The organism is Hymenobacter profundi, from assembly GCF_019334315.1.
Lineage (GTDB): Bacteria > Bacteroidota > Bacteroidia > Cytophagales > Hymenobacteraceae > Hymenobacter > Hymenobacter profundi.
Genome location: NZ_JAHWGL010000031.1, coordinates 1 through 44,890 on the forward strand (window position 1 = coordinate 1; position 44,890 = coordinate 44,890).

Consider the following 44,890-nt stretch of genomic DNA (forward strand, 5'->3'; position numbering starts at 1 on the left):
GGCACTGGCTTGATGCGCCACATGCTCAGGATGACAGATGCTTTGACAGCGCATACCTGTTTCTTACGGCAACAGGCGCAAAACAGCCAACCGGGGCAGGTGCTACCGCTGCGTTACTTGGTAGAGCCGGCCTTTCTCGCTGCTGATGATAAAATCATGATTATTGAGAAACGACAGGGCTTCCACCTGGTTGTCAATGGGTAGGCGCAGCATTTGCTTGGCACCGTCGAACAATCGTTTGCCGTGCTCTCGCTGAAACAGAAACACCCGACCTTGCCCCAGCAGGGCCACCGTGCGGCCATTGGGGCTGAGGTCGGCGGCCGTAATCCAGGTATCGAGCAATAGGCTATCGGCCAGCCGGGCCACGTAGGTGCCGGGGCTAGCAGGCAGCACGTACTGCTTCACCCACAGGTCCTCAGGGCTGCGGTTCTTGGTGAATAGGTAGAGGCTATCCTGCGAGTAATAAAAGGCTTCGCAATCGAAGTTGCGCTGGCTTTTCTTGGGCGGAAACGCCCGCTGATCGGAGTAGGCAAACCGGATGGTATCGACTTGCCGAAAAGTAGGGCCGCTGAGCCGGTAGATAGCCAGGTTGCGGCGCTTGTTCTGGTTGTTGCCGAAGTCGCCCAGGTAGAGGCGCTGCTCGTCGTCGTGGGCTAGGTCTTCCCAGTCGATGTTGGTGAGCGGGGCCAGGTCCAGGGTTTTCAGCAAGTCGCCCTGGCGGGTAATTTGGTAGAGGCGGGAGCTGTTGCCGCCGTCGCTGTGGGTCCACAGGTCGCCTACCTTGTTGGCCGGCGCCAGGCCCGAATTTTCCATCACCTTGCTTTTCGGCAGTCGCCCTACCTGCTCTACGGTATAGCGCTGGCTCACATCCACAAACTCGCCGCGAGTTGATGTTTCACCGCACCCGCTTAGTAGTATACAGGATAGCCCTAGGGAAAATAAAGCGTTGCGAGGAAGGTCGCGCATGGCGTGGTGAGGTACAGAAAGGCAGAATAGTTGCCCCGCATACGTAGACCGTGCCAGCGCAGATGCTCCCATTGCACCTAGAGACGCAGGTAAGGCAAGAGCTTCTCATACGTGGCCTCGTCCAAAATGCGAATCTGGCGCAGGTCGGCGGCCTGGCGGAAGGGGCCGTGCTGCTGGCGGTAGGCCACTACTACCCGCGCCAGGCGCTTGCCCACGTAGGGGTGCGCCTGTAGCAGCTCAAAAGGGGCATTGTTGATGTCGATGGGGGTAGGGGCGAAGCTGCCCGTCACGAAAGTGTATTTGCGCAGGCTATCTACCAGGTCGGGCGCGTCGCGCAGGCTGTAGATTTCGGCCAACTGCCCGGCCCGCACAAAGCCACCCAGCCGCGCCCGGTACTCCACCACTCGCGCCGACAATCCCCGCCCGATGCCGCGAATCTGCATGAGCTGGGTGGTATCGGCCGTGTTCAGATCGAAGGCCGCCAGGTGGGTAGGCTTGCGCGGAAACTTGCTGGCAGGGTAGGGCGCCCGCTCCGGAAATTTCCGGTCGAAGGCTTTTCCCCGGTTGGCGTAGGCACCGCGGGCGGGCAGCGTTTCGGGTAGCTGCATGTAGGGCGCCAACCGCTGGTACACCGAATCGGGCAGGCCGTAGGTGCGCTGGATTTGCTCCTTGGCTTTAAAGCCGCCTATTACGTCGCGAAAATGCACCAGGCGCTCGGCTAGAAAGTGGCGCAGGCCGCGGGCTTCCCAGTCGCGGGCCGTCAGGGCATTAGGATCGAAGGGGGCCAGCGCCACCTGGGGCACTACGGGGTAGCGGCTGGGGTAGGCGCGGCGGGCGTAGCGGGCGGCTTCGGGCTGGCGCCGGGCGGCCAGCTCAGTGGTCAGTTGATCGAGTTGGCGTTGGTCGGCCGCTGGGTTGTAGTGGGGTAGGGCGGGCCGTAGCAGCATCGGCACAAACAACCATGCCAGCAGCAGCAATAGCAGGACCAGAAAGCCAGAGGTTTCGCGGCGCGAAAAGCCAAAGTAGCGCCGCACGAGTGTAGGCAGCCAGGCAGCACGTTTGCGTGGGGTAGAAGCGGGCTTAAGGCCGGGCATAGAGTTATAGCTTAGCGATAGAGCATGAAGGCAATAGCCAGAGAATGATTATCTAAAATCGGGCCGTGGCAACTATGCAGGCGCGGAAACCCGCCCGCATAGTTGCCTCTACGCCCCCGCTGCCGTATCATTACTGTTTCTTCCGATGTTCCTTCCCGAAGCCAGCCTCCGGCCACCGCCCGCTATGAGCCAGCCCGCTACCCGCACCACCGACTTCCTCGACCAGCTCACGGCCGATCTGCGCGCCTTACAGGACACCGTAGCGCAGGATTTTCGGCCCCTCACCGACGACCAGCTGAACCGTCGGCCCGGCCCTGGCAAGTGGAGCGTAGGGCAGTGTCTGGAGCATCTCAACATCATTGGAGGCCTCTACCTGCCTGTTATAGCGCACAAGCTGCAACAGGCCCAAACCCGCACCTCCCGCCCCGCCGACACCGTGAAGCGCGGCCTGGTAGGACGCCGCCTCACCGAGGCCATGCGCGTGCCGGCCAGCGAAAAAGCCACCAAAACGCCCCAGCAGTACGCGCCCAGCGGCTCCCGCCTGCCGCGCACGGTAATAGAAGTGTTCAACCGGCAGGCCGATGAGCTGCTGACGCTGCTGCAACAGGCGCGCGAAGTCAACATCAACTCCATCCGCATCCCCAACGTGGTAATCCCGTTGCTGCGCCTGCGTCTCACCGATCAGCTGGAGCTGCTGGTGGTGCATGCCCAACGCCACATTGCCCAGGCCGAGCGCGTGCTAGAAGGCGGCAAATAGGATACAGTAGAACGGCAAGCTGAGCTTGCCGTTCTACTGTATCAAAAACAAAATGAGTAGCGTCGTATGGAATCCGACCAGGTTCTGCATCTGAAATGCATAAACTTGTTCCGCTTTCCGTTTCTGCCTTATGCGCTACTTTCTGCTGCTCACGCTTGGCCTGTTGCTGATGTTTACTGCCGGCTCCTCCGCCCTCACGTCGCCTCCCGATGGCCCCAACCCAAAGAAATGGCAGCAGATTGATGCGCTGCTGAAGAAAGACCAAACCACCTCGGCTGGTAAGCTGGTAGAGGAAATTTATCAGCAAGCCCGCCGCCAACAAGACACGCCCGAGTACCTGCGCTCCCTGCTCTACAAGCTGCGCATCCTGGAAGAAAAAGAGGAAAACGCCGACGAAAAGGCCATTGCCTTAGTCGAAAAAGACCTGCAAACGGCTAAGTTTCCAGCCCGGCCTATTTTGCACTCCTTGCTGGCTCAGCTCTACGCCAGCTACTACCAGGAGCACCGCTACCAGCTCTACGACCGCACGCCCGGCGCCGCCCAAACCGACAGCCTCGCCACCTGGGACGCTGCCCGCCTCGGCAGCGCCATCATCACGCATTATCGGGTTTCTGTTGAAGATGAGCCGCAGCGTCAGCAGCAATTACAGCTTGCCAAGCTCGGCTACGCCATTCGCGGCGGCGACACCGAAGGCCGTGCCCTACGCCCTACCCTCTACGACTTACTGGCCCACCGCGCCGTAGATGGTCTCAAAAACGACGAGTTCTACGTAACGCGTCCCGCCGAGCAGTTCGAGTTGAAGAACCCGGCCCTGCTCAGCCCTGCCGCCGATTTTGCCCGCCTACCCCTGCAAGCGCCCAAAGCCGACTCGCTCAACGGCCAGTTTCACGCGCTACGGGTGTTGCAGCAGCTCACGCAGTTCCGCCTCACCGATACCAAAAACCAAGCGGCCTTGGCCGATGTGGATTTGCAGCGCATGCGCTTCGTGTGGCAGCACGCCGCGTTTGCTGCCAAAGATTCGCTTTACCGGACAGCCTTGCTACGCGACGCTGAAGCGCACCGGGCGCTGCCCATTAGCACGGAATTCCTGGTAACTGCGGCCGATAACTTGGAAGAAACCCAGCCGGCGCAAGCCCGCGAGCTAGCATTGCAGGCCGAAAAGCAATTTCCGAAGTCACGCGGGGGGCAGTTGGCGCGGGCGTTGCGGCAGCGCATTGAGCAGGTAACGGTAGGCTTCACCACCGAAGAGGTAGTGCTTCCTAACCAGCCTTGGCTGCTGAAACTAGATGTGCGCAACACGCAGCGCCTCTACGCCACTGCCTACCGCGTAAGCAGCGCCTACCACCTACGCCTGTCGGAGCCGGATAATTCAGACAAAGTATTCAACTTCCAGAAAACTTTTGCCCGCGCCTTGGCCAGCAAGCCCGCTGCTACTTGGACGCTCAATCTATCTACCCCAGCCGACTACCGCGCCCACACGGTGCAGCACGCTGGGCCAGCCCTACCGCTGGGTTATTATATCATCCTGCTCAGCACTAGTCCTGATAACCCCGCCCAGGAGCGTCCGAACGTCGTAACGGCCCGGGCTTTTTTGAGTGTGAGTGAGTTGAGCCAGGTGCACCGCAGCGCGGCCTCAGGAACAGAGCTGCTGGTGCTGCACCGCCAGAGCGGCAATGCGCTGTCTGGCGTGCGAGTGCTACCCCTATTTCAGTACTACGATCAGAAAGCCCGTCAGCAAAAGCAGCGGCAAGGCCTTGCCCTCACCACTACCGCCGACGGCTCGGTGCAAATTGCACTGGCCGCGCAAGCCACCGATAATACCCGCCTGCAACACGTGTTCCTCACGCGTGGTGCCGATTCGTTGCTGGTAGAAAACCTAAACGGCTACTACTATCCACGTCGGGCTAGCACACCTGAGGTAGAGAAACCCCAACGCCGCACCTTCCTCTACACCGACCGCGCCATTTACCGGCCCGGCCAGACAGTCTATTTTAAAGGAATCCTAACAGAAAGCCGCGCCGGCAAAAATCAGTTGCTGACGAGCCAGCCCGTAACCGTACGCCTGCGCGACGTGAACGGCCAGACCGTGCAAACGTTCAACTTCACCACGTCCGATTTCGGCTCCTTCCACGGCTCGGTGGTGCTACCCACCGGGCTGCTCAATGGCGAAATGGCCCTGGATACTGACCACGGTAGCGTGGCGTTTTCGGTGGAAGATTACAAGCGTCCTACCTTCCAGGTGACGTTTGCGCCGGTGCAGGGTACGCCCGTACTAGGGCAACAAGTAACGGTGCGCGGCACGGCCACGGCCTACGCCGGCCAAGCAATTGACGGGGCTGCGGTGCAGTATCGCGTGGTGAGGCGCACGGTGTGGCCACTGTTTGGGCGTGGCTACGGCCGACCCATATACCCCAATGGCGGCGCCGAAGTGGAAATCAGCAATGGCACCGCGCAAACCGATTCAGCGGGTGGTTTCGTGGTGACCTTCACGGCGAAAGGCGAGGTGGCAGGAAGCAACCACCGCGGCCCCTGGCAGCCCGGCTACGTGTTCACCGTGACGGCCGACGTGACGGATGTGGCCGGCGAGACCCGCACCGGCACGCAAACCGTGAGCCTAGGCACCAATGCCCTCACGCTACGCCTAGAGATTCCCGAGCTGCTGAATCGCGAAGACCTGCCTACCCTCCAACTGCTCAGTACCAATGCCACCGGCGAGGCATTGGCTGCCCGCGGTACATGGCGCCTCTACCGCCTCACGCCGCCTACCCGCGCCCTACGCACCCGTGCCTGGGAGCGGCCTGAGCAGGAAGCGTCGAGCCGGGAGGAGTTCAAGCAGAAATTCCCGCTCGACGCCTACGCTCAGGAAGACAACGATAGTACGTGGGTGCGCACGTTGGTAACCACCCAGGAGTTCACCACCGAGCAAAGCCCGTTGCTACCTGCGCTTGCCGCCGAGTTGGCCCGGCAGCAACCCGGTCGCTACCTGCTGCAAGCCACGGCTACCCCCACCACTCAACCTAAGGCTATGGCTGCTACTACCGAGCAGTTCTTCACGTTGTTTTCGGCTAAGAGCTCGGTGCTGCCTGTGCCCACGCCTAATTGGTTTGTGTCGTTACAAGACAGCGTAGCGCCCGGCCAGCCAGCCCGATTCTTAGTAGGCAGCTCCGAGGTCGATGCACGCATCCTACTCGAAGCCGAAGCCAAAGGCGAAACCCTGCGCCGCGAGTGGCTGACGCTATCGGCAGGTGAGCAGCGCGTGGTGGAAATCCCGACCACCGCCGCGCTGGAAGGCACGCAGCTCTACCTGCACCTCACGCAGGTGCGCGACAACCGCCTATACCAGCACAACGCTATCGTGCAGGTAGTTACGCCGCTCGCTCCGCTGAATATCAGCATCGCCACGTTCCGCGACAAGCTCCAACCCGGTGAGAAAGAAACCTGGCGCGTCACGATTCACAACGCCGACGGCAAACCGGCGAAGGCGGAATTGCTGGCTTCGCTCTATGACAAGTCGTTGGATGTATTTCGGATGCACTCGTTCATGGAGCTGGATTTCCCGAAACCTTATTACCAGGCTGTGTTGGCCTGGAACGGGCGGTTTGGGACGACGAACGGGAGTGAATTGTTCAAAGATAGTGAGGAGATAAGCGATACACTTACCTTGTTTTACCCACATTTGAACTGGTGGGGCTACTCTCTAGGCGATGAGGAAAGCGCTAATGACTATTTGTTGGCGCAGCGGAATGGGACAGTGAAGTTCACGTCTCCCGTTGTGAAGCGGGATGAAAAAGTGTTGAGCGGAAGGGTAGCTGGCGTACAAGTGCGCGTCCGCGGCATGTCGTCAGTAGCCGCCGCGGCTCCTATGATGCAAGCTGATGGTAGCGCCCTTAACGAAGTAGTGGTAGTAGGCGGCACGCAGCAACGCACCAGTATAACCGGCGCTGTTACCACAAAAAGTCAGCCTACCCCCGACCTCTCCACCATCCCTACCCGCACTGACTTCCGCGAAACCGCCCTCTGGCTGCCCGACCTGCGCACCAACGATAAAGGCGAAACCGTGCTGGAGTTCCAGATGCCTGAAGCCGTGACGCGCTGGCAGCTCCTGACCCTGGCCCACGACCAGCAGCTACACACCGGCACGCTGGCACGCACCCTCGTCACGCAGAAGCAGTTGCAAGTAACCACCAACGCTCCGCGCTTCTTCCGCCAGGGCGACCAGCTCACGCTCTCGGCCAAAATTAGCAACCTGACGGAGCAGGCGACGAGCGGTAACGCACAGTTGTTCCTACTTGATGCTCGCACCCAACAGCCGCTGAAAGAACTGATTGTGAGCCCGTCGCAGCAGCCGTTCAGCCTGAACGGCAACGCCAGCACGGCCCTTAGTTGGAACATCATTATCCCTGAAACCGCCGAGGGGCAGGTGCCGCTAGAGGCCATTACCTACCGGGTGGTAGCGCAGGGAGAATTAAAAAGTAAGAATGAAGAATTAAAAGGCAGACGAAAAGCTCGCCGAGAAGCCAAAAACCATCAAACCGTATCCGACGGCGAGGAAAACACGCTGCCGGTGCTGCCCAACCGCTTGCTCATCACTGAAAGCCTACCCCTCCCGATAGCCGGCGCGGGCACCAAAACGTTCGACTTGCAGAAGCTGACGAATACCACCTCGCCTACGCGGCGTAACTACTCGCTCACGCTGGAAATGACGCAGAATCCGGCTTGGTATGCCGTGCAGGCACTACCCTACCTCATGGAGTACCCCTACGAGTGCTCGGAGCAGGTGTTCAGCCGCCTCTACTCCAACCTGCTGGCGGCCAGTATTCTGAAGCAGAACCCGCGCATCAAACCAGTGCTGGCCGAGTGGCAGCGCGCCGCCCAAAGCGGCGACAAGCAGGCTCTCACCAGCAAGCTCGAACAAAACCAGGAGCTGAAAGCCCTGCTGTTGCAAGAAACGCCTTGGGTGCGCGACGCCCAGACCGACACCGAGCGCATGCGTCGCCTCGCCGAGCTGTTCGACGAGTCCCGCCTGCAAGCCGAAACCACCCGCGCCCTGGCCAAGCTGGCCCAAATGCAGCTACCCGATGGCGCGTTTCCATGGTTCGAGAAGATGCCCGCCGACCGCTACATCACACAGCTCATTGTGGCCGGGTTTGGCAAGCTACGCAAGCTGAATGCCTTTGACGCCACGCAGAATCCGCAGGGGCAGCAAGTACTCAGTAGGGCGCTGGCCTACCTCGATGGGCAGTTGCAGGAGGATTACGCCGATTTGCGCAAGCAGAAAAACGTTAACCTGAAAGAAAACCATCTGGCCCCTACCCAGGTGCAGGCGCTGTACGCCCGCAGCTTCTGGCCGAAACCAGCCGTAGCCAAAGCCGCGCAGTCGGCCGCGGCCTACTACCAGGAGCAGGTAGCGGCCTTCTGGCCCCAGCAGAACCGCTACCTGCAAGGCTTGGCGGCCCTCACGCTGCACCGCGCCGGCAATCAGAAAACAGCGCAGCAGATCATGACGGCCCTCACCGAAAACGCCCTGCACTCGCCCGAATTGGGCATGTACTGGAAAGACGTGCGCGCCGGCTACTACTGGCAGCAGGCCCCCACCGAAACCCAGGCGGCCCTCATAGAAGCCTACGATGAGGTAGCCAAAAATCAACAAGCCGTAAACGAAATAAAGCTGTGGCTGCTCAAGCAGAAGCAAACCCGCAACTGGGAAAGTACCCGCGCCACCGCCGATGCCTGCTACGCCCTGCTGCTGCGCGGCTCCGATTGGCTCACGCCTACCCAGCCCATCCAGGTAACGGTAGGCGGCGAGGCAGTGACACCGAACAAGATGGAAGCCGGCACCGGTTACTTCAAAAACACGTGGCCGGCGGCAGAGGTGAAGCCAGCGCAGGGCCGCGTCACCGTCACAAAACCCGATGCCGGTGTGGCATGGGGCGCGCTTTACTGGCAGTATTTCGAGCAGATCGACAAGATTACGCCGGCTGCTACGGGCTTGCAACTCACGCGCCAGCTGTTTCGGGAGCAGCGCACAGCCGGCGGGCCGGTAGTGGAACCCATCACCGCTACCACGCCCCTGCGGGTAGGCGACGTGCTGGTGGTGCGCCTGGTACTACGCTCCGACCGCGACCTGGAATACGTACACCTAAAGGACCAGCGCGCTGCCGGGCTGGAATTGATGAACCAGCTTTCGGGCTACCAGTACCAGTCGGGGCTGGGTTACTACGAGAACCCGCGCGATGCGGCCACCAACTTCTTCATCAGCTATTTCCCTAAGGGCACGCACACGTTCGAATACCGCCTGCGGGCCGCGCAGGCGGGTAATTTCTCGGGTGGTTTGTCGCAGTTGCAATGCTTGTATGCACCGGAATTTTCGGCTCATTCGGCCGGGCAGCGGGTGCAGATTACACCGCAACGCTAGGTGATCAAACGAGCAAAAAGCAGGGTAATAAATTGAGTATGAAAGTGGTGCTTCAGTTAGAGAAGAGGGGCTTGGCAGGGTTTTGGGTTGTGCGGGGAGCCATTCCATCGTAATTTTGTAGCTTCTTAGGATTTCAAAAGTGATGCTGATGAATAAGAGTCTGATGCTTGCCGGCCTGCTGTTATGCAGCGCGCCGGTACTGGCACAAAGCCCTGTAAAAACAACGTCGGCCCCCGTGCTGGAAGGAAAAGTTGCTGTTCCCGTGTCGCCGGTACTGCCGGGCGAGGAGAACCTGACGGCGCGTGAGCGGGTGGAGCGCGATATGCTGATGCCTACCCGTCGCAGCCGCGCCGCCGCACTACAAACAGCCGAAGAAGTTGAGGAAACCACCACTACGCCCGAAGTGCACGGTCCGGCCGTGCCAGAAGAAGCCCCGGCCGCTCCTGAGCCGGAAGCAAAACCCGCCGCTCCCGCACACCACACCACGTACCATCGTCGGCGTACCAGCTCGGCGCACCGCAGTAGCACTGCTCGTAAGAAAACCACCACGCGCAAAACAACGGTCCATCATACCACCGCACGCAAGCGCCGCCGATAACAGCGTATCAAGTAGATAAACGTATGATAAAACGACGAAGGACGAGCCATTGCGGCTCGTCCTTCGTCGTTTTTAAGCAAGTAGGGTAGGGCGCCTACGCGTCTTGCGGCATGAGGCGTACCACCAGCCCATCAAGGCGGGGCGTGATGCGGATTTGGCACGACAGGCGGCTGGCATCGGTGAGGATGGGTAAAGATTCCAGCATGTACATCTCGTCGTCGCTGGGCTCCAGGAGGGCGGGGCCAGCCAGCACCTCCACGTGGCAGGTGCCGCACAGGGCCATGCCACCACACGTGGCCTGAATGTCGTAGCCGGAAGCCTTCATCACTTCCATCAGGCTCAGGCCCATATCGGTGGGAGCAACAATCTCGGTGCGCTGGCCGGGGGCATCTTCCACATATACCCGGACTTCGGTGGCGTCTAAACTCATAAGGGCGTCGGTTGTAAAACAGAGGGTAGGGGGCGGCTATCCCAGGGGGTAGCTACCCCACAAAGGTAACAGCGGGCGGCGGGTAGCGCCTACGTTGCTGTGTGCACTACCTGCCGCCCGCTGCGAGTTTAACAGTTTAGCCGAAATTATTTGCTGACAGCCACCACTTACAGCGTAGGCACCCCGTTCACAGTGGTGTACTTCAACACATATTTTTTATCGGGGTAGATGTGTTTGTAGGCACCCTGGGCCATGAGAGCCGCTTCATGGAAGCCGCACAAAATTAGCTTTAGCTTGCCAGGGTAGGTGTTGATGTCGCCGATGGCGAAGATGCCGGGCACGTTGGTAGAATAGTCTAGAGTATCTACTTTCACGGCGTTGTCTTCAATCTCCAATCCCCACTCGCCAATAGGGCCAAGCTTAGGCGTGAGGCCGAACAAAGGCACAAAGGCATCAACCGACACCTGCTCCGGCTCGCCGTTGTTGCCGGTGATGGTCACGTGCGAGAGGCTACCGTTGCCGTGTACGTGGGTCACGTTGCTGCTCAGCACCAGCCGCACTTTGCCGGCTTCGTGCAGATTTTTCACCTTCTCGGCCGAGTCGGCAGCGCCGCGGAAGGTGGTGCCGCGGTGTACCAGCGTTACTTCCTTGGCCACATCGGCCAGGAAAATGGTCCAGTCGAGGGCCGAGTCGCCGCCGCCGGCAATCACCAGGCGCTTGTCGCGGAAGTGCTCGGGGTCGCGCACCATGTAGTACACGCCTTTGCCGCCTTCAAAGCTTTCCAGTGACTCCACGGCCGGTTTGCGCGGCTCAAACGAACCCAGACCGCCCGCAATGGCAATGGCCTTGCAGTGAATATCGTTGCCATCGGTGGTCGTGAGCTGGAAAGAGCCATCGTCGAGCTTCTCGAACTTCTCTACCCGCTCGCCCAGCGTGAAGGTGGGATGGAAGGGGGCAATCTGCTCCATCAGGTTCTGCACCAAATCGCCGGCCAGCACCGACGGGAAGCCGGGGATGTCGTAGATGGGCTTCTTGGGATAAATCTCGGAGAGCTGCCCGCCTACCTGGGGTAGGGCGTCTACTACGTGGCAGCGCAGCTTCAGCAAGCCAGCTTCAAATACAGCAAACAGCCCAACCGGGCCAGCGCCGATAATGCAGATATCGGTGGAAATAGAACTCATCGGGAACAGCGAAAAAAGAGAAAAAACAGCATCCGTTCAGGACGTTATCTTAACAAACAGAAGGCGAAAATCGTTGGCTGAAAACAGCAGATTGCACGTGAAAAACGACAACCGATGCCATCTTGCTACCCTCACTACGAGGTGCCGGCCACAAAGATAGCACCGCCCGCCTTACGCTTCGGCTGGAGCGCGCACTGCCGCCGAGGCCGCATAGGCAGGGCGTACAGGGCGTGCCATGCGGCGGCGCTCCACTACAGTGCCTGCGGCAGCGGGGCGGTGTGTAGCTTTTTGCTTGTGGCGCTTGCCCCACCAGATGTAGAAGCCCGTGACGGGTAGGGTAGCAATCAGCAAGCTAGCCAGAAAGGCGATGATCTTGCCGGGCATCCCAAGGGCCGAGCCCACATGGATGTCGTAATTCATCATCACCAGCAACTCGCCCTTCGGCTTCTCGTGGTAGGTTTCCACTTTCTCGAAGTGTCCCGCCGCCGTGTAGGTCAGTTGGCCGGATTGGTAGCGGTTGTTGCCCAGCGCGGCGCGCAGTACAACCGGCTGTTCGGGAGTAGGCTTGCCCGTCGAAATAGCTTTGGCCTGGGGTAGGCGCTGCCAAGCGTCGCGCAGGGCCGCATCGACGGCCGTGGGGGGTGGGGCCAGTTGGGCCGCTAGCGAGAGGTCGGGCTTGGCGCCTTCTTTGCCGCCTTTCTTGCCCTTGCCACCATGTCCACCAGGAAGTTCGGTCTGGCCGGTGGCTAGGTAGGTGACGCCCTGCTTCATCCAGTTGAACGACCATGTGAGGCCGGTGAGAGCAATAATGAGGGCCACCAGCGTAAGATAGAAGCCCATGGTATTGTGCAAATCGTAGTTTAGGCGCTTGCGGGTGGCATTCCACTTCACCGTAAAGCGCTGCTTGCGGGCGGCTTTGTTTTTGGGCCACCACAGCACCAACCCCGAAAGGAGCAGGAATACAAAAATCAGGGTGCTCCACCCCACAATGTATTCGCCGGTAGTGCCCAGCCACAGGCCCCAATGCAGCCATTTCACTACCTGGAAGAACTCGTACTTATTATCGAGCACGCCGTTCACCTGGCCGGTGTAGGGGTTCACGTACACCGTGCGGTGGTACTCAATCATGCTCCCGAAGTAGGGCTGCCCGGCGTTGCCCTTGTAGGTCATAAACGTCCAGGCGCGGGTAGGGTCGCTGTAGGTGGTGCCGTTTTGCAGCGGCTTATCGGGTCCAAGAGCCGCTTGCGCTTTCTCCCACACCACGCTCAGCGGCAACGGCTGGGCCTGGGCGGGCGCCTCTACGCGCACCAAATCCTGGTGCAGGACGTCAAAAAGCTCCTTCTGAAACACATAGATGCAGCCAGTGAGAGCCACAATAAACACCACGAGCCCGGACGAGAGCCCGAGCCAGAGGTGCAGCTTACCGACGAGTTTCTTGAACGTCATGCGCTGGGAGGTTAGCGGTTAGAAGTTGTAGCCAATGTTCAGGCGGAAATTGGTGGGTGCCTCGGCCTGCCAGGAGTAGAAGGCTCCCGTGCGGGCGGTACCCGCGTAGTAGCTGGCGCCGCTGTAGTTATAGCGGTTGGTGAGGTTGTTCACCAGTAGGTTCACGTTCATGCGCTCGTTCTGCCATGAGATGCCGCCATCTAGCCGGAAGTAGTTGTCGGGTAGCAGCAGGCCCACACCACCCAGACCGGCGTAACGGTCGAGCTGCCACTGATAGCCACCCGAGAGGCCAAAGCCGCGCAGGGCGCCCTGCTGAAAGCGGTAGGTGAGCCAGCCGTTGTTGGTGTGCTTGGCCGCGCCGCCCAGCTTGCGGCCCTGGTTGCTGGGCGCCACAATGTCGCCGGCAGTGTTGCGGCGCGGGTTGTCCTTGGTTACCTCCGGGTCCAGGTAGGCGTAGTTCAGCACCACATTGAGGCCGGGTAGCAACTCACCAGTCAAGTCAACTTCAACGCCCCGCGAGCGAACTTCGCCTACCTGAATCTGTGAGTTGAGGTTGCGCTCCAGGTTTGCCCTATTGTTATCAGGCGCCAGCACATTAGTTTTGGTGATGTTGAAGGCCGTCACGGTCGACGAGAAACGACCTTCCATCCAGTCACGCTTCACGCCTACCTCGGTGTTGCGGCCGCGCTGCGGGTCGAAGGGCACGTTGTTGACATCAACTCCCGCCACTGGGATAAACGACTGGTCGTAGAGGGCATACACGGAAGTGCTAGGGGCCACTGTGGCGCTCAGGCCCACGCGGGGCGTCACTACATCGTCCTGTGCGCGGGAGCGCACGTTGTAGTTATTAGAGTAGCGAGCGGCCAGCGTCAGACGCAGGCGGTTATCGAAGAAGCCCAGCTCATCCTGCACATAAGCGCCGGCGTAGCGGAGGTATCCTTTATAAGGTCCGCTGCGGCTCAGGCTCTGCGAACGATTGGGAGTGCCCAGGGTAGCAGGCGCCGAGGTAGGGTATTGCGTGTAGGTAGGGTCGTCCAGACGGTTGAGGTCAAGGGCCATGGTGCCGTACAAGGCGAAATCGGCGTCGTACGATTTGTTCGAGGCATCGAAGCCCACAATAACGCGGTGCTGAACCGGGCCGGTCGTCACGTTGCCGTTCACAAATACTTGGCCCAGCGTGCTGGTGTTGTCTACGTCGTAGGAGCTCACAGAGCGTTGCAGTACATTCGGGCCAATCAGGCGCTTGGAGCGGGTAGGGGTAGCTACAAAGGAGCTATCAGCCACCCACGTCGACAGGCCGCGCATCTTGTAGGAGAGGTAGGAAACCTGGCCCGTTACTTTCCAGTTATCATTGAAACGGTGCTCTACAGTGAAGAAAGAGCTGTGGTCGTTCACGTTCGATTTGCCCATCAGCGGGTCGTATACCGATACGTTGCGCGACACGGATTTGAAGCCGTCGGGCGAGAACAGGTAATTGCCGGCTTGCGAAAACTGCGAGCGTTGGTAAGTGTATTGAGCCGTGATGGTGGTACGCTCGTCGAGCAGGTAGCGCAGCGAAGGCGCCAAGACCACGCGGTTGTTGAACTCGTAGCCGGCGTAAGAGTCGCTGGTCTGACCCATCAGGTTCAGGCGGTATTGCAGCTTGCCATCGTTGCTGAGCTTGCCGTCGATGTCGGTGGTAGCGCGGTACGTGCCGAAGCTGCCCAGCGTGAGGCCCACCGATTTGCGGCCTGTGCCGGTAGGCGTTTTAGTGACCACGTTATAAAAACCACCGGGCTCGGTATTCGCCATCAGAAATCCGCCGGGGCCCTTCACAAACTCAATCCGGTCCACAAACGACATATCCTCCATCAGCGGCCCGAAGTAGTTGCCCACATTCATGCCGTTGCGCAGCGAACCGAAACCCGAGTTGAACCCACGAATGGTGATGCGAGCGTACACATTATTCCAGTGGCCAGGTGCAATCACGCCGCTCACGTTGCGCGTTACGCCTTCCGTAGGATTAAAAATCTGCTGATCGGCGAGCAGTTTGCTGGTTACTACTTGAATGTTTTGTGGCGCCTCAATAAGCGGTTCGCCCAGGCGTAGCGATTCAGATGCTTGTTTTCGGTTGTAGCGGTCGTGCTCGCCCGTTACCACTACCTCCTGCAAGCGCTGATTCGATGGGTTCAGCACGAAGTTGGCCGTCACTGTCTGGTCAGCGGATACCGTTACCACGCGCTCCTGCGTTACAAAACCTACCATACGCACCCCCAGGGTATAGGTGCCGGGCACAATATTTCCAATCCGGAAATCTCCGTTGGCATCAGTAGCCATACCCAGCGACGTGCCTTGTAGCCCTACCGAAACGCCGGCTGTAGGCTGGCCGTTGCCATCGGTAATGCGGCCCTGAACAGTACCCTGTTGCGCAGTAGCGATGAAACTACTGCTAAGCAGCAAAACAAAAACGCAGAAAGCGCGACACAAAGAGGGAAATGGTATGCTCATAGAGTAAACGGTAGGCGAATGATACCGCAAAGCTACAAGCTGGATTTTATTTATTTATACTTAGTCTAATTATAAATAGATGTACACTGTCTCAATCAATGTCAGGCTATACTGCATCATGCTGATAAACAGATGAATTGCGTTCAGCTTGCAGCATACAAGAAATTTTGTTAGAGAAGCTATGACGATCAAGCAGTAGATTGAATGTGCCATGGCAATGCATATCTGGCTGGACGGACAATCGTTGTTAGCCATACTAGCAACGGTGCAAAGCTGTATGCTGGACCTCAACGTGGAAGTTCTGTTCCTGGATACTCGCTACACCTACCCTATGCAAACCCAGACAAAAGTAAAGTGCTGCCTAAGCCTGCTTTAGAAGCGCCCATAGCGCCGTCTGCGTAGGTAGTAAGCCGGGTAGGGAGTATGGGAGATGTAGTATACAGCATAACGAAAAAGGCCCTCAGAGTAATCTGAGGGCCTTTTCTTGTGGTCGCGTAGGGAGTCGAACCCCAAACCTCCTGATTCGTAGTCAGGTGCTCTATCCAGTTGAGCTACGCGACCGTTTTTCTGTTACGGTGTGCAAAGATAACAGCAGAATTTCCCGGAAAACAAGCCGCGTGACATTTTAAAGACGAAAAAACGCAAGAAAATGTGCAAGCAACTGATTTTCAGATTTAATAATTTTCGTGTTTTTCCACCTGCCGGTCCAAAGCACGCTGCACGGCCCGGTTGAAAACGTAGTAGAGACCCAGTGCAGCTACAGCCAGCAGCACCAGCACCAGTACTTTGCCAGTGGTGCCCGTATCAGGATTGTGGAGCAGCGACAGCGCATCCTGGGCCTGTGTGCCTATCCAGTAAAAAAACAGGCTGCGCGGCAGCATGCCCAACACACTGGCGCCCAAAAATCGGGTGCGGTCCACTCCCAAGATAGCCAGCACGAACGTCATCAGGGCGAAGGGTAGGACGGGCGCCAAGCGCACCAACAGAATCAGCTGCCAGCTTTGGTGGCGCAGCTCCTGCATAATAGCTTCGGCCTTCGGGAAAGAGTGTACGAAGCGGAGCAACTTTCCCTGGTCGAGGCGAGTGGCCAACTCGTAGCCCAGCAGCGCCGCCAGCGCATACGCTATAATGGTGCCCGGCAGCCCAGCCCAACCCAGGAAGAAACCTGTGAGCAGCACTGCCACTGTGGAGTGCACCAGCGAAAATGCCAGCACGAACACCATCAGCCCAAAGTACAGCAGCATTTGGGGTAGGGTGAGGTCGCGCAGCAAATTTTGGTGCTCGTAGAGCAAGTAAGTAACGGTCGAGCTACCTACAATGGGTAGCACCACCAGCAGAAACATAGACAGGAGTGAGGACGCGTTGGTCCGAAACAACGCTTTTAGAGTGGAGAGCATAGACAAAGAAAAACAGGCTAGTGAAACGACAGCCTGTTTGCTCTTACGGATTTGGCACGCGGTAGTCGTAGCAAATCTGAAACGCGGCTGAATAGGTATGGGCAGGCATCGTTTGGTAACAAGACGGCGCGCAGGGTAGTTAGTATATAGATACAATAGTAGCAAGCCGGTGCGGGCAACTTGTTGCGTTCTTACCTTTGAACGCGCGCTGCCCGGGCGCTTGCTTTCACTACCCACCCCTACGATATGAAATTCGGAACCAAAGCCATCCATGCCGGCGTGCACCCCGATCCGGCCACCGGCGCCATTATGACGCCCATTTACCAAACGTCTACCTACGTGCAGACCTCGCCCGGCGAGAACAAGGGCTATGAGTACTCGCGCACGCACAACCCTACCCGCTCGCAGCTACAGGACGCAGTGGCCGCTTTGGAAGATGGCAAGCACGGCCTAGCCTTTGCCTCAGGAATGGCCGTGGTCGATTGCATCATCAAGCTGCTGCAACCCGGCGACGAGGTGATTTCCACCAACGACCTCTACGGCGGCAGCTACCGCATCTTCACCAAAGTATTTGCGCCGCTGGGCATCAAGTTTCATTTCGTGCCTATGCACGACATGGCAGCCGTGCGCGAAAAGGTGACGGACAAAACCAAGCTGATCTGGGTGGAAACGCCCACCAACCCGCTGCTCAACATCATCGACATTGAAGCCGCCGCCGAGGTAGCCCACGAGGCCGGCGCCCTGCTGGTAGTCGATAATACCTTCTCGACGCCCTACCTGCAAACGCCCCTTGCGCTGGGTGCCGACATTGTGATGCACTCCCTCACCAAGTACATGGGCGGCCACTCCGATGTGGTAATGGGCGCTTTGGTTGTAAACGACGACGCCTTGCTGCAACGCCTGGCGTTTCTGCAAAACTCTTGCGGCGGCACGCCCGGCCCCCAAGACTGCTTCTTGGTGCTGCGTGGCCTCAAAACCCTGCACCTGCGCATGCAGCGCCACTGCGAAAACGGTCGCGCCGTGGCCGAGTACCTGCAAGCACATCCGAAAGTAGAGAAGGTGTTTTGGCCGGGCTTCCCCGAGCACCCCAACCACGCCGTAGCCGCCAAGCAAATGCGCGACTTCGGGGGTATGATTTCCTTCGTGCTGAAAGGAGATAAGCAAGAAGACGCCATTGCGGTGCTCGAAAAACTGAAGCTCTTCACGTTGGCTGAAAGCCTGGGCGGGGTAGAAAGTCTCTCGGGCCACCCCGCCACCATGACGCACGCCAGCATCCCGGCCGAGGAGCGCCGCAAAGCGGGTCTCTCCGACTCCCTTATTCGCCTGAGTGTAGGCGTGGAGGATATTGAAGATCTGTTGGAAGACCTGGGCCAGGCAATAGGGTAGGAGTAGGTAAACCGCCTGTCGTTAAAATATAACGGGTAGCAAAGCGTCTGCTTAGCTACCCGTTCAGACAGAACGTCATTTCGACCAGCACGCGAGATTTCTCCCGCTGGTCGAAATGACGTTCTGTTTTATCTGCCCGCCTGACTAAGTCATACTTATGAAAATCTCTTCCCATTTCGATGGCAAGCGCTACCGCAATGCTGTGCCAACTGCTATGTCCACAGCCACCAGCTACTGGCAGATGGCCCGGCGCTGGCTGCTAGGCAAAGAGCAGCGCGTGCCCAAGCCGGCACTAGCAGGCTTCTCGGTAGATGCCGTGGCGCTGGCCCAACCGGTGCCGCCTACTGCCCTACGGGCTACCTGGCTGGGGCACTCCATGGTGCTGCTGGAAATTGACGGCCGCCGCTTCCTGACCGATCCGGTATGGCGCCCGCGCAGCTCGCCGGTGAGCTTTATGGGGCCGAAGCGCTTCTTTCCCAACCCGCTACCCTTGGCACAGATGCCGCCGCTGGATGGTGTGCTCCTCTCTCATGACCATTTCGACCACCTTGATCCTCTCGCCGTGCGGGCACTGGCGCGCACGGGCGTACCGTTCTTTTGCCCGCTGGGGGTAGGGCGCCACCTGCGTCGTTGGGGCGTGGCTCCCAATAAAATTACAGAATTGGACTGGTGGCAGACCCACACGCTGGCGCCCAACTTCACGCTGGTGGCCACACCCGCCCGGCACTTCTCCGGCCGCCGCCTCGGTCTCGATCAGGATGCTACCTTGTGGGCATCGTGGGTGCTGTTGGGGCCTACTCACCGCGCCTTTTTTGGCGGTGATTCCGGCCCGTTTGCTGATGCCTTTCAACAGATTGGGGACACCTACGGACCCTTCGACCTGACGATGCTGGAGATAGGCGCCGCCGACCCTGACTGGGCAGATGTGCACATGGGCCCTACAGTAGCCGTAGCTGCCCACCAAGCCCTGCGCGGCAGGGCGCTGCTCCCCATTCACTGGGGTACTTTCAACCTGGCCTACCACGCCTGGACCGACCCGGCCGAGGAAGTGCAACAAGCCGCCGCCTCTGCTGGCGTAGCGCTGTTGCTACCCCGGCCCGGTGAGCGGGTGGAGGCCGCGCAAGCGCCTTACGTGTCTGGGTGGTGGCGGGGGTAGGGGCTTGCTTAGTTACCGGAAAGCGGCTTGCAATCTACAAATAGCGCGTTTTCGTACGGATCATAGCGGCGTAGCATTCCAAGTTAGGTAAGCTAGCTGCTTATTCCGATAGTATGCGTTTCCTTGCTCTCCTATTTGCCTTACTACCCTTTTGGGCCTGCACGCACACCGAGGTGCCGCCTACGCCGATGGTCACACCCCCCGTATCGGCGGCTACTATTAGCTTTCTATCGTTAGGCGACTCTTATACTATAGGCGAGGGCGTGAGCGAACAAGCCCGCTGGAGCGTGCAGTTGGCGCAACAGTTGCGCCAGCGCGGTACCGAGGTAGCGCCGCCCGCCCTCATAGCCCGCACCGGCTGGACAACCCAGGACCTGCAACGGGCTATTGTGGCCTCCGGCAATCAGCGCACCTATGAGCTGGTGTCGTTGCTGATTGGCGTCAACGATCAGTACCAGGGGCAAAGCGCCGCTGATTATCGCCCACGCCTACGCCAACTGCTGCAAACGGCCACGCGCTTTGCCGGTGGCCGTTCTGGCCGAGTGGTTGTGCTGTCCATACCAGACTGGGGACAGACGCCCTACGCGCAAGGGCGCAACCGGACGCAGATTGGCGAGGAAATCGACCAGTTCAACGAGGTGGCCCGGCAGGAATGCCAGCAGGCCGGCGTTGCCTTCGTGGACATTACCAGCCTCACGCGTTCCGCCAGCGGTGATGCTTCCCAGTTTGCTCCCGATGGCCTGCACTATTCCGGTCAGCAGATGGCAACATGGGCGGAAGCGGCGCTACCCGTGGTGCAGAAAGTAGTGGCCGTGAGCGCAAAGTAGTTGCACGGCTGGCGGTGGCGCGCCACTTTATAAATTGCTGATAAGCATATAATGGGCTGAAGTAGAATAGCTTATAACTGTATCGCTACGGAAGAAGTATACTTTTTTTGTTTCAAGCAATACATCCTGCGGGATATTCTGTTCATATCGTGAAAAACGGTAGATGGTCGCCCTTGTAGGCTGTTGTTGGCATCAAGAAGGGTAGTCCTTTTCGGCAAATTTGCATCTTCTTTTATTTTCCTCTCTGAACGCGTATGCGCCAAACCTTACTCACTTCTATTGTGTGTGCCAGCCTGTTGCCCGCCGCCGCGTGGGCCCAGACGCAGACCATAACCGGCCGCGTAACTGGTCCTACCGGCGCAGCCATCCCCGGCGTGACGGTGCTGGAAAAAGGCACCAACAACGGTACTTCTACCGACGCGGAAGGGCGTTACCAGCTTGCTGTGCCCACGTCGGCTACCCTCATTTTCTCGGCTATTGGGCAAACACCACAGGAAATTCCGCTGAATGGGCGCTCCGTGCTAAACGCGCGTTTGCAGGATGCCAGCACCAGCCTCAATGAAGTGGTGGTAACGGGTTCACGGGCTACCGAGGGCCGCTCCAATATCCTCACCACAGCACCAGTCGATGTTATTTCGGCCCGTGAGATTAAAGCGTTTGCTCAAACGGATGTCACCCAAGTGCTTACCTATGTTGCGCCTTCTTTTCAGTCGTCGCGGCAGGCCGTTTCGGATGGTACCGACTTCGTGGACCCGGCCAGCTTGCGCGGCCTTGGCCCCGACCAAGTGCTGGTGCTGGTGAACGGCAAGCGCCGCCACAACTCGGCCTTGGTCAACATCAACGGCACGGTAGGGCGGGGCTCGGTAGGCACCGACCTCAACGTAATTCCCACGGCCAGCATCAAGCGCATTGAGGTGCTGCGCGACGGGGCATCGGCCTTGTATGGCTCCGATGCCATTGCGGGTGTTATCAATATTCAGCTCAAAGACGATTCGACGGGCGTGACCAGCACCGGCTACTACGGCCAGACTGCTGAATTCGACGGCAAAACCGAGCAAGTTGACATCAACGTGGGCATTGGCCTAAACAAGCGCGGCTTTCTGGACCTGAGCGGGCAGTTTCTGAACCGCGGCTATACCGACCGCTCATTTGCGGACCGGACGCCGCTGATTTACTTGGGTAGCGGCGGAGCCTATCCGGCTTCTGCCAATACTGAGGAAGCCCGCCGCGCCCTCAAGGCGCAGGACGATGCGCTGGTAGCGGCCAATGGTTTCGACCGGCGAGACTTTCGGGTAGGGCAGTCGGCTACGCGCAACTTCGGTGGCTTTCTGAATGGTGGGTATCGACTGGGACGTGGCTACGAGGTGTACCTGTCTGGCGGTGCCTCGTACCGCACGGGCCAGGGCTCGGGCTTCAACCGCCTACCCAACCAGGCCACCCAAAGCGACCTGACCATCTTTCCGAACGGCTACCTACCCTTCATCAACACTACTATCTACGACCAGTCGGCTATTGTGGGCGTGCGCAACACCTTCGGCGGTTTTGCAGTTGATTTGAGCAACACCTTCGGCCGCAATGAGTTGCGCTACGATGTCAGCAACTCCGTGAATGCCTCCCTACCTCAAGGACCCGGCATTGTAAACCCAACAGATTTCTACGCAGGCCGACTGGCGTTCCTGCAAAACACTACGAACTTGAGCGTGTCGCGGCGCTTCATGGACGTGGGGCCGCTGGCTAGCCTAAACGTGGCTGCGGGGGGCGAGTTTCGGTATGATAACTTCCTGATTGGCAAAGGGGAGTACGCGTCGTATATCAACGGTGGCCGCAGAATCAACGGCGCGCCTACTGCTTCTGGCGCCCAGGTGTTTCCGGGGTATCAGCCCCAGGATGAGGTGAACAAGGGCCGCACCAACGTGGCAGGCTACCTCGATTTTGAAAGTGACATTACCGATAAGCTGCTGGTGCACCTGGCTGGCCGGGCCGAGCGCTACAGCGACTTTGGCGGCAATGTGAGCGGCCAACTGGGCGCGCGCTACAGCATCCTGCGAACGGTGGCCGTGCGCGGTTCTATCGGCAACGGTTTCCGGGCGCCCTCGTTGCAGCAACGCTACTTCACCAATACCAGCACGCAGTTTGTAAGCGGACTACCCAACCAGGTGCTCACCGTTAACAATGATAACCCGATTGTGCGCAACAGCTTTGATGACCCCAGCCAGCGGGGGTTTGGGGTAGGGTCGCTGAAGCAGGAAAAGTCGAAGAACTACAGCCTGGGCCTCACCAGCAGTATCGGCCGCACCTTCACGCTGACGGTAGACGCCTACCAGATTGATATCCGCGACCGGATTGTGTTGTCGTCGCAATTTGCCAAGAGCAACCCCGCCGTGACGCCGCCTACCATTGTAGACCAAATTCTGGCCGGCCGCGATGTGAGCCGAGTACAGTTCTTTGCTAATGCTGTGAATACCCGCACCCAAGGCATTGACATCGTGGCCAATGAGCGCCTGCCCTTGGGCGAAAACAGTCGCCTGACGCTGACAGCTGCTGCCAACTTCAACAAAACGGAAGTAACGGGCTTCAACAGCACGTCCTCTACCATCAACAACGACCAAACGGTAGGGACCAGCAACCTGCAAAACACGCTCTTTGACCGGCAGCAACGGACCCGCCTCGAATACGGCAACCCGCGCAGCAAAATCAACCTGTCGGCGGCGTATACCCGCGGTATTTTTGGCATAGAAGCCCGCACGGTGCGCTTCGGCGAAATCCGCTCGGCCGACGCCAACCCGGCCCGCGCCAACCTCGACCAGACCTTCTCGGCCAAGTGGATTACGGACTTGACGCTGAATGCGCAAATCACCAAGCAAATAGGATTGGCCATCGGCTCCAACAACCTGTTCAACGTGTATCCCGACAAGATTTACGTGAACCCGCGCAACGACCCAAACAACTTCTCCGTGGACCCCAACCTGAGCTATAGTTCTTCGCTGGACAACTCCAACCGGGGCCGCTACCTATACAGCGCCAACCAGTTTGGCTTCAACGGTGCGTTTTACTTTGCTCGCGTAAGCGTTTCGCTGTAAGCACTTAGTGTACTACTGAAACGGCCAGCCTTCTCAGAAGGCTGGCCGTTTTGCTTAAGGTAGGGAACCGTAGAGCTATTGCCCACCAGCACTCGCCGCCGAATTACTATCCAGAATCTGAAACAGCTCGTTGAGCTTGGGCGTGAGGATGATTTCGGTGCGGCGGTTCAGGGCTTTGTCGGCGGCGTTGTCGTTGGGGGCTATGGGTAGGTATTGCGAGCGGCCCGAGGCCGTCACGCGCTGAGGCGCTACCCCGCTCACGGTGAGCAAACGGGCAATTTCGGTGGCGCGCAGCACGCTTAGGTCCCAATTGTCTTGCATGCCAGCTGTGCCACGCGAGATGGGCACATTGTCGGTGTGACCTTCGACTACCACATTCACATCGGGTTGCTCTTGCAGCACCTGGGCCAGCTTTTTGAGGGCATCCTGGCCTTTGGGGTCTACCTTGGTAGAGCCCGATTTGAACAGCAGCTGCTCTGAAAGCGACACGTACACCTTGCCGTTGCGCAGCTCTACTTTCAAATCATTGGACTTGAAGCCTAGGAGCGCATTATTAACCTTGGCGCGCAGGTCGTTCACGGCCTTGTCTTTGGCAGCCAGTGCCTGTTGCAGCTCCGCTAGCTTTGCTTCACGCGTTTTTAGGTCTGTATTAAGCTGGTCGATTTGCGTACGGCTTTTCTTCAGGTTCACATCCAGCTCGCCCAGCTCGGCTTCGCGGCGGGCCAGGTCCTTAGCTACCTTGTCGTAATCGGCCGATTTGTTGGCCATGGCCCGGTCGCTGTTCTTGAGTAGTTTATCGTAGGAGTCGTTCAGCTCGCCATACAGGCTTTGGGTTTTGCGCAGGATGTTGCCCGTTTGGGTAGAATCGTTTACGAGGCGCTTCTTATCGAGGCGGAGTTGGGCTAGCTCGTCGTTGGCTTTCTGCAACTCGGCTACTGCCTGGCGTTGGCGTTTTTCTAAATCTTCTTTGGCTTGCTGGGTAGCCGTTTGGCGAGCCTGTAATTCGTCGTATTTGCGGGAGGCTACGCAGCTGGGTAGGGTAGTGGAAGCGGCCACCACAAGAGCGGCTAGGGTCAGCGAAGAGAATTTATACACGGAATAAACGTAGGTGAAACAGCAAGAGTAACGGAATAGTCCGATAGGGCCTACCCTGTAGCAAGGTAGCCAGTTGCGGGGGCAACTTCCAATTCTTAAGGCCGGCTCAAACCATTTTTCAGACTATCTTTGTTGCTGTTCAACGCCGAATACAATGCTTGCAGTCAAGTTATTAGCCGAAATTTCTATCTGAATTTCAGAAATAGCCAGACAATTCTTCCGGCCAAAAAGCCGGCCCGTAGCCACCCTGCGTAGTATCTTTGTCGTCACACGCTAGTATCCGCCCCTCAATTCTTACCTGATGTCTTGGTTTAAACGCGTAGAAAAAGGCATTGTCACGCCCACGGAGGAAAAAAAGGAAACCCCCGACGGCCTGTGGTACAAGTGCCCGGAATGCAAAACCGTGGCTACCATGGCCGAGCACAAGCGCCTGCTCTATACCTGCGCCAACTGCAACCACCACGACCGCATCAACTCGGCCGAGTATTTCGAGGTGCTGTTTGACGATAACCAGTTTACGGAGCTGGACGCCGACCTCACTTCCGGCGACCCGCTGCACTTCGTCGATACCAAGCCCTACCCCCAGCGCGTGGCGGCTACCGAGCGCGCCACCGGGCTGCACGATGCCGTGCGCACGGCGTATGGCCGCAGCCAGGGCGCCGAGCTGGTGATTGCCTGCATGGATTTCAAATTTATTGGCGGCTCCATGGGCTCGGTGGTCGGCGAGAAGATTGCCCGCGCCATCGACTACGCCCGCCAGCACCGCATCCCGTTCCTGATGATCAGCAAATCGGGCGGAGCGCGCATGATGGAAGCCGGCTACTCCCTGATGCAGATGGCCAAAACGTCGGCCAAGCTGGCGCTGCTCTCCGAAGCCGGTGTGCCTTATATATCCTTGCTTACTGACCCCACCACGGGCGGCGTAACGGCCTCGTTTGCCATGCTGGGCGATTTTAATATTGCCGAGCCGGGGGCACTCATTGGTTTCGCTGGCCCGCGCGTTATCAAGGAAACCATTGGCAAGGACCTGCCGAAAGATTTCCAAAGCTCCGAGTTCGTGTTGGAGCACGGCTTCCTCGATTTCATTGTAGATCGTAAAGACCTGAAGCAGAAGCTGGCCGATTTGCTGCACCTGTTGCGCCCAGCCGCAGTGGCAGAGGCTGCAACCGTGACGGCAGCACGTCGTTAAATAAATTGCCGGCAAAAGCGGCAAGCTTTTTGAAAAAGTCTCTTCAACTGTATTATTCAGATGTTGAAGAGGCTTTTTTCGTGTTGAGGTGCTTGACTCAGATAGCCTTACAGCTATAAAGCAATTTCAAACAAACATTTTTGGCCGAAGTACAGTACCCAACACCGGACAACCATCGTTTCTCTTTCCCTACATTTTTCACCAAAGTTCCTACTGATGAAATCTCCTAATGCAATTATTTCGCTGTGCTTGGCACTGATGCTGTTTCTGAGCTCGTGCGCAACCTCGCGCAACCCGAACATTCCGGACGCCAACGGCACTGGCCCACGCAAAACTGGTATGAATAAAACCACGAAGGGTGGTCTGCTGGGTGCTGGTGGCGGCGCTGTAGTAGGCGGCGTACTCGGCCGCGTAATTGGCGGCTCGGGTGGTACAGCTGCCGGCGCTATCATTGGTGCTGCCGTCGGTGGTGGTGCTGGTGCCCTCATTGGCCGCAAAATGGACAAGCAGGCCGAAGAGCTACAGCGCGATATGCAGAACGCTAAGGTAGAGCGCGTGGGCGAAGGCATTAAAGTGACCTTCGACTCGGGCATCCTGTTCGATACCAACAAATCGGATCTGCGTCCGGCTTCGATGACGGAAATTCAGAAGATGGCTGCTACCCTCAAAAAGTACCCCGACACTAACATCCTGGTAGAAGGCCACACCGACAACACCGGCACCGACGCTATCAACGACCCCTTGTCGTTGCGCCGCGCCCAGGCTGTTGCCAACTACACGCAGACGCAAGGCGTAGATGCTTCGCGCATCACTACCAACGGCTACGGTTCCAAGCAGCCCATTGCTGATAACTCGACGGAAGCTGGTCGTCAGGCCAACCGCCGCGTAGAAATCGCCATTTTCGCCAACGAGAAAATGAAAAAGGCTGCTGAAAACGGCACGCTGTAAGCTCAACTATAGCGTAAGGCAAAGGGCTACTCCACACCGGGGTAGCCCTTTTGCGTGTAAGAGTTCGGTAAAAGGGAGCGTACCTCAACTTGAAGTAGTGGCCTTACGTTATAAAGCCTAAATTTTTCTCATTCAGGCCGTTTTTGCGCCTTTTACGATAGCAAGACCATGAAGAAGTTACGTTTGCTCGCCCTTGCCGGCGCTTGTTTTTTTATGACGGAATGCCGGACTAGTACGGCCGTAGGCGCTGGTGCTGGTGCCGTAGGCGGCGGCCTGATAGGCGGGGGTAAAGGAGCTGCGATTGGTGCTGGAGTAGGCGCCATAGGCGGTTCACTCTATGGCAAAAGCCGCGATAAGAAAAAACGCGAGCAGCGCCGGGAAGAACGCCGTAACCGTCGCAATAACTAGCCCAGCAATATACTTCGCGGGCAATAGCAGCAGAAGGACTATCCACGATGGGTAGTCCTTCTGCTTTTAGCGTTGGTATCAAATACCGTATTTCGCTGCTAGCTCAGTGGCGAACCAGAAGATTCTGAAGGGCAATTATTTGATAATCAAAAAGCAACTAAGAATTGTGCTGAAGGCATAACAAATAGGGGGATTTTGGCAAGGTGGTTGCCAATAGGCTAGTGGCAGCCCGGTGCTGTGCGTATTCTCTCCCATTTATCTGACTTTTATGAAAACCTCCCGTTCCCTACTCTCCCTGCTGCTGGCGCTGCTGTTGCTGGGTGGCCACTTTGCCGAAGCGCAAACTACTACAACCACCAAAAAGCCTATGAGCAAAACCGCGAAGGGTGGTTTGCTGGGTGCCGGCGGTGGCGCCTTGGTAGGCGGCGTACTTGGTCGCGTAATTGGTGGTAAAAACAGCACCGCCGGTGGTGCCATTATTGGCGCGGCAGTAGGCGGCGGCGCGGGCGCCCTTATCGGCCGCCGTATGGATAAGCAGGCTGCCGAGTTGAAGCGTGAAATGGCTGGTGCCACGGTAGAGCGCGTAGGCGAAGGCATCAAAATCACCTTCGACTCGGGTATTCTATTTGCTAAGAACTCCTCTACACTGACCTCAGCGGCGCAGGAGAATATTGCTACCCTGGCTGCTACCCTCAAAAAGTACGGCGACACCAACGTACTGGTAGAAGGCCACACCGATAACACCGGCACCGACGCCATTAACAATCCTTTATCGCAGCGCCGGGCGCAGGCTGTAGCCAACTATACGCAGTCGCAGGGCGTGGATGCATCGCGCTTTCAGGTGACGGGCTATGGTTCCAAGGAGCCCGTTGCTGACAATTCGACGGAAGCTGGCCGCAGCGCCAACCGCCGTGTAGAAGTGGCTATCTATGCTAATGAGAAACTGAAGAAAGCTGCCGAAAAAGGCACTATCTAACAAAATTCGCGTTGCCAGGTACTACAGTCAGCGGCTTCCCTACCTAGGGAAGCCGCTACTTTTTTCGGGGCTAGAGAGGCAACTCCACGGGGCGCTTGTGGGTAGAAAGCACATGACCAACGCCGCCCCACTTTCGCCTGCCCAGAAAACCTGGGAAAACCACTTGATCCTGAACGATTTCTACGGCGAATTATCCTCCACTCCGCGCCGTACACCCATGCGTGAGCTCATCAGCACCGTGTTGTCGCACCGCACTACGCACGCCGACGAGGAGCTGGCCTACTCCCGCATGCTAGAAACCTTTGGCGACTGGGAGGGCGTACTGGCCGCGCCTACCCCTGCGTTGGCCCATGCTATCCGCACCACGCGCTGGCCCGATACCCAGGCGCCACGCATACAAGATATTTTACGCCGCATTAAAGCCGAGCGGGGCGAGTTTACGCTGGATTTCCTGGCCGACTGGCCCACCGAGCAGGGTTTGCAATGGCTGACCGACATGCCCGGCATCGGCCTGAAAACGGCCTCACTAGTGTTGCTGTTCAACTTTCAGAAACCCGTACTGCCGGTCGATACGCATGTGCACCGCATTGCCCAGCGGGTAGGGATGATTGGGCCGAAAGTGTCGGCAGACCGGGCGCACAAGCTGCTACTGGAACAACTTCCGCAAGATGCGCGGGTGCTGCTCAACTTTCATAAGCACAATTACTGGCACGGCCAGCGCGTGTGTCTCTACACCAAGCCCGACTGTGCCCGATGCCCGCTCAAAGCCTTTTGTGACTACTATACCGAGCACTACGGCCCCGCCACACCCGAGGCGCTGGCTGCTACCCCCAAGCACTGGGATACGGCCTGGGGTGAATTGCCTCACTAAGTAGGGTAAGTAGTTTAACAAAACGTCATTCCGAACTGATCGAGGAATCTCGCGTGCTTATGTTGTATACTATACTTTCATCAGCACGCGAGATTCCTCGACCAGTTCGGAATGACGTTCTATAATTAGCTTTGACGTAACAGCTATCAGCTAAAAACTCATGCGCCTTGTTCGTCACCCGGTTCTGTGCAATTACTATGTCACCTATCGGTGCAATGCAAAGTGCTCATTCTGTGATATTTGGGAGAAGCCTTCTCCTTATATTAAACTAGAAGACGTAGAGCAGAACCTGCGCGACTTGAAGCGCCTGGGCGTGTCGGTGGTAGATTTTACAGGTGGGGAGCCGCTGTTGCACCGGCAGATACATGAGTTTGTGGGGCTGGCGCACGACATGGGTTTCATCACTACGCTCACCACGAATTGCCTGCTCTACCCCAAATACGCCGAGCGGCTGCGCGGCAAAGTGGATATGCTGCACTTCTCGCTCGATGCCTCTGAAAAAGAAGTGCACGACCGGGGTAGGGGCGTGGCCTGCTACGATTTTGTGCTGGAAAGCATTCGAGTAGCGCGAGAATTGGGCGAGCGGCCCGACATTCTGTTCACCGTCTTCCGCGAAAACCTGAAGGATCTAGAAGCCGTGTACCGAGACATCGCGCAGCCCAACAAGCTGATGCTGATTCTGAACCCAGCCTTCGAATACAACGGTGTAGACGCCGGCGAGCAGCTGACGATTGAAGAACTAGATTACCTCTCTGCCTTCGGCCGTCGTAAGGGCGTCTACCTCAACGAAGCCTTCATCCAGCTCCGCCGCGATGGTGGCAACCACGTAGCTGCGCCCGTGTGCCGAGCGGCCAGTACTACCCTGGTCATCTCACCCAGCAACGAGCTGGTGCTACCTTGCTACCACCTGGGCCAGCAGAAATTTCCGGTGGAAGGCCGTTTGTTCGACCTCTACAACTCCACCGAGGTGCAGCGCCTGGCCGCCCTGGAAGGCCGCCTACCCCAGTGCGAAGGCTGCACCATCAACTGCTACATGCAGCCCAGCTTCGCCGTCGAAACCAGTAAGTATTTCTGGCAGGCCTTACCCAGCACCGTGAAGTATAACGTAGCCAAAGGCACCTGGAAACGGATGCTGACGCGGTGAAATGGTGAGGTTGTGAAATGGTGAGATGGTGAGTGGCAATGTCATCCTGAGTGCAGCGAAGGACCTTATCACGCCAGAACGACAAGCGTAACAACGACTCGTTCAACTGGCAGAAGGTCCTTCACTTCGTTCAGGATGACAACCGTATTTTTACTCACCATTTCACTACTTACCACTCCTTATGCTTCTTTTACCTGTTCGCGGAAAACAACCTGAAATTGGCCCTGACTGCTACGTGGCCGATAATGCTACCATTGTGGGTGATGTGGTGCTAGGCGCCCGCTGCACCGTATGGTTCAACGCCATCATTCGCGGCGATGTAAACAGCATCCGTATCGGCGAGCAGACCAATATCCAAGATGGTGTGGTAATTCATTGCACCTACCAGCGGGCGGCCACGGTTATTGGCAGTCGTGTGAGCATCGGGCACCGCGCCATTGTGCACGGTTGCACTGTAGAAGACGACGTGCTGATTGGCATGGGCGCCATCGTGATGGACCATGCGGTGGTAGGCTCGGGGTGCATTATTGCGGCCGGCGCGGTAGTGCTGGAAAATACGCAATGCGAGCCGGGCTACCTCTACGCCGGTGTTCCAGCCCGCAAAATCAAGCCCGTAACGGATGAGCAACGTACGACCATTCAGCGCACGGCTGATAACTATGTGCAGTACGCAAGCTGGTTTAAAACGGAATAATGTTTGTCAAATAGATAGGAGTTGCTATAATCGAGAGCCATATTACTTTTTGCAGATAGAGTGAGAAGTACTCAAGTTTGAGAAGAGTACTGCAATGTTTTTATGAAAGCAGTAAGATGTCTCTCGTTTAGGCTCTATCTTTTTCAAACTTTATTTATGAACAAACTCTACATCCATTTAGCTGGCGTCTTGTTGGCTGCAACCTCGTTGACTTCGTGCAATAAAAGTCAATATGCATTTAAGCCTACCGTCTCGCCATATCATGTAAATACCACGCAGAAGCGTGTGGCAGTCGTTACAGAAGAGCCAAAATCCGCTTCTGCTGCATTAGCCGAAACACATGTTTCTTCTGATCTAATTATAGCAACTTCTGCTACCCAGACTCAGTTTGCGAAGCCTAACATAAAAGGCGAAAAGCCTTCCTTCAAAGCTGTCATGCAGAAGCCAGGTGGTAAGGTTCGGCAAATGGCAGTTGCTGGCGTGTTCAAGCAACTTCGTAAACCGCTTGCGCAACACAATGAAGTGTCCAAGGTTAGACGAGGTATGTCGAGTGCAGGTCGCGCAGGCATCATCATTGGTATTGGAGCAGTTATTCTTCTGATAGGCGGCCTTATTGGTGGAACAAACTTTGTGGCTACAATTGGTGGTATTGTCTTTTTGGTAGGGGTGGTATTACTGATTATAGCTTTAATTAACGGGAGATAGATCATAAACAGGAAACTTACAAAAGCTGGGTTCACACGAAAAAAGGGCTGCCGTACGGCAGCCCTTTTTTCGTGTGAAGATTGTATTTTACAAATCCAACTCTTCGGCCGTCTCTTCCAGCTCCTGTGGACGCGTCACGCGGAGCTGTACTAGCTCCACGGCGCGGCGGGAGCGTTGCAGCACCCGAAACTCGTAGTTGTCGAGAATAGCTGTGTCGCCCACGTCGGGAATGTTGCCGTAGATCATGTTTAGTAGGCCACCTACCGTCTCATAGTCGTCGCCCTCTGGGAGGGGGTAGGGGAGGTACTCGTTGGCATCGGGAATGGGCGTGGCGGTGTTCACGCGGTATTCGTTTTCTGATACCTTCTCCACTACCGGTACTTCGTTGTCGTACTCGTCCTGTATTTCGCCTACCAGCTCCTCAATGATGTCCTCAATCGTCACGATGCCCGATACGCCGCCAAACTCGTCGCTCACGATGGCCATGTGCATGTGTTTGCGCTGAAACTGGCGCAACAAGCGGTTGATTTTCTTGGTTTCTGGCACAAAATAGGCTGGCCGCATAATGCGCGACACTACAATTGGCTCGCCGCGGCGCACAATCTGCAACAAGTCTTTCACGTAGAGCACGCCCACAATGTTGTCGATGCTATCCTCGTACACCGGAATGCGCGAGTAGCCTTCGCTGTACGCAATTTCCAGTACCTGATCCTGGGGTGCGTTGATGTCGACGGCCGCAATTTTGGTGCGGGGCACCATAATCTGCTTCACCATGCGGTCGTTGAACTCGAACACGTTTTCGAGCAGCTCGTGCTCCGAGTCCTGCAATTCGCCGCTTTGCATGCTCTGGTCGAGCAATAGGCGCAGCTCCTCCGTAGTGTGTACTTCAGAGCTATGCGAAACTTGGCCGCCAAACAGGCCCGCTACCGCGTTGGAGAGCTTGTTGAGTACCCAAATCAGCGGAAACGTGATAAGGTAGAAACCACGTAGAGGCGCTGCAATGGCCATCGAAATAGTTTCGGGCTTCTGAATGGCCAACACCTTCGGTGCTTGCTCGCCAATGACGATGTGCAGCGACGTGATGACAATAAACGAGGCAGCCACTACCGAAAAGGTGTGCACCGTCACGTCGCTCACGCCAATGCCCATACTGTGCAAAATGCTCAGTACCACATCCGATACCACGCTTTCGCCAATCCAACCCAATGCCAACGATGCCAGCGTAATGCCCAGCTGCGTAGCCGATAGGTAGGCATCCAGATTCTGTAGCATAGTGAGGGTCAGGCTGGCCAGTCGGTTGCCGCCCTGCGCCTTCAGCTCAATCTGCGAGCTGCGCACTTTCACCAGCGCAAACTCGGCCGCCACAAAAAATCCATTCAGCAAGACAAGCAGAATGGTAAACAAGATCTTTAAGCCCATAGGTGCGGACGCTGCAGCTCACGCGGCTCAGCGCCCTTTGTATCGCAAAAATACGAGATTATTGGCAAGCGGTTGGGGCAGTTCGCTGTTAAGTAAGTAAGCTACTGTTTGAAACCTCGGCAGGTCGAAGCGGTTAGGTCCGCAGGATAGTGTGTCAACGTGCAACTCTGACACACTAATTTTGTGTTAGTTCCTACCGTTCTTTGTGCTACGCAAGCTCCGCCGCGTCGAAAAAAAAGTTTATGTCTACTCTCAAAAAGCTAGTACCGCTGCTGGTGCTCCTGTTGTTGCCGCTGTGGCCCGTTGCCGCGCAGGTACTCACGCCTACCAAGCTCACGGCCGCCGTCAGCAAAACCACTGCGAAGGTGGGCGACGAAATCGACCTAGTAGTGAATGCGCGCATGGAGCCCAACTGGCACCTGTACGCCACCAATTTCGACCCCGACCTAGGGCCAACGGTTTTCACGCTCACTATTCCTAAAAGTGCGGCCTATGCGCTGGTAGGTCCGCCGAAGTCGGTAGGGGAGAAGAAGAAGTTTGATGACGTGTTTAAAGGCGACGTCACCTATTTCGAAGGCACTGGCCAGATCAAACAGCGCATCAAAATTCTCCAGCCCGGCACCCTCACCATCAAAGCCGAAGCCGACTACCAGACCTGCACCGATGTGGACGGCCGCTGCGTGCCTGGCAACGATGCCCTGTCGTTTGGCCCGATTACGGTAACCGGCACGGCTGCCGCCCCCAGCACGGGAGCTGTAACGCCACCCGCCGCTACCCCCACATCGGCTACTACCTCCCCCACGGCGACGCCCGCCACGCCTACTGCCACTGCGGCCGCAACGCCCGAATCTATGACGGCAATTGCCGCAACTGATGCCACCCCGGCACCAACTGCCGATACGGCTACCCTGGGCTCCGCAGTAACTACGGAACTGGCCGCGAGTCCAGGTGCCGTTACGGCTGTTCCTACCCCGGCGGCTTCGGTAGCGGCCACGGCCCCTGCCGTCGATCCGGCAGCGGGCGGGCTGTGGGCGTTTGCCTTTGGGGCTTTCGTGTTTGGTTTGGGCGCCTTAATTACGCCTTGCGTTTTCCCCCTGATTCCGATGACGGTTTCGTTTTTTACCAGTGGGGGCGACAGCCGGCAACGGGGCATCACCAAGGCCGTGGTTTACGGCTTGTCCATCATCTTCATTTATGTGGTGATTGGTTTATTGGTGACGGTGCTGCTGGGGGCGGATGGCCTCAACCTCATCAGCACGCACTGGCTGCCCAACCTGATTTTCTTCGCGGTTTTTGTCACGTTTGGCCTGTCGTTTCTAGGCTTATTTGAAATTACCCTACCCCACGGCATGGTCAATAAGATTGACGCGCAGGCCGATAAAGGTGGCTGGGGCGGCGTGTTTTTCATGGCTCTCACGCTGGTAGTGGTGTCTTTTTCGTGCACGGGACCTATTGTGGCTACCATTCTGAGTCTGGCCGCGCAAGGCCAGCGGGTGACTCCTGTTGTTGGGATGCTGGGCTTTTCGTTGGCGTTTGCGCTGCCGTTCACGTTGTTCGCTATCTTCCCAGCATGGTTGAAAAGCCTACCCCGCTCGGGCGGCTGGCTGAATACAGTGAAGGTGGTGCTGGGCTTTGTGGAATTGATGTTGGCGCTGAAATTCCTGAGCATGGCCGACCTTGCTTACCATTGGAACCTACTCTCTCGCGACCTATATATCACCATTTGGATTACGCTCTCGGGCTTGCTGGGTCTTTACCTGTTGGGCCGCTTCAAACTCTCCCACGACTCCGACCTACCCCACCTGAGCGTGGGCCGGCTGCTGATGGCCGTGCTGGCCTTTGGCTTTATGGTGTACCTGGTACCGGGCCTGTTTGGGGCGCCGCTGCCGCTGCTGGCCGGCTACCTGCCTCCCCAAACCAGCCATGATTTCTCGCTGGCCTCGGCTGCTACCCCCATGGCGCCGGCTACCCCCGCTACCAATACGCTCTGCGAAGAGCCCCGCTACGCCGACTTCTTGGAATTGCCCCACGGCCTGCACGGCTACTTCGACCTGGCCCAGGCCCAGCGCTGTGCCCGCGCGCTGAACAAGCCCATCTTTATTGACTTCACGGGTCACGCCTGCGTGAACTGCCGCAAGATGGAAGCCACCGTGTGGAGCGACCCGCAAGTGCTTAAGCGCCTGCGCGACGACTACGTGGTAGTGGCCCTGTACGTAGACGACAAAGCCGCGCTACCTGCCAACGAGCAGTACACCTCCGCCCACGATGGCAAGGAAAAAACCACGCTCGGCAAGAAAAACGCCGATTTGCAGCTCACCGGTTTCAACGTAAATGCCCAGCCCTACTACGTGCTGCTAGACCCGGAGGCTCCCGCCGACCTAGCGCATACATTGGCGCCCCCCATTGCTTACGAGCCCGATGTAGCCGCTTTCGTGCGCTTCTTGGATGCCGGCTTGGCGCAGTATAAGCGGCAAAATCAGCCGGTGGCGGCGCGTTAGAGGCAGCCTTCGCCGTACCATATCTGTCTATTGTTCAGTGAAAGAGGAAACAGCGTCAGCTTTTTCCTCTTTTGCGTTGTTTCGGCTCATTGCAAACCCGGTTTCTGCGCTGCTTTATGAAAAATTGCTTGTTGATTTTCCTGCTTCTATGGGGTGCCGTTGCCGGTCGGGCGCAATCTACCACCGCCCCCGATCCGAACCGCATCACGCTGGTTATTCATGGGGGCGCGGGCACCATCACGCGGGCCAATATGTCGGCGGAAAAGGAGCAGGCCTACCGCACGGTGCTGAACCAGGCGTTGCAAACCGGCTACGCTGTGCTGAAGAAAGGCGGCACCTCGCTGGACGCCGTGCAGGCTACCATTCAGGTGATGGAAGATTCTCCGCTGTTCAATGCGGGCAAGGGGGCGGTGTTCACCCACGAAGGCCGCAACGAAATGGACGCGGCCATCATGGACGGCAACACACTGAAGGCTGGCGCCGTGGCGGGTGTTACGGTGGTGCGCAGCCCCATCACGGCGGCGCGGGCTGTGATGGACCAGTCGGAGCACGTGATGCTGGCTGGCCGCGGTGCCGAGCAATTTGCCAAAGAGAAAGGCCTCGCTATTGTTGACCCTAGCTATTTCTATACAGAGGCCCGCCACCAACAGCTCGAAAAAGCTTTGGCCGCTGAGAAAAGCGCCGGTACGCCCGATCAACTCAATACTCCTACCAAAGTAGAGGCCGCGCCCGTCAAGAAAGCCAAAACCAAATTGAAACCCGGTAAGCCGCAAAGCGCTGTCCCTTATGAAGACCAGATCTTTACGGAGGGTAGGAAGTATGGTACCGTGGGTGCCGTGGCCGTGGACCAATACGGCAACCTGGCCGCTGCCACCAGCACCGGCGGCATGACCAACAAGCGTTACGGCCGCATTGGCGATGCGCCCCTCATCGGCGCCGGCACCTACGCCGATAATAACGCCTGCGCCGTATCGTGTACGGGTTGGGGCGAATTCTTCATCCGGGCTACGGTGGCCCGCGATGTGGCCGCTCGCATGGAGTACCAGAAAGTGCCTCTGGCGCAGGCCGCGCAAGCCACCATCGAGAAGGTAGGAAAAATGGGAGGCGATGGTGGTCTGATTGCCGTAGACCGCCAAGGCAACATTGCCATGCCGTTCAATTCAGAAGGCATGTACCGGGGCTATATTAAAGCCAACGGCGACGCGCAAATTCTGATTTATAAGGAGTAAGCATTTGCTGGCGGGTAGTGTTTTGCGGGATTACAAAGCAGCCTCGCCGGATGAGTACAATAATTGTAATGAAACGCCTGTTTTCCTGCCGAAAATACCTGAACTTTGCGCCGCTCTTTATCCGGAGGAGGTTAGGGAGCCGTAAGGCAGCTATAGCTATGTGCTCAGAAAAGGGCAAAAAGAAAGGCTGCACCCACCCAGATGCAGCCTCCTAATAAAGAACGTACCCACCCAGATACGTCCCGGTACTCTTCCACTTCCCAAAATCCACCCAAAAAAGCTGTAGAAGAAGGATTCGAACCTCCACGGTGTAGTTAGCCGGCCGCCGGACCAGTTTATCCCGAATCACCACCCGCGAGAGAGGCGGGCATGTCTGCCAGTTTCATCATTCTACAATGTCTGATGTAATCGTCCGCCGTTCGCGTTTGATTATGACAAATGTAGTAGTTGAATCGTTATTATAAAATTTTATCAGACATTTGCTCAAAAATTTACATTAAATTTAATAATAGGCAGTATGCATTGCCAAATGCTTAAACACACCGCTAAAAAATGGCCCGCAATTACGAACTTGATGACACCGACCGCAAAATATTAGCGCTACTGATAGCAGACGCTAAAATGCCCTACACTGAAATTGCCCGCAAGGTGCACGTATCCGGAGGTACGGTGCACGTGCGCATGGCCCGGCTGGAGGAGCTGGGGATTGTGCAGGGTGCTACCCTACGTATTGACTATGAGAAACTTGGGTATGGCGTAACGGCCTTCATTGGTATCTACCTGCTCAAAAGCTCAATGTATAACGGCGTGGCGGAGGAGATGAAAAAGATTCCGGAAATCGTGAGCATGAACTACACGACTGGCAACTACGGCATCTTTGCCCGCCTCGTGTGTCGCGATACGCAGCACCTGCGCGAGGTATTGCACGACCAGATTCAACTGATTGAAGGTATCGAACGAACAGAAACGCTGATTTCGTTGGAAGAGTCGCTAAACCGCCCTATTCAACTACTGTAACAATTTAGTGTTCAAGCAAAAAGCCCCGTTCCTGTACAGGAACGGGGCTTTTTGCTTGAATGAAGATAGAGTGCCTTAGGCAACCGTTACCTGCGCATCCAGTTTCTGGGCCAGTACGTGCTTCGGTACAGCACCTACTTGCTTGTCTACAATCTGACCGTTTTTGAAAACGAGCAGGGTAGGAATGCTGCGGATGCCGAATTTGGCCGAAGTCTGTGGGTTAGAGTCTACGTCGACTTTGCCTACCACTACTTTGCCTTCATATTCGCCGGCCAGTTCTTCTACTACGGGGCCTACCATGCGGCAAGGGCCGCACCACTCAGCCCAAAAGTCGACCAGTACCGGCTTATCGGAGTTGATGATTTCGTCGAAGTTAGAATCGGTAATCTCGATTGCTTTGTGTCCCATGACAGTAGGGGGTTGATGATACAAGGTTAAAATGCTTCTTACGAGCCTTGGGCTTGCAAGGTAGCAGATTGGGAGTTTAACAAGCGAACCGTAGGAAAGTTCAGACCTGCGCGCTATTTGGCTGTGGTAGCTCCTACGTGGTTTATTACAGAAAACCAGCCCGACCAAATCAGCGATAAAAACTAGTTGGTACCACTCAAATCGATGGAAGTAAGATCTGCCTCGCCCTGCGCGTTTGTAACGGTTTGCCAGACAGGAGCGGCCGTGGTAGCGGCAGGTGGCGTAAGGAGAAGGTAGGTAGGGCGCGCAGCATTCGGCACCAGAAGATAACCCGTGGTGCGTACAGTCTGTGACCCCGTGCGTAGGGCAAGAATACGGGCATAATAGGGCCACGCCAACTCCACGTATTGTCCGGGACTCAAACGGGCAATTTCCTGATTACCCACGAATACGGGAATAGCTTCGGGATGAGCAGCGTCGGGCCGGCGGTATAGGTATACGTAGGCGGTATCGGCCTGGGCCGGCTTACGGCCTAGCGGGTCGGGGTAGGGCGCCAGCTGGCTGGTGCGCATGTCAAGCGCATAAGCTGTGGGCTCGCCCGTATGGTCTGGAACAGGCACTACTCGGACACCACCTGTTATCATAACACTTGCCTGAGTTTTAGATTTGGCTTTCATGAAATTGACATCAAGCGGTGCTTCGCCTACAAACGTGAAAAAATCGTGCTGACGGGTCAGCGGGAAATACGAGCCCCCTTGTTGCACGTACGCTTGGTAGCCATCTGAGAAACCCCATAAGTCTTTGGGATGGGTGCGTACTCCTTGGCCATCTACCAGTACTGGTCGTACGCGCGTAATGCCTGACCATAAGTACTTGGCCGGGTGGCCATACAGTCGCACAGCTACGGTGTCCGTGAGTACGGTCACGCTGGAATCGGGCCGATTGGTGAGGAACTGCGTGAAGTTTCGGTACACCCCGCGCCGTGGCGACTCGCGCAAGATAGCCGCCGTAGGGCCGGCCGTGGAGGAACGCCCGAGCGAGGTTGCTACGGGCGCTTCGTCGGCGGTGAGCTGGGTCAGCGTGCGGGCCGGGCCTTGGGCAGTAGGCGGCCAGGGTGGGGTAAGCTGCTCCAGGCATTGTTGTAGGAGGGAAGCCACGTGCCCGGCGTGCAAGGCCGTGGTTTCGAGCGCTCGCCCTGAGGTACTGGCCCCTACACTCTGCACCAAATGATAGCCATCGGCTGCGTGCAGGTACACATCGGCTGCCAGCGCCGCGCTGGCGTCTTCCGTCAACCCATTAAGCTGTTCGCCTATCCGTAGTTGCCGAATGCACAGCGTAAGGGCCTGATCGGTAGGACGGGCAGGAAGCTGACGACGCAGAAAATCCGTCAGCTCTTGCTCCAGGCCATTTCGGAAGAGTACCGCCGCCGGCTTATTGCCTAAGCCTCTGTACACGAGCCCAATACCTGGCCGCCCTGGTCGGCCATCTACTACCTGCTCCACATGTACGGAGCGGTTGGGAAGGGTCACTGTTTGTTTGCTCAAATCTAAATAATAGACTTGGCTGCGAGCCGGTAGCATCGTTAGCAATGCTAATAATAATGTAAGTATCCCGTAAAGTGGGAGCCGCAGGGTAGGGCCTGTGCGCATCATGTAAGTAGACTTCTATGCAATAGAAGCGGCGCGGGCAATAATTACTCCAAGACAGGCCCTACTTTCTTAGATCAGCTGACAAACTTCCAGTTCCAACTCTCTCATTTTGGTGATAAACGCTTTCGGCTCGATCTGAAAGCGTCGCGAGAACATGTCTACCGCCAAGTGCTCGTGCGGCTCGGCAAACTGAATTTCCAGGCGTTTGCGGCCGGGCGCGGCCTCAATGGCGGCTTCCAGCTTATCAATCATGGGGCCAGACACGGTGCGCAGGTCCAGGCGCACGCGCACGCCTTTGCTGAGCTTTTCGGCTACTTCGCTGAGAGGCTCCATATTCAGGATTTTCAGCTCCCATTGGTCCTCCGAGCCGTAGCGCAACGATACTTTGGCCCGAATATACATCGGTGGTACCTGCTCGTTAGGGTAGTTGCGCGGATTGATAACGTGCGTAAAGCGCGTGTACTCATCGCGGAACAAGGCCAGTTGCAGCGACGAGTCGTAGTCTTCCAGCGTGAAGGCCGCGAACGGCTGCCCGTTGCGGGTGGTGCGGTAGGCCACGTTCGTAATCAGCCCCGCCACGTTGATATCCTTGTTCTTGTGGTTCTCGATTTTGTCGAGCGACGTGGTGCAGTACGAGTCGATTTCCATCTTGTAGTTATCGAGCGGGTGGCCCGATAGGTAGAACCCTACCACATCTTTCTCGCGGCGGAGTTGCTCGGTGGCGGGCCACTTCTCCATGTCGGCTACCTTGGGTAGGGGCATGGCCACCGCCCCAAACGCGCTGCCGCCAAATAGGCTCTGCTGGGCCGAATCCTGATCGGCTTGGTGCTGCTGGCCCAGCTTCACGGCCTTGTCGATGAGGTTTTGGTCACCCGAGGGCGCCTCCACGAACTGGCGGCGGTGGTAGCGCTCAAACGAATCGAACGCACCCGACAGAGCCAGGCTTTCAAAGGTTTTTTTGTTCACGGCGCGTAGGTTCACGCGCTTCGCGAAATCGAAAATATCGGTGTATTTGCCTTTGCGCTTGCGCTCCTGCACGATTTCCTCCACGGCCGCTTCGCCCGCGCCCTTCACCGCAGCCATCCCGAAACGAATCTGGCCCTTCTCGTTCACGTTGAACTTCATGATGGATTCGTTCACATCGGGGCCGAGCACGGCCACACCCTGCTTGCGGGCTTCTTCGATGAAAAACGTCACCTTCTTGATGTCGCCCATGTTGTTGGTGAGCACCGCAGCCATATACTCGGCGGGGTAGTGGGCCTTGAGGTAGCCGGTCTGGTAGGCCACCACCGAGTAGGCAGCGGAGTGGGAGCGGTTAAAGCCGTAGGCCGCAAACTTCTCCATCACGTCGAACACCTCGTTGGCTTTTTTCGCCACAATGCCGTGCAGCTTTTTGGCGCCCTCACAGAACTTCTCGCGCTCCATGGCCATCTTCTTCATGTCCTTCTTACCCATGGCACGGCGCAGCAAGTCGGCGCCGCCGAGCGAGTAGCCGGCCAGAATCTGGGCCGTCTGCATAATCTGCTCCTGGTACACCATAATGCCCTGGGAGTAGTTCAGGATGGGTTCCAACAGCTCGTGCGGGTACTCCACCGGCTCCTTGCCGTGCTTGCGGTTGATGAAGTTCGGGATGAACTGCATGGGACCGGGCCGGTACAGGGCGTTCATCGCAATCAAGTCCTCGATGTTGGTCGGGCGCAAGTCTTTGAGGTACATGCGCATGCCTTCCGATTCAAACTGGAACGTGCCAATGGTGTCGCCGCGCTGGTACAGCTCGTAGGTTTTCAGGTCGTCGATCGGAATGTCGTCGATGTCGATTTTGACGCCGTGGTTCTGCTCAATCAGGCGCATGGCATCCTCGATGATGGTCAGGGTTTTGAGGCCCAGAAAGTCCATCTTCAGCATGCCGGCACTCTCAATCACCTTGCCGTCGAACTGGGTCACGAGCAGGTCCGAGTCCTTTGAGGTAGAGACCGGAATGTACTTCGTGATATCGTCGGGGGCGATGATGACGCCGGCGGCGTGAATGCCGGTGTTGCGCACTGAGCCTTCGAGGCGCTCGGCGAGGCGCAAGATCTGGCCTTTCAGGTTGTCCGGCGCTTCGTCGCGGCGAATCATGTCCAGTTCCTGCACCTCGGCAAAGGCTTTGGCCAGGGTAGTGCCTACCTGCTCGGGCACCATCTTGGTGAGGTCATTGGTCTGGGGTAGGGGCAGCTCCATGGCCCGCGCCACGTCTTTGATAGACGACTTGGCAGCCATGGTACCGAAGGTGATGATCTGGGCTACCTGGGTTTTGCCGTACTTGTTCACCACATAATCGATGACCTTCTGACGGTTCACGTCGTCGAAGTCAATATCGATATCAGGCATCGATACACGCTCGGGATTCAGAAAACGCTCGAACAGCAGCGAGTACTTAATCGGGTCGATGTTGGTGATGCCGATGCAGTAGGCCACCGCCGAGCCCGCCGCCGAGCCCCGGCCCGGACCTACCGCCACGCCAATGCTCCGGCCGTGGTTGATAAAGTCCTGGGTAATTAAGAAGTAGCCCGCAAAGCCCATCGTTTCGATGATGCGCAGCTCATAGTCCAGGCGTTCCTCGATTTCGGGCGTGTGTTCCGAGTAGCGGGGGCGGTTGCCCTCAAACGCACCTTTGTAGGTAAGGTGACGTAGGAACGCGTCGGCCGTAGGGTGCTCGGGGGGTAGGGGGAAGTTGGGCAGGAGAATATCGCGCTGCAACTTGGGCGGCGTGATTTTGTCCACGATTTCGTTGGTGTTGTCTACGCTTTCCGGCACGTCGGCAAACAGCCGGTTCATCTCCTCCTGGCTTTTGAAGTAGAACTGGTCGTTGGGGAAACCGAAGCGCGCGCGCGGCCGGGGCATCTGCCGCTCCTCGTCGATGCGCATGAGCTGGCGCCGCACCGAATCGTCGCTTGCCGCCATCGGACGGATGGTGTCGAGGTGGTCGTAAATCACCTTGTTGTCGCCCGAAATCAAGCGGAAGTAGTTCGTCTCGAAATCGCCAACCGGAATGCTGTGTTCCTCGCCGGTGTTCACGCAGAGTAAGAGGTCGTGGGGCGCAAAGTCGTTCTGCTCCACGTAGTGCGAATCGTTGGTACAGATGACCTTGACATTGTATTTGTGCGCGAGACGCAGCAGCACCTGGTTCACATCTTCCTGGCTTTTGCCGGTGTTGTCGATGTTCATCAGGCCGTGGCGCTGGATTTCGATGTAATAGTCCTCGCCGAATACATCCAGCCACCACTTCAGCATCTCTTCCGCTTCTGCCTCCGATTTCCAGAGAATAGCCTGCGGCAACTCCGCGCCAATGCAGCAGGAGGTAGCAATTAGGCCCTCGTGGTATTGCAGCAGCAGCTCCTTATCGATGCGCGGAAACTTGGAATACACGCCCTCGATGTAGCTCATCGAGCACAGCTTGGCCAGGTTGTGGTAGCCGGCCTGGTCCTTAGCCAGCAGCAACTGGTGGCGGCGAATATCCCGCTCGCCTTTCTCGCGGCTGAACGCCTTTTTGTGGCGGTCTTCTACCAGGTAAAACTCGCAGCCCACAATAGGCTTCACGTTGTATTTATTCGCCTCAGCCACAAAGTTGAAGGCCCCGAACATGTTGCCGTGGTCGGTGAGGGCTACGGCGGGCATGCCGTCGGCCTGGGCCTTTTTCATCAGGGCCGAGATGCTGGCTTGGCCGTCGAGAAGGGAATATTGGGTGTGGCAGTGTAAGTGCGAGAATACGGGCATGAGCAACGGGCGCCGCGCCGTTAGGGCGCGAAGCGGATAGTAAAGTTACCCACGAATCAGCGGACAGGAAAGGTTGTGCGGTAAGAGGTTTTGTATAAGACACCACATGCAGGCGTATTACACGCTACTGTACTATTACCGGAAGTCGTTGGCAAACTAAACCGTGAAATTCACGAAAAGCTAGTGTGAAGGACGCCGATACCATCACTCTATTCCACGGTTTGAAAAGAGCAAGCTGAACCCGTTGAGTTTAAAAGCGTTTACCTTAGCATACATAATGTTTTGTTTTTCGGGTCCTGCCGGATTTTTCTCGATATGCAGCGCATTCTTCTCTCCGTCTCCTAACGGTTGCGTCTTTCTGTAGGCAGCAACCCTACCCTCATGAAAGTCCTTACCGCCCTCACCGACCCGGTGTATACCGAGCCCGTTGCGCCTACCCGTCTCGATACGTTCCTGCTGCGCTTCTGCCAAGACAAGCGTGACCTGCCGTTTCTCTACCTCTTACTGGAAATCTCGGCGACGCTGGTGCCTATGGCCGTGGCCTTATTTCTGCCGTTGCCGGGGTGGGCATGGTGGTCGGTGCTGGTTGTATATTTAGGGCTATCCACTTTCTATTTTAAAGGTCCGTTTGGGCTGATGCTGCATTGTACCAGCCACCGAATCTTGTTCAAGAAGAAGTATGGGTGGATGAATCAGTACATACCGTGGGTGATTGGGCCGCTGTTTGGACAAACGCCCGAAACGTACTACACCCACCACATGGGCATGCACCACCCCGAAAATAACCTGCCTGACGACGAAAGCTCCACCATGTATTACCAGCGCGACTCGTGGCTGAGCTTTGGGCACTACCTCGCCGACTTCTTACTCCTGGGCTTCCCGAAGCTGTTTGGCTATCTGTCGCGCACTGGCAAAACCAAGTTTAAATGGCGGGCTTTCAAGGGGGAGCTAGCCTTCATTCTGGCCTGCGTGGTGCTGGCCTTCGTGAACCTGCCAGCTACGTTTGTTGTGCTGATTCTGCCGTTGATTGTTGCGCGCATCGTGATGATGCTGGGCAACTGGAGCCAGCACGCGTTTATCGACGGCAACGACCCCGCCAACTGCTACACCAATAGTGTAACGTGCATTAATACCAAGTACAACCATAAGTGTTGGAACGATGGCTACCACATCAGCCACCACCTCAAGCCCGCCCTGCACTGGACCGAGCACCCCAATCACTTCCGCAAAAACGTGGCTGAGTACGCCCGCCAGGAGTCGGTGGTGTTCGATGGTATTCACTTCCTGCACATCTTCGCCTACCTCATGACGCGCCGCTACGACTTGCTGGCCCGCAACTTTGTGAACCTGGATGGCCGCTACGCGTCAGATGTAGAAATTATTGATCTGCTTAAAGCAAGGACACAGCGCATTGCCCGCGTGCCGGAGCCAGTGTTGGCATAGCTATAGCTACTGAGTAGGAGTTGAGTTGTTCGTTAGCTAGTAGCAAAAAAGCCGCTGTCATCCTGAGCACAGCGAAGGACCTTCTCACATAGAAACAAGTCTTTGTTACGACTGTCGTTCAGATGTAAGAAGGTCCTTCGCTGTGCTCAGGATGACAGCGGCTTTTTTGCTGCCACCCGACAAATTACTTCGCTGGCGTGACGGTCAGCACCTCACCGGGG

31 protein-coding genes and 1 tRNA gene are annotated in these 44,890 nt (G+C 57.2%); 19 read left to right on the forward strand and 13 right to left on the reverse strand.

The features are described from left to right. Window positions 1-102: 102 nt before the first annotated feature. Window positions 103-966: a hypothetical protein gene (locus KYK14_RS09495; RefSeq protein WP_219158636.1), complete on the reverse strand. Its 864-nt coding sequence runs from the start codon at window positions 964-966 to the stop codon at window positions 103-105. Window positions 967-1,043: 77 nt separating this feature from the next. After that, window positions 1,044-2,060 carry a ComEA family DNA-binding protein gene (locus tag KYK14_RS09500; RefSeq protein WP_219158637.1) on the reverse strand — a complete coding sequence of 339 codons (1,017 nt, stop codon included), beginning with the start codon at window positions 2,058-2,060 and terminating at the stop codon, window positions 1,044-1,046. 145 nt (window positions 2,061-2,205) lie between these two features. On the opposite strand from KYK14_RS09500, the gene KYK14_RS09505 reads away from it, so the two are divergent. From KYK14_RS09505 to KYK14_RS09515, 3 genes are all read left to right on the forward strand, one after another. Then, window positions 2,206-2,817, forward strand: coding sequence for a DinB family protein (locus tag KYK14_RS09505; protein ID WP_219158638.1), 612 nt, complete (start codon window positions 2,206-2,208; stop codon window positions 2,815-2,817). Between the two features lie 130 nt (window positions 2,818-2,947). Next, entirely contained in the window at window positions 2,948-9,232 is a 6,285-nt protein-coding gene (locus KYK14_RS09510) for an alpha-2-macroglobulin family protein (protein WP_219158639.1), read from the forward strand. A 148-nt stretch (window positions 9,233-9,380) separates the two neighbouring features. Further along, window positions 9,381-9,830 (forward strand): hypothetical protein, encoded by a 450-nt coding sequence (locus KYK14_RS09515; RefSeq protein ID WP_219158640.1) that lies wholly within the window; start codon window positions 9,381-9,383, stop codon window positions 9,828-9,830. Window positions 9,831-9,924: 94 nt separating this feature from the next. Here the strand turns inward: KYK14_RS09515 and KYK14_RS09520 are convergent, their stop codons facing one another. The 6 genes from KYK14_RS09520 to KYK14_RS09545 form a co-directional block, all read right to left on the reverse strand. Next, on the reverse strand, window positions 9,925-10,260 hold the full coding sequence (locus KYK14_RS09520; RefSeq protein ID WP_185281189.1) for a 2Fe-2S iron-sulfur cluster-binding protein: 336 nt from the start codon (window positions 10,258-10,260) through the stop codon (window positions 9,925-9,927). Window positions 10,261-10,427: 167 nt separating this feature from the next. Next, the gene (locus KYK14_RS09525) at window positions 10,428-11,441 is read right to left on the reverse strand and encodes an NAD(P)/FAD-dependent oxidoreductase (protein ID WP_219158641.1); all 1,014 of its coding nucleotides are present in this window, start codon (window positions 11,439-11,441) and stop codon (window positions 10,428-10,430) included. Between the two features lie 171 nt (window positions 11,442-11,612). Beyond that, complete coding sequence (locus KYK14_RS09530; RefSeq protein WP_219158642.1) at window positions 11,613-12,887, reverse strand: PepSY-associated TM helix domain-containing protein; 1,275 nt, start codon at window positions 12,885-12,887, stop codon at window positions 11,613-11,615. An 18-nt stretch (window positions 12,888-12,905) separates the two neighbouring features. Next, window positions 12,906-15,374: a TonB-dependent receptor gene (locus KYK14_RS09535; RefSeq protein ID WP_219158643.1), complete on the reverse strand. Its 2,469-nt coding sequence runs from the start codon at window positions 15,372-15,374 to the stop codon at window positions 12,906-12,908. A gap of 487 nt (window positions 15,375-15,861) precedes the next feature. Beyond that, window positions 15,862-15,935 (reverse strand) — tRNA-Arg (locus KYK14_RS09540). 113 nt (window positions 15,936-16,048) lie between these two features. Then, window positions 16,049-16,771: a TVP38/TMEM64 family protein gene (locus KYK14_RS09545; RefSeq protein ID WP_219158644.1), complete on the reverse strand. Its 723-nt coding sequence runs from the start codon at window positions 16,769-16,771 to the stop codon at window positions 16,049-16,051. 246 nt (window positions 16,772-17,017) lie between these two features. Between KYK14_RS09545 and KYK14_RS09550 the strand changes: the two genes are divergently transcribed. The 4 genes from KYK14_RS09550 to KYK14_RS09565 all read left to right on the forward strand — a co-directional run bounded on the left by KYK14_RS09550 (window position 17,018) and on the right by KYK14_RS09565 (window position 23,220). Continuing rightward, window positions 17,018-18,157, forward strand: coding sequence for a cystathionine gamma-synthase (locus KYK14_RS09550; RefSeq protein WP_208309075.1), 1,140 nt, complete (start codon window positions 17,018-17,020; stop codon window positions 18,155-18,157). Window positions 18,158-18,314: 157 nt separating this feature from the next. Continuing rightward, entirely contained in the window at window positions 18,315-19,313 is a 999-nt protein-coding gene (locus KYK14_RS09555) for an MBL fold metallo-hydrolase (protein ID WP_219158645.1), read from the forward strand. A 113-nt stretch (window positions 19,314-19,426) separates the two neighbouring features. Continuing rightward, the gene (locus KYK14_RS09560; protein ID WP_219158646.1) at window positions 19,427-20,140 is read left to right on the forward strand and encodes an SGNH/GDSL hydrolase family protein; all 714 of its coding nucleotides are present in this window, start codon (window positions 19,427-19,429) and stop codon (window positions 20,138-20,140) included. Between the two features lie 254 nt (window positions 20,141-20,394). Then, window positions 20,395-23,220 carry a TonB-dependent receptor gene (locus KYK14_RS09565; protein WP_219158647.1) on the forward strand — a complete coding sequence of 942 codons (2,826 nt, stop codon included), beginning with the start codon at window positions 20,395-20,397 and terminating at the stop codon, window positions 23,218-23,220. A gap of 75 nt (window positions 23,221-23,295) precedes the next feature. On the opposite strand, the gene KYK14_RS09570 is transcribed toward KYK14_RS09565, so the two are convergent. After that, window positions 23,296-24,315 (reverse strand): OmpA family protein, encoded by a 1,020-nt coding sequence (locus KYK14_RS09570; protein ID WP_258048910.1) that lies wholly within the window; start codon window positions 24,313-24,315, stop codon window positions 23,296-23,298. Window positions 24,316-24,616: 301 nt separating this feature from the next. Between KYK14_RS09570 and accD the strand changes: the two genes are divergently transcribed. From accD to KYK14_RS09610, 8 genes are all read left to right on the forward strand, one after another. Then, window positions 24,617-25,504 carry an acetyl-CoA carboxylase, carboxyltransferase subunit beta gene (accD, locus tag KYK14_RS09575; RefSeq protein ID WP_219158648.1) on the forward strand — a complete coding sequence of 296 codons (888 nt, stop codon included), beginning with the start codon at window positions 24,617-24,619 and terminating at the stop codon, window positions 25,502-25,504. A gap of 216 nt (window positions 25,505-25,720) precedes the next feature. Continuing rightward, on the forward strand, window positions 25,721-26,452 hold the full coding sequence (locus tag KYK14_RS09580) for a YiaD family glycine zipper/OmpA-like lipoprotein (RefSeq protein WP_219158649.1): 732 nt from the start codon (window positions 25,721-25,723) through the stop codon (window positions 26,450-26,452). 213 nt (window positions 26,453-26,665) lie between these two features. Beyond that, a complete protein-coding gene (locus KYK14_RS09585) occupies window positions 26,666-26,860 on the forward strand; it encodes a YMGG-like glycine zipper-containing protein (RefSeq protein ID WP_187318887.1) in 195 nt (64 codons plus the stop codon). Between the two features lie 268 nt (window positions 26,861-27,128). Continuing rightward, window positions 27,129-27,836: a YiaD family glycine zipper/OmpA-like lipoprotein gene (locus KYK14_RS09590; RefSeq protein WP_185281176.1), complete on the forward strand. Its 708-nt coding sequence runs from the start codon at window positions 27,129-27,131 to the stop codon at window positions 27,834-27,836. Between the two features lie 112 nt (window positions 27,837-27,948). Further along, complete coding sequence (locus tag KYK14_RS09595; protein ID WP_219158650.1) at window positions 27,949-28,707, forward strand: endonuclease III domain-containing protein; 759 nt, start codon at window positions 27,949-27,951, stop codon at window positions 28,705-28,707. Window positions 28,708-28,867: 160 nt separating this feature from the next. Then, window positions 28,868-29,851 carry a radical SAM protein gene (locus KYK14_RS09600; RefSeq protein ID WP_219158651.1) on the forward strand — a complete coding sequence of 328 codons (984 nt, stop codon included), beginning with the start codon at window positions 28,868-28,870 and terminating at the stop codon, window positions 29,849-29,851. A gap of 181 nt (window positions 29,852-30,032) precedes the next feature. After that, complete coding sequence (locus tag KYK14_RS09605; protein WP_219158652.1) at window positions 30,033-30,545, forward strand: gamma carbonic anhydrase family protein; 513 nt, start codon at window positions 30,033-30,035, stop codon at window positions 30,543-30,545. A 156-nt stretch (window positions 30,546-30,701) separates the two neighbouring features. Next, window positions 30,702-31,250 (forward strand): hypothetical protein, encoded by a 549-nt coding sequence (locus KYK14_RS09610; protein WP_219158653.1) that lies wholly within the window; start codon window positions 30,702-30,704, stop codon window positions 31,248-31,250. Window positions 31,251-31,337: 87 nt separating this feature from the next. Here KYK14_RS09610 and KYK14_RS09615 read toward each other — a convergent pair whose 3' ends face one another. Beyond that, window positions 31,338-32,669, reverse strand: coding sequence for a hemolysin family protein (locus KYK14_RS09615; RefSeq protein ID WP_185281171.1), 1,332 nt, complete (start codon window positions 32,667-32,669; stop codon window positions 31,338-31,340). Between the two features lie 242 nt (window positions 32,670-32,911). On the opposite strand from KYK14_RS09615, the gene KYK14_RS09620 reads away from it, so the two are divergent. The 3 genes from KYK14_RS09620 (at window position 32,912) to KYK14_RS09630 (ending at window position 37,413) form a co-directional block, all read left to right on the forward strand. Beyond that, a complete protein-coding gene (locus KYK14_RS09620) occupies window positions 32,912-35,167 on the forward strand; it encodes a protein-disulfide reductase DsbD family protein (RefSeq protein WP_219158654.1) in 2,256 nt (751 codons plus the stop codon). Window positions 35,168-35,283: 116 nt separating this feature from the next. Next, window positions 35,284-36,396, forward strand: coding sequence for an isoaspartyl peptidase/L-asparaginase family protein (locus KYK14_RS09625; RefSeq protein ID WP_219158655.1), 1,113 nt, complete (start codon window positions 35,284-35,286; stop codon window positions 36,394-36,396). A 552-nt stretch (window positions 36,397-36,948) separates the two neighbouring features. Further along, on the forward strand, window positions 36,949-37,413 hold the full coding sequence (locus tag KYK14_RS09630) for an AsnC family transcriptional regulator (protein ID WP_185281168.1): 465 nt from the start codon (window positions 36,949-36,951) through the stop codon (window positions 37,411-37,413). A gap of 75 nt (window positions 37,414-37,488) precedes the next feature. On the opposite strand, the gene trxA is transcribed toward KYK14_RS09630, so the two are convergent. From trxA to dnaE, 3 genes are all read right to left on the reverse strand, one after another. Further along, the gene (gene trxA / locus KYK14_RS09635) at window positions 37,489-37,821 is read right to left on the reverse strand and encodes a thioredoxin (RefSeq protein ID WP_185281167.1); all 333 of its coding nucleotides are present in this window, start codon (window positions 37,819-37,821) and stop codon (window positions 37,489-37,491) included. A gap of 182 nt (window positions 37,822-38,003) precedes the next feature. Further along, window positions 38,004-39,365 (reverse strand): hypothetical protein, encoded by a 1,362-nt coding sequence (locus tag KYK14_RS09640; RefSeq protein ID WP_219158656.1) that lies wholly within the window; start codon window positions 39,363-39,365, stop codon window positions 38,004-38,006. Between the two features lie 174 nt (window positions 39,366-39,539). Then, entirely contained in the window at window positions 39,540-43,226 is a 3,687-nt protein-coding gene (gene dnaE / locus KYK14_RS09645) for a DNA polymerase III subunit alpha (RefSeq protein ID WP_219158657.1), read from the reverse strand. A gap of 381 nt (window positions 43,227-43,607) precedes the next feature. On the opposite strand from dnaE, the gene KYK14_RS09650 reads away from it, so the two are divergent. After that, window positions 43,608-44,669, forward strand: a complete 1,062-nt coding sequence (locus tag KYK14_RS09650) for a fatty acid desaturase family protein (RefSeq protein WP_219158658.1) — start codon at window positions 43,608-43,610, stop codon at window positions 44,667-44,669. Window positions 44,670-44,890 lie beyond the last annotated feature (221 nt).

Excerpts from the sequence above, each read along its gene's own strand:
- KYK14_RS09505 (WP_219158638.1), top strand. The coding sequence starts at position 2,206 with ATGTTCCTTCCCGAAGCCAGCCTCCGGCCACCGCCCGCTATGAGCCAG.
- accD (WP_219158648.1), top strand. The coding sequence starts at position 24,617 with ATGTCTTGGTTTAAACGCGTAGAAAAAGGCATTGTCACGCCCACGGAG.
- KYK14_RS09510 (WP_219158639.1), top strand. The coding sequence starts at position 2,948 with ATGCGCTACTTTCTGCTGCTCACGCTTGGCCTGTTGCTGATGTTTACT.
- KYK14_RS09580 (WP_219158649.1), top strand. The coding sequence starts at position 25,721 with ATGAAATCTCCTAATGCAATTATTTCGCTGTGCTTGGCACTGATGCTG.
- KYK14_RS09590 (WP_185281176.1), top strand. The coding sequence starts at position 27,129 with ATGAAAACCTCCCGTTCCCTACTCTCCCTGCTGCTGGCGCTGCTGTTG.
- KYK14_RS09535 (WP_219158643.1), bottom strand. The coding sequence starts at position 15,374 with ATGAGCATACCATTTCCCTCTTTGTGTCGCGCTTTCTGCGTTTTTGTT.
- KYK14_RS09525 (WP_219158641.1), bottom strand. The coding sequence starts at position 11,441 with ATGAGTTCTATTTCCACCGATATCTGCATTATCGGCGCTGGCCCGGTT.
- KYK14_RS09630 (WP_185281168.1), top strand. The coding sequence starts at position 36,949 with ATGGCCCGCAATTACGAACTTGATGACACCGACCGCAAAATATTAGCG.
- KYK14_RS09620 (WP_219158654.1), top strand. The coding sequence starts at position 32,912 with ATGTCTACTCTCAAAAAGCTAGTACCGCTGCTGGTGCTCCTGTTGTTG.
- KYK14_RS09520 (WP_185281189.1), bottom strand. The coding sequence starts at position 10,260 with ATGAGTTTAGACGCCACCGAAGTCCGGGTATATGTGGAAGATGCCCCC.
- KYK14_RS09585 (WP_187318887.1), top strand. The coding sequence starts at position 26,666 with ATGACGGAATGCCGGACTAGTACGGCCGTAGGCGCTGGTGCTGGTGCC.
- KYK14_RS09625 (WP_219158655.1), top strand. The coding sequence starts at position 35,284 with ATGAAAAATTGCTTGTTGATTTTCCTGCTTCTATGGGGTGCCGTTGCC.
- KYK14_RS09650 (WP_219158658.1), top strand. The coding sequence starts at position 43,608 with ATGAAAGTCCTTACCGCCCTCACCGACCCGGTGTATACCGAGCCCGTT.
- KYK14_RS09515 (WP_219158640.1), top strand. The coding sequence starts at position 9,381 with ATGAATAAGAGTCTGATGCTTGCCGGCCTGCTGTTATGCAGCGCGCCG.
- dnaE (WP_219158657.1), bottom strand. The coding sequence starts at position 43,226 with ATGCCCGTATTCTCGCACTTACACTGCCACACCCAATATTCCCTTCTC.
- KYK14_RS09560 (WP_219158646.1), top strand. The coding sequence starts at position 19,427 with ATGCGTTTCCTTGCTCTCCTATTTGCCTTACTACCCTTTTGGGCCTGC.
- KYK14_RS09605 (WP_219158652.1), top strand. The coding sequence starts at position 30,033 with ATGCTTCTTTTACCTGTTCGCGGAAAACAACCTGAAATTGGCCCTGAC.
- KYK14_RS09615 (WP_185281171.1), bottom strand. The coding sequence starts at position 32,669 with ATGGGCTTAAAGATCTTGTTTACCATTCTGCTTGTCTTGCTGAATGGA.
- KYK14_RS09555 (WP_219158645.1), top strand. The coding sequence starts at position 18,315 with ATGAAAATCTCTTCCCATTTCGATGGCAAGCGCTACCGCAATGCTGTG.
- KYK14_RS09495 (WP_219158636.1), bottom strand. The coding sequence starts at position 966 with ATGCGCGACCTTCCTCGCAACGCTTTATTTTCCCTAGGGCTATCCTGT.
- KYK14_RS09545 (WP_219158644.1), bottom strand. The coding sequence starts at position 16,771 with ATGCTCTCCACTCTAAAAGCGTTGTTTCGGACCAACGCGTCCTCACTC.
- trxA (WP_185281167.1), bottom strand. The coding sequence starts at position 37,821 with ATGGGACACAAAGCAATCGAGATTACCGATTCTAACTTCGACGAAATC.
- KYK14_RS09595 (WP_219158650.1), top strand. The coding sequence starts at position 27,949 with ATGACCAACGCCGCCCCACTTTCGCCTGCCCAGAAAACCTGGGAAAAC.
- KYK14_RS09530 (WP_219158642.1), bottom strand. The coding sequence starts at position 12,887 with ATGACGTTCAAGAAACTCGTCGGTAAGCTGCACCTCTGGCTCGGGCTC.
- KYK14_RS09600 (WP_219158651.1), top strand. The coding sequence starts at position 28,868 with ATGCGCCTTGTTCGTCACCCGGTTCTGTGCAATTACTATGTCACCTAT.
- KYK14_RS09565 (WP_219158647.1), top strand. The coding sequence starts at position 20,395 with ATGCGCCAAACCTTACTCACTTCTATTGTGTGTGCCAGCCTGTTGCCC.
- KYK14_RS09610 (WP_219158653.1), top strand. The coding sequence starts at position 30,702 with ATGAACAAACTCTACATCCATTTAGCTGGCGTCTTGTTGGCTGCAACC.
- KYK14_RS09550 (WP_208309075.1), top strand. The coding sequence starts at position 17,018 with ATGAAATTCGGAACCAAAGCCATCCATGCCGGCGTGCACCCCGATCCG.
- KYK14_RS09500 (WP_219158637.1), bottom strand. The coding sequence starts at position 2,060 with ATGCCCGGCCTTAAGCCCGCTTCTACCCCACGCAAACGTGCTGCCTGG.